This is a genomic window from uncultured Marivirga sp. (assembly GCF_963974845.1).
GTDB classification, from domain to species: Bacteria; Bacteroidota; Bacteroidia; order Cytophagales; family Cyclobacteriaceae; genus Marivirga; species Marivirga harenae.
Map to the genome: position 1 here is coordinate 173,015 of NZ_CAXBEQ010000008.1, position 57,671 is coordinate 230,685.

Below are 57,671 nucleotides of genomic sequence, written 5' to 3' on the forward strand. Positions count from 1 at the left end.
CAAAATCAGCTAGCTCTTTTACTTTTAATTTAGCCGTAATTCTGAAAAACAAATACATCGCTTTAACCAACAATTTTTGAAATGCATTTTTGGGACAAAAATCTGTGTGAATCCAAATGCCCCCTTGACTCAAATTACTTTTCAGTTTTGGAATTAGTAAGTTCAAACTGTCTTCATTAAAGCAATCTAAAATAAAGGGGGTAACAATAACATCAAATCTTTTATCAGATTCCCATTCTAAAACATCTGTATGAATAAATTCAATAGAAGCGTCTGTCGTGACTTTTTTTGCTTTGTTTATCATTGAACGAGAAAGTTCAAGATAGTTTATTTGGTGAGTTGACTTGAAGTGAGCTAAAAGTTGCCCTGTTCCACCACCAATAATAAGAACTTCGGAAGATGGAGGGATATTTTCTACAAAATGCCTGCTTGCAAGTTCAACTTGACCATAAAAAACAATTTTCTTTAAATGGTTGTAGCTAGCGGCAATACGATCAAAATCAGCCATCTATAATAATTTCAATAATTGGTAAAACGAATACAATATCACCAATTACCCGGTACCATTCCTCTTGTCTTAATACCACCTCCTTGCTCAATACCATTGCCAAAACAGAAGCCATTAGGATAAATATAGCTTGATAATCGAGTAAATCTTCTGTTTTAAAAAACATGAATGAGGAAGACCAAATAAGTACAAATGCTAAAAGCAAAACTAAAATTACCCGTCTAGAAAAATCAGCCCCTTTAACAGTCGCAAAAGAAGTAAAGCCTAGCTTTTTATCAATTTTATACTCAATCATATTAAACAATATTAAATTGATACTAGCCAATATAAAGAGTTGTAACCAGAAATATATTAAAATAGGAGGAACACTTTGAATATAAGTCGCGGTTGGCAAACAAATTCCTGTAGCATACACTAGAGCAATAAACCATTCCTTACCCCAATACACTTTTTTTCTTACAAAATGGACAAAAATAAGATAACAGAAAACTGCAAAGCCCAAAACCATCCCATATGCTAATAAATAAGGCTTTAAATTTTGCAAAATGAAAATCAAAACCATCGTTACAATAGCAATTAAACCAAATATGTAAGGGGCATTTTTGTCGTGAATAATATGCCTCAAGAAGGCATCTTTTGATTTGATTTTCCTTGCGTCCAACAAATGATCAATAGTATAAATCAACCAAACAGTAAGCCCTAAAGCGAGAATAGCATAGGTGGGAATCTCTGCATCAAAGTAATTACCAATCCAACGGGCACTAATCACAGCCCCTGCCACCACGTCTAAACTAAAAGCCCTTATATATTGGTAAAACTTAGTAAACATCAATGTAAAAATAGAATAAATCTAAGAAATTACTTACCTAATCGAGTTAAATCTAGTTTTTATCGAAAAAAAAAGGCGGTCATGTTTCCATAACCGCCTTTAGTGATATTGAATATCAGCTTATATTTTTTCTTTAATCCTTGCAGATTTACCCTTTCTACCTCTTAAGTAGAATAACTTAGCTCTTCTTACTGAACCTCTTCTTACAACTTCAATTTTATCAATTGCAGGAGAGATTAAAGGAAATATTCTTTCAACGCCAATTCCACTTGAAACTTTTCTTACAGTAAAAGTTACAGAGTTACCAGAACCCCTTTTTTGGATTACTGCACCTTGGTATTGCTGAATACGCTCTTTATTTCCTTCTTTAATCTTCACGTGAACATTAACAGTATCACCTGCCTTAAAATCAGGAAATTTACTTACTGCTTCGTGATATTCTTTTTCAATTTCTTTGATCAAATCGCTCATGGCTCTTTCTTTTTTCCGATAATGGTTTCGGTACTATGCCCGAAAAATGGAGTGCAAATATAAGGATAATTTTATTCTTTGCATCCCTAAATAATATTTTTTTATTCTTTTTTCAACAAATCCGGCCTTCGCTCCTCAGTTCTCTTAACTGCTTGCTCAAAACGCCATTTTTCTATATTGGCCGCATGACCCGACAATAACACATCAGGCACTTTTAATCCCTTGAATTCAGCAGGTCTAGTAAATACTGGTGGAGCTAATAATCCATCTTGATATGAGTCTGTCAAAGCGGAAGTTTCATCTGACAAAACACCAGGCAATAATCTCACAATAGCATCAGTAACCACTGCTGCTGCCAACTCACCCCCTGATATCACATAATCTCCTATACTGATTTCTCGGGTAATGTAATGCTGACGAATTCTTTCATCCACACCTTTATAATGACCACACAATATTAATAGATTTCCTTTCAAGGCTAATTGATTAGCTAAGGTTTGCGTAAATTCATCGCCATCAGGGCTCATGTAAATCACTTCATCATACAATCTCTTGGATTTCAAATCATCAATTGCAGCTGCTATTGGTTCAATTTGCAAAACCATTCCTGCCCCTCCCCCATAAGCATAATCATCTATACTTTTTTGCTTATTAGTGGAGTACAACCTCAAATCATGGACATGAATTTCAACCAGCTCCTTTTCTTGAGCACGTTTCATTATACTGTCAGAAAAAGGCCCTTCCAGCAATCTTGGTAAGCATGTAATAATATCAATCCTCATCTTCCTCCTCCAAGTATAATTCCAACAAACCAGCTGGCAAGCTTACTTTTAAAAGCTTTTCTCCTCTGTCCACATTCAAAATCACTTCATCATTAATAGGAATTAATACCTCTTTACCTTTGTATTCCATCCCAATCAAATCCTGATGCCCTGCCTCAAAAACTTCTTTTACAGTACCCAACATTCCTTTTTCAGAATCCTCAACTTTGAAACCATCAATTTCATGGAAATAAAACTGGTTTCCGGTTAAATTCGGTAGTTCTGTTAAGGGTAAATGCAAAGAATTTCCTCTTAAGGAGATTGCGGCCTCTTTATCATCCACATCCTCGAATTTGAGTAGCGCCTCCTTATTCTTAAGTTGAATGTGTTCAATAAAAAATGGAACCAGTTTTCCGTTTTGCAACATGAATACTGATTCCATTTCCTGATAATCCTCTGGATAGTCTGTATCCAAAGAAATGTATAATTCACCTTTTAATCCATGAGGCTTCAATACTACACCTAATTGAAAGCATTGGTCAAGCTTCATGGCTGAAGGCTATTAATCTTCTTTCTTTTCTTCTTCAGATTTCTCCTCAGAAGCTTCTTCTTTAGGAGCTTCTTCAGTAGATTCAGCTTTAGGAGCTTCTTCAGTACCAGCTTCGGCAGCTGGAGCTTCTTCAGTCACCTCTTCTTCAGCAGGTGCTTCAGCAGCTTTTGCTTCAGCTTCAGCTTCTTCCTGACGCTTTTTGATAGCTTCAGCTCTAGCTTCGTTCACTTTAGTTTCAGCTTCTAATCTAGCTTTCTTCTCAGCCGCTGCCTTATCAGCTAAAGATTTCTCTTTACCTTCAATGGTAGCTTCCTTGTCTTTCATCCAAGCTTCTAATTTCTTATCAGCATCTTCTTGAGTCATTGCTCCTTTGATCACACCAATTTGCAAATGCTTTTTGTAAAGCAATCCTCGGTAAGATAGCATAGCACGAACCGTATCGGTTGGCTGGGCACCATTCATTAACCACTGAAAAGCCTTGTCGTTGTCCAACTCAATCGCTGCAACAGGAGTATTCGGGTTATAAGTACCAATTTTTTCAATAAAGCGACCATCACGTGGTGCACGGGCATCAGCTACGACTACATCGTAAATTGCCATTTTTTTTCGACCTCTACGGGCCAATCTGATTTTTACTGCCATTTCTTATTTTGTTTTAGCAATCACGAGGGATCACGTCCCTCTTTTAATTAGTTCGCAAAGGTAATGAAAAAAATTTGTAAACATAAATAGCTTCAAATATAAATTGAGACAATAGTACGACTTGGATTATTAGTACCTCTAAACTTAATCCCGCTCTAGACAAGGAATTTCAATAATAAAGCGAGTTCCCTCATATTTCTCAGATTCCATTTTAATTTTACCCTGCAATTTTTCTACGGTTTCAAGAATAATGTAAAGCCCTAATCCAGATCCAGTGCTTCTTTCCGTTGCTCGGTAAAACATTTTAAAGACTTCTTTCTGTTCCTCTTTGGAAATCCCTATTCCATTATCTTCAATTTCAATCTCAGCCTTTTTTGAATTGCTCTTTACAAACACCTTCAAAAATGGTTCATCTTTTGAATCATCGCTATACTTCAGTGCATTGGAAATCAAATTTCTAAAAATAACAGCAATTCTTCGGTTATCGCTGACAAATTGCCCTGATTGATGGACTTCAATTTCCTTCTTTACTTCATTATCACTATCCAAAAAAGACAGTTCATCAACTATATTGTTTATAGTTGCTTTAAAGTCAACTTCATCACATACCACTTCCTTTCGTTCATTACTAGAAAAATCAATTATCTCAGCTATAAAATCATCAAGTCTTTTAATACTCTTTTCCATTTTATCCAAATAGATGTGAATGTGTTCTGAATCTTTACGAGATAAATTGATTAACCCCAACAAAGAGGCAAGGGGTGATCGCAAGTCATGTGAGGCACTGTAGACAAAACCGTCCAACTCACTATTGACTTTGACTAATTTTGCATTCATTTTTTGAACAGCCCTTACCCTCCATTTATATATAGAGTATATAAGAAAGAAGGTGAAAATTGAAAACAGCAGATAAAACCATATGGTTTCATGAAATGCAGGCTTAACAGTAAAAAAGTATTTAGCGGGCTCTTTGGTCCAATAACCATGATTATTGGTGGCAAATAAAAGGAAAGTGTATTCCCCAGGAGATAAATTTGTATACTCAACAGAACGTTGACCAGACTGCAGCAGAAAGTCAGTATCGAACCCTTCTAACTTATATTTAAATTGTGTTGCATCCGGAGCTAAATAGCTAAGTGCAGTGAAATCAAATTTATACCGAATAGTACTTGAACTTAATACAACATTAGAGTTTTTGCTGTAGGTACTGTCTTGGGTGGTTAAACTTTCAACGTAAACTTCAGGCAGATCCTGATTTTCACCCATCCGATCTGGTGAAATAACACTCACTCCGCCCAAAGTGGGAATGTACAGCTTACCTTTTGAGGACTTTAAAGATCTTACAGCACCGGTACATTCGTTATCATACATACCGTCAAAACTATTCAACATGCGGCTTTCCACCTCATAGGTGGGATCCTTTAAAAATTTATTTATTTCATTATTATAAATCTTGATTACTCCTTGATTTGTAGTAACCCAAACATCTCCATGTTCATCCTCCAACCAATCAAACAGACTTAATCCCTTATACTTTCTGTCAAATTCTAATTTCAGAACCTCTCCTTCTACAATCAGGAATATACCTGTACTCGTAACAACCCATAAGCGGCCTGAGCTTTCAATATGAGTATTAAAAACGATTACGCCTTGATCATTTTCTGTAAGCGAAATATTCTCAATACCCCCTCCTTTTTTAATGATGGAGACACCTCCACTATGGGTTCCTACATATAGATCACCATTAATATCTTCTTCAATTGACAAGATAAAATCTGAATTTAGTCCTGAATTATTATCTATAACTTCTACAATTTCATCATTACGTATTTTAATTAAACCACCAGAACGACTTGCCACCCACAGATTACCATTTTTATCCTCGAAGATTCTTCTTAAATCTAAAGACGGCAATCCATCATTTAAATCATAAAATTTTTCGTTATCACCCCTTTTTCTTAGAAGTCCTTTGTAGCTCGCAATCCAGACCGTTCCATCCTTTTGTTCATAAACATCACGGATTCCGGTTGGAGCCACTGAGTTCTCAATCTTATAAGGCTGTATCCCTTTAGAATCCAGTAAAAAGATTTTTCCATCATCGCAGCCGATAAAAAAGCTATTCTTAATCTCTCGTTCTGTTACAACATTTACATTATCATTTTCTAGCCCGTCAAATCGATTGTAGTTTATGATTCCTGTCTCTTTTAATTGCACAAGCCCATTCCTTCCGGTTGCTAACCAAATGCTGCCTTCTGCATCTATCATGACATCACTGACCCTGGTAACATCTATAAAACCTAAGGACGAAATAAATTCAGTTTTTCCACTCTGTAGATTCATCCTACCCAAGCCATTGTCTGAACCTATCCACAAATAATTATTGACATGCAACATGCTATTGATTGATTCTCCATTCATGAAATCAAAACTGTATAGCTCATTATTCAAGATATAATTTAAACCTGATTGAGTACCCACTAAAATAGTATCACCAATATTCGATGTTGTATTAACTATATCACTCAACATCCCGTTAGAGCTCCTGTACTGTTTGACCACCTCAAAATCTTCAATTGCAAAAAGGCCATCGCCTTCTGTTCCCAAATAAATTATACCATCTTGACTTTGAAATAGTGATAGTGCGTTGGTATTCTCTATAACGGGGTGCATGAACTTAAACAAGCTATCATTTTGCAAGATTGAAAGACCTTCATTTGTGGAGGCAATCCATAAATCACCATTACCGTCTTCAATTACATCCTCCAAAGAAAGCGGTATCTCTCCATTTTTCGCATCAACCTTTTCGAAGCCTTCTTTTTCATTATAACGGATTAGACCACTGCTCTGGGATGAAAAATAAATGGATTGGTCAAAAGGGCTGCGATAAATCTTGCGAAATCCATTACTCCTCAGAAACGGTAGTTGATTTACGTCATAATTAACAGTTTTATGACCATCGAATTTCTGAATTCCGTTATAAGTAGTCAACCAAATATAGCCGTCATCAGATTGCATGATGTTGGTCACATTATTAGCAACCAATCCAACCGATTTAGAAGACCATTCAGTTGCGATTAGTCGTTTCAATGGCGTTTCATTCCGTACCTTTTCTTGGGCAAAAATGAGCCCTGAAATACTTAGTATAAGCGTGACAGAAAGAATATATTTAAGTGCTCTAAAGAAATCCATAATTTAAGTCCTTCTGTAAGGTTAGGAACTTTACTATAAATAATGAAGTAATTCTTTAAATATTACAAAATAATAAGTGATATAACAAATTGTAAGGAGAATGAATTAAAGAAATTTATACTAACTTAAAGTCAACAAATTTAAAGAGTCCTCGTTTGCACAACCTAAACACTTGATTATCTTTATTATCTGCTTAATCGCTTAAGCAATTTTAATAGTATTTTATAAGTGTTTATATTTGCTTATCGATAAAAAACAATCCCATAATGGATAAATACACTTACATTGCCAATGCTCATGGTAATTACATAGAGGAACTTTACCAATCCTATAAAAACGATCCTCAATCAGTTGATGATTCTTGGCAAAAATTCTTTGAAGGGTTCGAATTTTCTCAGAAGGATTTTGGAGGGAATGGACAAACTACTGAGACAAGAGTATCATCAAAGGAGACTCAGGTTCGAAACTTAATTCAAGCATACAGAATGCGGGGTCATCTAAAATCCAAAACCAATCCTGTTAGAGATAGAAGGCCACACGATGCTCGAATAAGTTTAGAAGAGTTCGGTCTTCAGCAGGAGGATCTAAAGGAGGAATTCTCTATTGGCCAAGACATCGGACTGGGAAAAGCAAGCTTAAAAAGTATCATTGAGGCTTTGGACAGCATTTATATTGGGCCAATCGGGTTTGAATATATGCATATTCGAGATCCAAAAATTGTTGATTGGTTTATCGAAAAAGCCGAAAACTCAAAAGGAGATTACCAACCAAAACTGGATGAGAAAAAAAGGATTTTATCTAAATTGAATGAAGCGGTTGTCTTTGAAAACTTCTTACACACTAAATTTCTAGGGCAAAAAAGATTTTCACTTGAAGGAGGAGAAAATACTATTCCATTTTTGGATAAAGTGATTAATCGGTCTTCAGAATTAGGCACCAAGGAAGTGATTATCGGTATGGCTCATCGTGGGAGATTAAACGTTTTGGCCAACATCATGAATAAAACGTACGAGCAAATTTTCTCCGAGTTTGAAGGAAGTACCGACCCAGACCTAACTATGGGTGATGGAGATGTGAAATATCACATGGGATACTCAAGCTATCTTGAAACTTCTGAAGAAAAAAAATCTTACGTTAAACTAACACCTAACCCATCGCATTTAGAGGCGGTAAATTCAGTAGTTTTAGGTTATACCCGAGCACAAATAGATGATGAGTATGGCGAAGATGTCAATGCAGCTCTTCCGATTTTGATCCATGGTGATGCAGCGGTAGCAGGTCAAGGCATTGTATATGAAACTACCCAAATGTCACTGCTAGAGGGTTATTCTACAGGCGGAACGATTCATTTAGTCATTAACAACCAAGTTGGTTTCACTACAGATTATGATGATGCCCGTTCATCAATTTACTGTACGGACATTGCCAAAATGATTGATGCTCCAGTTCTACATGTAAATGGAGATGATGCCGAAGCAGTCAATTTTGCGGCAAACTTAGCAGTTGAGTATCGAAATAATTTTCATAAAGATATTTTCATAGATTTATTATGCTACAGAAGACATGGGCATAATGAAAGTGATGAACCAAAATTCACTCAACCGAAGTTATATAATAAAATTGCCAAACACCCAAACCCGAGAGAAGTCTATGTAAAAAAACTAACTGAAAGAGGTGATTTGGATAATGACTCTGTAAAAAAATTAGAGAAGGATTTCAAAAAACAACTTCAGGATAGGTTAAATGAGGTGAAACAGAAACCTTTACCCTATAAGCCACAAAAAATTGAAGAGGAATGGGAGCAATTACGAAGAGCAAAATCTGATGATTTTTTAGAGTCTCCCGATACTGCCATTTCTCAAGAATTGGTAGATAAAGTTGGTAAAGCCTTAACTTCGCTACCTAAGGGATTCAAGCCATTAAAGCAAATTGACAAGCTTTTAAAAGAAAGAAAGAAAAACTTTTTTGATGAAAAAATGCTTAACTGGGCAGATGCTGAATTGCTTGCATACGGATCATTATTGTCCGATGGAAATATCGTTCGAATGTCAGGACAAGATGTTAAAAGAGGGACATTCTCTCACAGGCATTCATACTTATTTGATGCAGAAACTAACGAGCCCTATTGCAATCTTGACCATATAGAAGAGAATCAGAAAGAGAAGTTCAATATATATAATTCCTTGCTTTCAGAATTTGGAGTATTAGGCTTTGAATATGGATACGCCATGGCCACTCCAAATGCTTTGGTGGTGTGGGAAGCTCAATTTGGTGATTTTGCTAATGGCGCTCAAGTAATGATTGACCAATTTATCACTTCGGCCGAAAGTAAGTGGCAAAGGATGAACGGCTTGGTGATGTTATTACCACACGGATATGAAGGACAAGGTCCAGAGCATTCAAATGCCAGACCTGAAAGATTCTTACAATTAGCGGCAGAAGAGAATTTAATTGTAACTAATATCACAACTCCTGCGAACTTGTTCCATATGTTCAGGAGACAAGTTAACTGGGAATTCAGGAAACCATTGGTTCAATTTGCTCCAAAATCACTATTGCGTCATCCAAAAGTCATCTCCCCTGTTAAAGAATTTACTGCAGGTAAGTTTAGAGAAATTTACGAGGATGATTACGTTACCAACAAAAATGTAAAAAGAGTATTGTTGTGTACTGGAAAAGTTTACTATGACTTATTAGAAAAACAGCAAGAGGACAAAAGGAAAGATGTTGCTATCATTAGAATAGAGCAATTACATCCCTTCCCTATGAATCAGATTGATAAGGCTTTGAAGAAATTCAATGAACCAGAAATATTCTGGGTACAAGAAGAGCCTTCAAATATGGGGTATTGGACTTATATGCTAAGAACAATCGCCAACAAAGCAGGCTTGCAATTGATTTCTAGAAAATCAAGCGCATCACCTGCAACTGGTTATGCAAAAGTACATAAAGCAGAACAAGAAGCATTAGTCGAAAAGGCTTTCGACACAAAGAAATAAAAATTTGTAAGATAGAATTCAGAGAAACATGAGTTTAGAAATAAAAGTACCGGAAGTAGGCGAATCAATCACTGAAGTAACCATTGCCTCGTGGTTAAAAAAAGATGGTGATTTTGTTGAACAAGATGAAATCATTGCAGAACTGGAATCAGATAAAGCAACCTTTGAATTGCCTGCTGAAGCTTCCGGTGTATTAAAAATTAAAGCTCAAGAGGACGAAACTATTGAAGTAGGTGCAGTCATCTGCGAGATTGATGAAGATGCCAAAGGCGGCAATTCTAAACCTGAGGAGAAAAAAGAGGGGAAATCTGAACCAAAACAGGAAAAGAAAGAATCTTCCTCTTCAAGTAGCGGACCAAAAAAGACCGGTGAAGTTCATGAAATGGTGGTACCTACTGTTGGTGAATCTATTACAGAAGTTACTATTAGTTCTTGGTTGAAATCGGATGGCGATTATGTAGAAATGGATGAAGTCATTGCAGAAGTTGAATCTGACAAAGCAACCTTTGAATTGCCTGCTGAGGCTAATGGCTTTTTACAAATTGTTGCACAGGAAGACGACACAATTGAGATTGGCGCTACAATCTGTAAGATTGAAGTTACAGAAGGCGATGCTCCTAGTGAATCTTCCTCAGTGAAAAGCTCTGCTTCAAGCGATTCAGGCTCTGAATCAAAAGATGAAGAGAGAGAAAGCTATGCAACTGGCCATGCTTCTCCAGCTGCTGCTAAAATTTTGAAAGAAAAAGGGATAGATGCATCGAATGTGAAAGGAAGCGGCAAAGATGGTCGAATCACAAAAGAAGATGCTGAAAATGCAGAGAAGCAGCAAGCTTCTAAATCGACTGAAAAAGAAAGTAAATCTGGTGATTCCGGAATAGAAACTAAATCTGTACCAGGGCCAAGTAGCGAACGGGATCAACGTAGAGAAAAAATGTCTAGCCTGCGTAAAACGGTGGCAAGAAGATTGGTCAGCGTTAAAAATGAAACGGCAATGTTAACTACTTTCAATGAAGTGGATATGAAGCCTATCATGGATTTACGCAAAAAATATAAAGAACAGTTTAAAGAAAAGTATGAGGTGGGACTAGGTTTTATGTCTTTCTTTACGAAAGCCTGCACAATGGCATTGAAGGAATTTCCCGCTGTAAACGCGCAGATAGATGGCAACGAAATGGTTTATAGTGATTATGTTGATATGTCTATTGCAGTTTCTTCACCAAAAGGTTTAGTTGTACCCGTAATTAGAAATGCGGAAAAGCTATCATTTAATGAAGTAGAATCCGAAGTAATCAGACTGGCTGTAAAAGCGAGAGATGGAAAGTTAAGTATTGACGAGATGAGCGGAGGAACCTTCACTATTACTAATGGTGGTATATTTGGTTCGATGTTATCAACTCCTATAATCAATGCACCACAATCAGCTATTTTAGGAATGCACAACATAGTGGAACGTCCTGTAGCCATTAATGGAGAAGTTCAAATCAGACCAATTATGTACGTAGCATTGAGCTATGATCATAGGATTATTGATGGGAAAGAATCTGTAAGCTTTTTGGTTCGAGTGAAAGAATTATTGGAAGATCCAACAAGATTACTTTTGGGGATTTAAGAATTACCTGTACAAAGTAAACAGAACAAAGTACAAAGAAATAGATTGAATTAGATTGCGATGCATAAATTTCAAGATCTGGATATTTGGAAGAGGGGAAGTGATTTAGCAGAGAGCGTGTACAATGTGAGCGCTCATTTCCCTTCTGAAGTAAAGTTCGGGCTGACTTCACAGCTTAGAAGATCTGCAGTCTCCATACCATCTAATATTTCAAAAGGTGCAGGAAGAAATAGCAATAAAGAATTCAACCACATTCTAGGAATGTCTTTGGGTTCTCTTGCGGAGGTTCAAACTCAGATTGTACTAGCTTCAAAATTCAAATTTATTACTAAAAAGAATAAAAATCAATTAGTGGAAGAAATTGAAGTACTCAGACGAATGATGTACTCCTTCCAGCAGAAAGTATTTGTATAATTTCATCTTTGTTCCTTGTACTTTGTACCTTATACAATTTACAAGGCACTCACTCAAAATAACTAAAAGAAATGTCAAAATATGATGTAACAGTAATTGGTTCCGGTCCTGGTGGTTATGTAGCAGCAATTCGTTGTGCACAACTGGGAATGAAAACAGCTATTATTGAAAAATATGATACACTTGGTGGAACTTGCCTGAATGTGGGTTGTATTCCTTCAAAAGCACTGCTAGATTCCTCGGAGCATTATCATAATGCAGAAACTACCTTTAAAGAGCATGGCATCAACCTGAGCAATTTAAAAGTGGATATCAAGCAGATGATCAATAGAAAAGCAGATGTGGTCAAACAGAATGTTGACGGTATTGCTTTTTTGATGAAGAAAAATAAAATTGATGTCCATACAGGTGTGGGTTCTTTTAAAGACAAAAACACTGTAGTTGTCACAAAATCAGATGGTAAAACTGAAGAACTTGATACCGATAAAGTAATCATCGCTACTGGTTCAAAACCTGTAGAGCTACCTTTTGCGAAATTTGATAAGAAAAGAATTATCAGCAGCACCGAAGCATTAGAACTTAAAGAAGTTCCAAAACACTTAATTTTGATCGGTGGTGGTGTAATAGGACTTGAATTGGGCTCTGTTTACAAAAGAATTGGCTCTAAAGTTACTACCATTGAATTCATGGATAGCTTAATTGCAACAATGGACGGCACGATGGGTAAGGAAATGAAAAAGAGTATGAAAAAGCTCGGGATGGACCTGAAATTGAAACACAAAGTAACCAAGGTTGAAAATAAAGGCAAGGAAGTAGAAGTTACTTATGAAACTGATAAAGGTGAAGAGGAAACTATTAAAGGCGATTATTGCTTAGTTGCTGTAGGAAGAAAACCCTATACGGATGGATTGAATCTTGAAGCTGCAGGACTAAAAACCGATGATAAGGGCAGAATCTCAGTAGATGAAAATTTGAAAACGGAAATTGACAATATTTATGCAATCGGAGATGTAGTGAGAGGAGCAATGCTAGCTCATAAAGCTGAGGAAGAAGGTACTTTTGTAGCAGAAACCATGGCCGGACAAAAGCCACATATTCACTATAAATTAATCCCTAACGTAGTTTATACCTGGCCAGAAGTTGCTGGAGTAGGCTACACTGAAGAAGAGCTGAAGGAAAAAGGCAGAGATATCAAAACGGGATCCTTCCCATATAAAGCACTAGGAAGAGCGAGAGCAAGTGGGGATTTAGAAGGTTTAGTTAAAGTAATTGCAGATAAGAAAACCGATGAGATTTTAGGCATTCATATTATCGGTGCAAGAGCGGCTGATATGATTGCAGCTGGGGTTACTGCAATGGAGTATAGAGCTTCTGCAGAAGATGTATCCCGAATGTCTCATGCGCATCCAACATATATGGAAGCAGTAAAAGAGGCATGTCTGGCAGCTACTGACAACAGACCAATTCATATGTGACCTCTAAAATCAAACTTTCTTGATCATAAAACAAAACCCGAAAGCAAACTCTTTCGGGTTTTTATTTCAATGATAAATCCTAGGCGGCTCCTTTTCCTGCAGGCAAGGCCCTATACGCATAGTACTGCATTACAGCCTCCAAAGCTGACAAAACAGCTTCATTTATAGGTAACATGTCTATTGCTAATCTGAAATCTATTTGCATGAGTTTTTGGTAATAGTCAGTAAAAATCGGAACTGGAGACTTGGACTTTAGCATTTCAACAGCCCTTTCGTAATTTTCAACTTGATTTTCTTTTATCAATTTGCAAGTAACCATACGCAATTCACCGTACTTGTCTCGACTTGCGCCATATCCAAATAATCTGCAGATCAAACCTCTAAAATCATATTCTCCACAATGGCCATGATTCTGATCATATATTGATAGGGGTTGATAGACCAAACAATTAAGTGATTGATTTGCTTCCAGTTTCTCAAACATTTCATCTGCTCGGCCTTGCGAAAACCAGTGAAAGGCTAGCGGTAAAAACTCCAGAGGTGATGCTTCTATATCTGCCTTGTTACAACATTTACCACATCCTGAAAAACAATAAATGTCTGATTCGCGTCTGAAATCAGAAATCTCTTTGTCGAGACCTTTGAATAACTTTTCAACTGCCAAGACCTTTTGTTTGATTGTCATATTTTGGATGCAAATGTAAATTGAAATTCAATACTTCAATTCAATTCATCCATATATATTTTGTGAAATAAATTGCTTAAGCCACCTTAACTACACAATACTTTTCGGAAAAATATTTCTTGCTGATTTCCATGACTCTCTCTGAACAAATATTACGTATTTTGTCCACATAATTATCAAAATAATCTATGTAATCAGCACCTTCTGACAGCTTTACTTTGTAATTCTCGGATTGATGAAATACGGTATCCAAACTACTAGCAATTTTCCCTAGCATATAATTTTTAATGGTCTCAATCTCTTCCTGCGGTACAGGTGTAACTTTGAGTTCTTCCATTTCTCTATAAACTTCTTTTACTGTGTCTTCGACATGGTCAATTTTTACATCTGCTCCTATGATATGGTAATCCAAATGTTTATAATTAATCAAAACGGAATAAATACCATAGGTATAACCTTTATCCTCTCTGATATTTTTCATTAATCTTGATCCAAAATAACCACCCAAAATCTCATTTGTAATATTTAAATCGAAATAGTCAGGATGGTTGCGTGGAATAGAAATTAGCCCCATTCTAACAGAAGCCTGTACCGAACCTTCTCTTTTAATTAACTTATCATCAATGATAGGGGATAATTTACCAGTATATTCAGCAATTTCATTTGAAAACTCTAACATTCCGAAATGCTCCTCCAGGAAAGTAAATATATTCTGATCAAAATCTCCTGCTACAATAATTTCAGGTTTTAAAATAAAATATCGATTAAAGTATTTTTTAATATCCTCAATATCAATATTATTCAGATATTCCTCCTCTAAAGTATCCGCATATGGTGTGCCATGCAATAGATTTTTGCGAAGATTCTTAGTAGCTATCAAGGCATTTTTTTGCTTGTTTACTCTTATCTTTTGCAGTTGTTGTAACTTAATTTTTTCAAAATCCTCAGGATCAAATAAAGGCTCAGTGATAGCACTTTTTAATAAAGGCAAAAGGGTATTGAAATGCTCTTTCAGGCATAATAATGTAACCGTGGTATAATCATAGTCTATTGAAACATCTAAATGGGCACCATAATGATCCAACAGTTCCTGCAGCTCACTCCCTGGATAACTTTTAGTACCTTCCACCATGGATTTAGCACAAATTAATGATTGACCTGGCTTGTCGTCATTTACCTTGCCTGCAGGAAAAAGAATGTCAGTCTTTATGACAGGATTTGTATCATCTGCTAAAATGTGGACAGATAACTCATTGGACAACTCCTTGATCTTCGGCTTAGTCAAGGACAACTCTTTTAACATATAAGATTCAGGAGCTATTTGTCTATTGAGCATATAACTTAATTGAAAATTTAAAAATTGGTATTAATATAAATTCCTATTCTGCTACAGAAGCTTTAGCTATTCCCAAACTTTCAAAGTTAAAAACAGCTGTGAACCTAAGCGTTTCAGCCAACGGATTGTTTTGTTGGGTAGGGATTAAATATGAAAAATCTAATCCAAGCACCTGATACCTGAAGCCTAATCCAGCCGTGAAGTATTTTCTACCACCCTTGGTAGTGTGTTCATAAAAATAACCAGTACGCACTGCGAACACATTATTATACCAATACTCAACACCTGTTGAAATCGTGATTTCCCTTAATTCTTCTTGAAAACCTCCTGGCGCATCAGCAAAGGAACCGAACATTCCTTCCAATAAAGTTGCAGGGATAGTATCACTTTCATTTGGGGTCGGCACCATCAATTTATTAAAATCAAGTGCGACCGTCAGTTTATTGTACGGGTCCAACTCTGTTGTAAAAGCCGAGCCAATTTTAAGATTAATCGGTAGAAACTGCTCATTATCGTCACCGCTGTATGATACTTTGTTGGCAATATTAGATATTTGTAAACCCGTAGAAAAGTCAGAGTCTTTTCCATTAACCAAAAGATCCTTGGTGTAAAGCAACCCTAAATCTACTCCTAGAGCCGTTGCTGGACTTGGGTTCGATTGATTGTTATTTGTGTAATTTCCGAATAAATTGGACCTTGCAAATTTACTCGTCAATGATGCGCTAAGATTATCACTTAGTTTTCTAGAGTAAGCAGCTGCTATAGAGAAATCTTTAGGAGAAAAATCTGTGCCAGTGCTACCATCATCGGTGAAAAATATATTTCCCAAATCAAAATATTTCATTGAGATCCCCACTACTTGTTCTTTATCAATTCTGTAATAACCGCTTAGGTAAGATATGGACATATCAGTTACCCCAATACTCATCAACCAGGGTGAATAAGAAATCGAAGCTCCGACTTCATTTTCTACAAATGCCAAACGTGCTGCATTCCATTGCATGGCATTGGCGTCAGCAGATAGTGCAACACCTACATCACCCATCCCAGCTGATCGGGAATCAGGTGAAATTAATAAAAAAGGCATTGCTGTGGTAATTACATTTCGTTCGGCATCCTGACCTGAAACCGTGGTGGGTGGACCTGTGATTTGCCCAACGGCAATTGTTGAAATGAATGTAATAATAGTGAAAAAAATTAATCTTGCTACTCGCATTTTATCTTGATTTACTTCAAATATACTTAATTGATTACAATTAGCTTTTTAAATTGGTTAGTTTTTGCATTATCTTCTATAGAACGTATAAAAACCCTGACAAAATATATTCCGGGTGAAAGATTTCTTCCATTTTCACCCCTCAAATCCCAAACGTCCTGTCTAAAATCTTCTTTCGTATTATAATTATATGAATAAACTTCTTGACCTTGGTTATTGAGAATCTGGTATTTAACCTCCATCTCTTTATTTCTTCTGTTTTGTCGGAGCTTAAAATTAACATTTTCTGATGCCGGATTCGGAAATATGGTGAAGTCCAAAATCGAGAGCTCATCATTGCCCACTACCTTAAACTCCACGGTTGACTTCGATTTATTATTAAATACATCCATAGCAGTTACCGTTATAAAATGTTCACCTTTTGCTAAATCTGATACATTATAACTCAAACTTCCCTCTTGGTATGAATCACGATTATAATAAAAAAAGTCATTCAGTTTGATCTCCTCTCCCCCATCTACATTAAATGTTATACCCGGGTTTACATTACTATTGGAAATGCTGATGCCGTGTTCATCGAATAAATCTACTATTAATTCTACATTGCTCCCAGTCTTACCACCGCTCACAAATTCCCGATCGTTCAAGTAAATATTGACATCAGGCCCAATATCATCTTGATTTGACATAGTAATACTTCCACCGATCAAATAATCGTCATTAAAACCATTAGCATCTTCAAGTCCCTCGTCAGGTTTTGCATATAGGCTAAATTTTCCCTTTTCAATTTGATAATCTATTTCTTTTGGGACATAAAAAGTAAAACTAAAATTACCATTCTCTATCGTAGATTTCCCTCTATAAATCACTTGATCTAATTCGAGAAAATTGAATTCATTTTCTGAGGGATCAATTGTACTGCTTTCTTGTGGTTTATCGTAAAGTTCAGCAGTTAATTCTCCCGTAAAGCTGCTGAGCACTTGCCCTGCAGGATTTTCTACAATCCCGCTAACTGAAATTTTTGACATACTGTTTAGAGTGTCTGCATTTCCCTTCTCATTTACTACCTCTTCAATTCTTAAATTATTTTTAGGCTCGGCCAATGTTAATGCAGGGTCTCCCAATAGGATAAAATTTCTATTTTTCACTCCTACAATTCCAGAATTCTTGGTGTTCTTAATGATGTCTCCTAATTTTTTGGGTTCTCCACCATCTTCTTTGAACACATTTTTGAAAAAGGAGCGATTAAGGGTAGCATTTGAGCTCGATTCTACCGGTCGAGAAGTGGTCAAGAGTGCGATTGCACCTCCATCTTGCTTTAGCAACATTTCCTGTGCACCGGAGACTATGTTTGGATTATCAAATCTACCGTATTCACAAGTGGCCGTAACAAATAAAGGTAATCGATCTAAATTAGTCCATTCGCTAACCATATTTTTAGAAAGTATTGACTCGTTGGTCCAGCTATTTTCAGATCCATGGCCAATGTAATTCACTATCAAAGCCCCTTTTTCCACCATATCATTAATGGCCTCACGCATTTTTGGTGAGCGCTGTGTACTTGCAAAAATCTCTTGTTCGAAAGCACCTAAATACAGCTTATTGATGTTATAAAAACCAAAATTATCAATCACATATTCACTCAATACTTCTGAATCTCGGTGGAAAATATTACCGTCCTCATCGTCTGCAATAAAGTACAAATCATTGCGCCACTTATTAAATGTGTGAGGATTAGTTTCATAATGAATTATCTTATTGACGGCACCAGTAGCCTCCTGAGCTGTCTTAGCTGGAATTCGACCAATACCTACATCGATAGCATCTGTATTATTAAACTCCTCTTCCCAAATACCTTCCTCTTCATTCATAAAGCCATAAAAATCATCGGATGCGTAGGTAAAAACCGGGTGCAGTGAGTTTCTTGATTCATAGACAGGAACGAGATTCGTGTTATTAGCTACTCTATCTTTATAATCATATGATGCTGCTCCTAACATCAACACATATTTCAATTTACCTGGGTTTCTTTTGTAATAATATCGTATATAATTTCGAATGGCAGAAACATCAGCCCTACCAGATCCAAATTCATTAAATATTTGACTAGTTTTTGCCACCTCTACATTATAACCGTTGTGACTTCTTCGGAAATCAGCCAACTTAAGAGCCTGTTGAAAAAAATCATCATAGGAGATAATAAGGTATTCAGGAGAGCTAGTGGTTTTAATATTTTGACCACTTAGTATATTTATGAAATAAGGGTCATGGGCTGTTGACTTTTCAAAAACCACGAACTTTCTTTCATTGGGCTGGGTCTGAGAAAACACAAATTTTTGTCCTTGATAAACCAATTCTTCATAATTTAATAGATCTGTAACATCCCATACCGAATGATTTGTATTTAGGCCTTGAATATTCAATTCATAATTACCAATCTGTTGGAAATCCCTGTTTCTAATCACCATCTGACCACCACCAATTTTTAATTGCTCTGGCACTGTCAGAAAAAGATAATCTAAATACCCATCAGATCTACCTGAACCTAACGGGTCATGTGAAATACCAACTGTAAGTTCATTGCTTGATAAAAGTGAACTAGTTAAAGTAGAATAATTGTTTATAATTTCTCCTTTTTGGCGATAGGGGAAAACAGTGAAATCAGAAACTTGGGGCATTTCAACGGAAGCCAAACCAAATTCATTTATTGATATATTTAAATTAGCTGAATTATAGGTCTGTGCCATGTACTGAGTAGTTAGTGCAATTTCTCGTCCTGGCGCTAAATCATTTAATAAGTTAAAAGTAAAAGTCTGAGATCTATTTACATTAAATGATTCTCCAAACCACATCCTTCCAGAACGTAAAATATTAGTTTGATCAATTTCATGAAAATATACAGCATCATACCAATCAATAACCCTATCGGGTTGTATATTGGTTGGGGATTTTGAGTCTATCGATTTAGTGCTCCCCGCATTTAAGTCGATAAAAAAGTATAATGAATCACTGTATAAATTATTACTATATTGATAAGTCTCTTCCTCGAAACTGAAATTAATGTTCTGAACGGCATCAGCGTAGAAATAAATTACCTCATCGCTGTCAAAAGCATTATTATCATTTGCCTCTACTTTCACTGGAATTTCTTGAGGAGCATACGGATAGTTCACTGAATTCGATTGTGGAATATGTCCTCCAGGCATCCCGTAAACCTGAATGTTTTTAGGGTTTATTTCATTGGCATTATATCCAATTGACTCAAGAAATACTTTATCAATTTTATGGACTCCTTCCTGCAGAGTAGCCACTTTAATAATACCTTCTTTCTCTAAAATAGACTGGCTACTTAAAAAATGGAAGGAAAACGTGGTCAATATAATACTGAGAAAGTACTTCATTTTTTTATTTAAACATTGAGCTAACAGTTATTACATAAAATTAATTTCATTTATTAAAGGCAAACTTAATCACTGATAATAGTATATAAAGCAGGATAACGAGTGGCACAGCTGAAAATTGAAAAAAACTTATTAAAACTATAGCCATCAGAATAGTGGTGTACCTAAAAATATTTTCACGAAAATTTAAGCTCTTAAATTTCAAAGCAATCATAGGGATTTCAGCTACCAGTAATAATGAAAAAACAACTGCAAAAATTAGTAACGAAGGCGTTTCAAATACAAATCCCAATGTTTCAAACTCCTTTAAAAAAACCAGAAATCCAATGAACAAAGCATTGGCAGGAGTAGGTAATCCAATAAATTCCTCTGATTGACGGCTATCAATATTGAATTTTGCCAATCTGAATGCTGAGAACACTGCAATCAAAAAGGCAGTGAAACTTAAAATTCCCGCGTCATTCATTTGTAAAAATTGGAAAAGCACATAAGAAGGTAAAAAACCAAATGTTACCATATCAGCCAAAGAGTCTAGCTGCTTCCCAATTTCAGAATGAACTTTCAACAATCTAGCCAACATACCGTCCAAAAAATCGAAAAATGCTGCTAACACAATGCAAAATGCCACCCATTCAAACTCAAATTGACTTGCAAAATACACACCCACTGCCCCTGTAAATAGGTTGGCCGCAGTGATTGTATTAGGAATATTCTTTTTTATCATAATATTCTATTTGATGGCACAGAAAGGATTACTTACTTTTTCTTTACCCAAAGTAGTTTCAGGGCCATGTCCACAATAAACTTTTACGTCATCATGATATTTAAATAGTTTGTTTTGAATGCTACTAATTAAAGTATCATGATCTCCTCCTGGGAGATCAGTTCTTCCTATGCTACCATCAAACAATACATCTCCTCCAATAAACACCTTTTCAGCTTCATTCATAAAACCTATGTGTCCTGGAGCATGTCCCGGCAAGAACAATACTTTGAATTCAATATCACCTATTTTGTGAGTATCGCCTTCCTTCAAAAAGTGATCTGGCTGGCTAGGTTGGTAATTTGCAAAACCATAGGCGGCAGAATAAGTGGGGACAGCTTCTAATGTTGGTAAATCCTTTTCATGCATATACAACTCCACTCCAAACTTATCTTTCACAAATGCATTACCCAGCACATGATCAATGTGACAATGGGTATTTATTAATTGTGTTACATTTAATCCTTCAGCTTTTATGAAATTAACCAGTTCGTCCTGCTCGTAGCCTTCGTAACAACCTGGATCTATAATTGCTGCATTTTTATTGTTATCATAAACCACATAGGTATTTTCCATAAATGGGCTAAAAACAAATTGCTTTATGTTTATCATTTCCTTAAAGTTTAGTGCAAATTTGTTGAAATTAAAACTGATTGCCTAAAATTAGGATTACTAAATAAAATCTTAAAAAACAGTGGTAATAAAAATAAGGTAATTTAAACTTTAATGTGGTTAATATTCTTATTATATCATTCCAAAAAATCCATTTAGAATATGCAAATTGATTACATCATTGTGGGGCATGGATTGGCCTCTGTAGCGGTCGTTGAACATCTCAAAAAATATAACAAGTCATTCTTAGTGTTCTCAGATGAAAATCCAAACTCTAGCTCGAAAGTGGCGGCAGGCCTGTACAATCCTGTGACAGGCAGGAAAATGAAGCAAACCTGGAAAGCGGCTGAGCTATTTCCATATTTAGAGCAGTTCTATACCAAGTTGGAAAATTCATTGCAAGCAAAATTCCTTCACAAAAGAACTATTTACAGGCCTTTTTTATCCTTGGAAGACCAGAATGATTGGATGTCAAGAACAGAAACAAATGATGTCTTCGTTACAGCAACTTACACTAAACCAAATTTCCAGGCATATATAAAAGACCAGTTCGGTGGAATTCTACTAAACAACAGCGGGTTTCTGGATGTGAAAGAAATGTTAGAGCACCACAAGAATAGGTTAGTTTTAGATCGGCAATTTATAAATGAACGAATAGATTTTAATTTAATAGAAGTACAGAAAGAAAAAATCAAATACAAGAAAATAGAAAGCAAAAACATAATCTTTTGCGATGGCCCATTAAGTCAAAATCCGTTTTTTAATTGGTTGCCAACCGCCCCAGTTAAGGGAGAAATCCTTCATATAAAAACCGAAAAGCCTCTTCCAGAAGAAATTATTTTCAATAGAGGAGTTTTTTTAGTTAAGAATCCGCAACAGGATTTCTACAGAGTTGGTGCTACTTATGAATGGAAGAAACTAGACTATGAACCAACTACAAAAGCAAGAAAGCAATTGACAGATAAACTGGATGATCTTTTAAAATTAGAATATGAAATTATAGAACAAGTAGCTGGAATTAGGCCCGCATCCAAAGACAGGCGACCCCTAATAGGAAACCATCCGGAATTGAAGAACGTATTTATATTCAATGGATTAGGAACTAAGGGCGTTTCTCTTGCACCATTTTTTGCCAATGAATTTGTTGAATCAATAATTAATTCAAAAAAATTGAACGATGAAGTAAACATAAATCGTTATTATCCATTATATTCAAGTTAGTATGATCAGAAGTTTCTTAAAATATGCTTTAGTTTTTTTAGGCTTTACTTTAATGTTAATGCCCAAGCTGTCATTCTCGCAAAATAGCGAAGAAACTTTTGGCAAGAGTAGAATCCAATATCGCTATTTTGAATGGAAGTATTATAGTACTCCACACTTTGATATTTATTATTACTACGGTGGTCAAAAATTAGCAAAGCAATTGGCAGAAAATATTGAAGAAGATTTTTTGCGTATTACTGACATAATGGGTTATGCTCCTTACAGCAAAACGAAAATTTTCCTGTTCAATAGCAACCTAGATTATAATCAAAGCAATGTTGGTCTTAATGAAGCACAATTTGACATAAGTGGACAAACCAACTTCTTAAAAACACATATAGAATTAGCTTTTTCTGGCTCCTACCAAGAATTTAAAGACGAACTCATCTACAAAGTTTCTAAGCTTTATGTCAAGGATATGTTGTTTGGAGGTGGTTTGGTTTCGGAGGTTTTTCAATCAAATGCATTATTTACTGTTCCCGATTGGTTTATTAGCGGAATTGCAGCCTATATCGCGTACGGCTGGAGTGCTGAAATGGACGATTTCGTAAGGAATTTCTTGGTTGACCATAGTGCGAAGCAAATTGATAAACTAGAAGGTAAAGAAGCGGAACTTGCAGGTCAATCTATATGGAATTTTATTTCAGAAAAATACGGACGAATTAATATTTCCAATACCTTAAATTTAACAAGGATTATCCGAAATGAGGAGAAAAGTATCACCAATACACTGGGTATTCCTTTCAAAGCATTTCTATCCGAATACAGATACTTCTATCTTAATAATTTTTCAGGTATGGAAACAGAAAAACCCTCAAAGAAAAACCAGATTTCCAAACCCTGGCAGGGAGATTTGAATTATAGCTCTAAAATAAGCCCTAATGGTGATTATTTAGCTTATTCCATCAATAACCGAGGACGATTTAAAATTAAGTTGAGGGAAATAAGTACTGGAAATGAAAAAACAATTTTTAAAGGAGGCCAAAGGAGACTTGAAGAATTTGAGGATACATTTGCACCTGCCATGGACTGGGGGGATAGCACGACCTTGGGTATTGTAAGTTATGAAAGAGGTGTGAATTATTTGTATTTATATGACCCATACTCCAAGAAATTTCAGAAAAGAGACTTACGAAGATTTGATCAAGTCAACCAAATCAATATTTACCCCAATGGAAAAACTGCTGTAGTCAGTGCTAATATTAATGCGCAGTCTGACTTGTACTTAATAAGCACCGGAAGACCTAATATAAGAAGGTTAACTAATGATGTTTTTGATGACTTAGATCCTGCTTTTATACCAGATACAAAACGTATTGTCTTCTCATCCAACAGAAGTTCTGATACCATCTCAACTGAAAATAACTATAAGGACTTGACTAAAAATTTCAATCTATTTGAATTAGACATCGATGAGCCAAATCAGTTAAACCAACTTACCAAAGATTTTGGGCAAAACTCAAAAATTGTCATCCCAGACAGCACCGCTATTTATTATGTTAGTGATAAGTCAGGGATTAATAATTTGTACAAATTTGACACCGAGAAAGGGACTTCTAGACAAATTACCGCTTACGGTACAGGGATTCTAAATTACGACATAAGACCTGAATTCAATTATTTTTCATTTGTATTAGACCAAAGCGGGGAACATAGATTTTTCTTTAGGAATGACTTCTCTGGAAATGAAGCAAAGTTTTTACCTTCTACACTTCGCAAGCAAGTTCAATTAAGTAGAAAGCTAAGCAGTGAAGCATCAAAACAAAGTAAAATCCCTGCTAGAAGCAATGAATTAGAAATCAATACCAAATCTGATTTCAAGAAAGATTCATCTCTGTCTAGCCTGCAAAAGAAATTAAACCAAACGGATGAATCTACTACTAAACTAGATGCTGATAATTTCGACTTCGAACAACAACAGTTTGAGCAAGAAAAGAAGCAAAGTTCCTTATTGAAGAATTTAAGTAAGCTTAGAAATACAGCTAGTATGATGGGCCCCTTTGATTATGAGCCAACATTTACAACTAATAATATAACTGCCTCTTGGAATATAGACCCTCTTATTGGACTTACCATGTACTCCAGGTATCAGATGAATGATTTACGTGAAAACAATAAATTCTATGGTGGATTTGATGTATCACTACAAGATTTCAAGAGTGGTTCTATATTTGGTGAATATCAATATCTTGAAAGATTGGTCGATTATAGTGTCAGGTTTGAAAGAGAAGTTTATGCTACAAAATTGGACGATAGATTCACTGACCAAACCTATTCACTTAACAACTTTAGTTTTGGAGGAGCCTACCCTTTTTCAAATAATAGTAGAATTAGTGTTAAGCCTCATATCGTATACCAACAATTTATTGAAAGCAGTTTTAATGTCTTAACTCAACAAAACAATTTGGAGAAAGATCCACTGCGCAATGACTTGCTCTTTGGAGGCAAAATCGAATATGTTTATGATAATTCGGAGCCATTGGGATTAAACATGAGGCAAGGTTTAAGGGGGAAAATTGCTTTTGAAAATTATACTGGTGGCTTTAATGCTGGTGAATCATTCAGTAAGCTATACATTGATGTCAGAAATTATCAGAAAGTATTTAGAGAAATAACCTTTGCCAGCAGACTTTACGCAGGTGGATTCTTTGGCCAAAATTCACCATACTATATGTTGGGTGGAGTTGAAAACTGGGTTTTTAGAAGAGTCAACCAACCGCCTACTGGAGCCGAAATTACACCTGAGGAAAATCCACTTGCCTTAACTTCCACAGAGAGCCCCATCTATAACTCTAATATTTTGTTTCATGAATTTGTTACTGGTTTAAGAGGTTTCCAACTGAATGAATTTAGCGGAAAAAATGTGATACTTCTGAGTAATGAATTGCGTTTTCCACTGTTTAGAGTTTTAAGTAATAATTCGATGTCATCAAATTTTGCTAGAAACTTTCAACTTATAGGATTTTATGACATTGGAACTGCATGGTTAGGTGGAAGTCCTTGGGATCAAGACAATAGCATTAACCGCCAAAATATTGAAACCAATAACTTTAAGGCGGTAATAAGAAATTACAAAAACCCTTGGTTGTCTTCCCTTGGTTTAGGATTGAGAACCACCTTATTAGGCTATTATTTAAGACTTGATTATGCTTACCCAATTGAAGACTATATAGTTCAAGATCCAAAACTGAGTCTAAGTATCGGTTATGATTTTTAATTAAATCCTTTTTGCTTACAATTAAGTTCTCGAATCCTATTAATTTTACCCCATGATTAAATCAATGACTGGCTTTGGTCATGCTGAAGCCCAAAACGAAAATATTTCAATTGAAGTAGAGATTAAAACTCTTAATTCTAAGTTTTTAGACTTGTCTTTGAAGCTTCCTAAAGTTTTTAACGCCAAGGAAATTGAAGTAAGAAACCTTATTACTCAAAAACTGATAAGGGGTAAAGCGTCTGTTTCCATCAATATTTCCAAGAAAAACAAGCAATTATCTTTACCTAACATAGACCAAGAGTTGTTTTCAGCATATTTGGATAAGTTATCGGAACTGGAAGAAGCCAACGGCCGAAAATTCCATGATAGCATGAAGATGGCTTTGGACGCCCCTGAAATTATTAAATATAATGACGACCAGCTTGCTGAAGAGGATGATCAATTGATTATTGGGACATTAAATATTGCTTTGGACAACTGCAATGACTTTAGAAATACAGAGGGTCAGACTGTGGGCGAAATTCTATCAGGCTATATTTATACCATTTCCGAAAAATTGGACAACGCCAAAAAGATAGAACCCAAAAGAATGGATAAAATCCGTACCCGCCTTCAAAATAATATTAAAGAACTAACGCAGTCTGTTGATTACGACCAGGAAAGGTTGGAACAAGAGTTGATTTACTATTCTGAAAAACTTGATGTAAATGAAGAAATGGAACGTTTGTCCATTCATTTACAATACTTTTTAGATACATTAAACAGCACAGCAGACTCACATGGCAAAAAGCTTGGTTTTATTAGCCAAGAAATCGGGAGGGAGATTAACACCTTAGGTTCTAAAGCCAATGACTCCGACTTGCAAGAGCAAGTCATTCAGATGAAAGAGGAATTGGAGAAAATTAAAGAGCAGAGTTTAAATGTGCTCTGATTTGAGCATCAATAAAAATCAAACTCCACCTGCTGAGTTCCATCACCCTCTGTTAATCGGAGGGTTTTAATTTCTCCTCCCAAATCTGTATGAACCAAATTGGACTGGGTATCAAACTCATCAAATAAAACTATATTAGTAATTCTGAAGATTTTGGGCTTGCGTACTTTATAAATTTCCTGATACACCCACAGCACGTTTTCCTCCAGTTCACTTCCGATGTAAACGATCTCTTGTTCTTTCCCATCGATTTCAACTGCAAATCTCTTCGAAAAATAATCATTTACCATCTCATCAATTTCTTTGGTGCTTTCCATTGAAAGAATATCTAGATTAACTTTATAATGCTTATTTAAAGTCTGTTCAAAATCATCCACAAATACTTTATGCATAATTTGAACTGACTTCGTATCTTCCTTATAAACCAAATCTGTGATTGACACATAAAAAGGATGTAGCATTCCGCTAAGCATCCAGAAAAAACCGATAATATAATTGCTATATAACATTTTTGAAAGTCTTATGACTGTTTTACAAAATTATGGTAATATTATGTTTTGTTAACAATAAATCTGAAAATTATATAAAAGGATATGTCAACATTTAAAGCCTACTTTTTAGAAGGACTAGATCACATACTAGATATCAACGGATACGATCATATTTTATTCGTTCTCGCCCTTGCGGCAATATATTTAATGCGTGATTGGAGAAAGGTACTAATTCTAATTACGGCCTTTACTATTGGCCACTCTATCACTTTGGCTTTATCTACCTTAAATTATGTAAAAATAAGCTCGGAATTAATTGAATTCCTAATACCGGTAACCATTTTCATTACTGCATTTGCAAATCTTTTCAAAAAGGAAAGAAATCTGAAAAGCACAGGAAGCATGCAATTGAATTATGTATTTGCTTTGCTTTTTGGTCTAATCCATGGATTAGGATTTAGTAATTACCTGAAAGCCATTTTAGGAAAAAACAGTTCGATAGTGATGGAGTTATTAGCATTTAATGTTGGCTTAGAAGTAGGACAAATCATTATAGTTTTATGCTTTTTAGTTTTATCTTTTATCTTTATAGACCTTTTCGGAATGAAAAGAAGAGATTGGGTGCTGATTGTTTCCAGCGCCATTGCGGGAATTGCCGTAACAATTATGATGGAAACAAAATTTTGGTAAGTAGAACAATAAAATAAAATCAATATGAAAAGAATATTTACCGCCTTAATGGCATTTTTTACATTTGCAGCTACGGCACAAGAGTATCAAAACCAAGGCAAATTTGAGCAATTGGATTACATGTTGAGGTCACCGAATGTTTACAGAACAGCTTCGGGAGCACCCGGTCATATGTATTGGCAACAGAAAGCTGACTACAAAATTGACGTTACACTTGATGAAGGCAAGAATCAAATCATTGGTTCTGAAACCATTACTTACACCAACAACTCACCAGATCAATTGACCTATTTATGGGTGCAGTTGGATCAGAACATGCGTGCCAAAAACAGTATGTCTTATGATGTAGGGGAGAATAGTGTTCCAAGCCGAGCTAGTGAAGGACAAATTGACCGGATGATGGGATACCCTGATTATGACGGTGGTCATAAAATCCAGAAGTTGGTAGATGCTGAAGGTAATGAAATGGAATACACGATCAATAATACGATGATGCGTATTGATTTGAAAAAACCATTGAAAGCAGGTGAAGAAATCTCTTTCTCCATTGACTGGTTCTACAATATTAACGATAGAGCACGAATGGGTGGACGTGGTGGATACGATTACTTTGAAGACGATGAAAACACTGTCTACACCATTACGCAGTGGTTTCCAAGAATGGCAGTTTATAACGACTTCGAAGGATGGCAAAATAAGCAATTCATCGGCAGTGGTGAGTTTGCATTACCATTCGGAGATTATGAAGTTAACATCACAGTTCCTGAAGATCATATTGTAGCTTCTACAGGTGAATTGCAAAATGCTGATGCCGTACTGACAGAGGATCAATTAGAGAGATGGGAAAAATCAAAAACCGCTGACGATCCTGTATTGATTGTGACAAAAAAAGAGGCTGAAAAAGCAGAAAAGAGTAAAGCAAAAGGGACCAAAACGTGGACTTATAAAGCTGAAGATGTTCGAGATTTCGCTTTTGGTTCTTCCCGTAAGTTTATCTGGGACGCTATGGGAGTTGATATAGATGGTAAAACAGTAATGGCAATGTCTTATTATCCCAAAGAAGCTTGGGGATTGTGGGACAAGTATTCCACCAGAGTAGTTGCACATACCCTAGAAGTTTATTCTAGAATGACAATACCTTATCCTTATCCTGTGGCAATATCTGTAGAAGCAGCCAACGGCATGGAATATCCAATGATTTGTTTCAACTATGGACGACCTGCTCCTGACGGTACTTATTCTGCCAGAACGAAATATGGAATGATAGGCGTAATCATTCATGAAGTAGGACATAATTTCTTCCCAATGATTGTCAATTCTGATGAGCGTCAATGGACTTGGATGGATGAAGGCCTAAATAGTTTCGTACAATTTGTTGCTGAGCAAGAATGGGAACCTAACTACCCAAGCAGAAGAGGCCCAGCAGGAAATATTGTTTCTTACATGAAAGGTGACAAACAAAATATCCGTCCTATTATGACCAATTCTGAAAATATAATTCAATTCGGTAATAACGCATACGGAAAACCAGCCACAGCCTTAAACATTTTAAGGGAAACAGTAATGGGAAGAGAGCTATTTGATAAATCATTCAAAACCTTTTCAGAAAGATGGGCCTTTAAACACCCTACTCCATCAGACTTTTTCCGCACCATGGAAGATGCTTCAGCAGTCGATTTGGATTGGTTTTGGAGAGGCTGGTTTTATAGCACTGACCATGTAGACATCGCAATCAAAGATGTAGAATGGTTCAAATTAGATTCGAAAAATCCTGATGTGGAAAACAAAATCAAAAAAGAAAGAGCCGAAGAAGAGAGTTATCATGTAACGCCAGACAAAAACAAAGACGAAGGAGTTAAGACTGTCGTAGAGAAGCATCCTGAGCTAAAAGATTTCTATAATAGCTTTGATCCATTTGAAGTGGATAGTGACGATAGAAAGGCTTACAAAACTTTTAGAGCTTCATTAACAGGTAAAGAGGAAGCACTTCTAGATGGTGGTTATAATTTTTATGAAGTTCAATATGAAAATAAAGGCGGATTAGTAATGCCGATCATCATTGAAGCCACTTATGCCGATGGAAGCAAAGAAACTTTCAAGTATCCTGCAGAAATCTGGAGAAAAAGAGAGAATACGGCCACAAAAGTAATCATTACACAAAAGGAAATCGTTCAATTTCAAGTAGATCCAAAAAGAGAAACAGCAGATGTGGACGAGGAAAATAATTACTGGCCACCAAGAAATATTCCTAATAAATTCGAACTGTATCAAATGAGGAATTCCACGCCAAGAGGCCAATCTCCAGCTGATAATGAAATGAGCAGAAATAAATAAAAACAATCAATGCTATTTAAAAAGGCAGAAGTAATCTTCTGCCTTTTTTTGTCTCTAAAATCGGGAACTCTTGTTAAAAACTACAGAATACTCAACTCAAAATAGTTTTGAACTGTGGTTTGCAGGCAAGAGGACAAAAAGACGGGCTAGTTAATAATGTGGGCTGAAGCATAATTACGTCTTGATTTTTTCTTTCTGCTACTATATAACAAGACTAAAAACTAGCTAAAGCTGGAGATTTAACCACAGAAGAATCAAAAGAAAACAAAAGAACAGCCAAAGGCTGTTTAACCCTGGCTCATATCCTGTAACACAGGACCATTTTGTTATCTTCTTTGAAGTTCAGTTCAATAGACTGCGGTTACTTGATCAAAAAGAAAGAAAAAACATAAAAGCACAAAATTTAATCTATAAAATAAATCTATCCATTATTCCCAAAACCTCAGATTTCATTAAAAACCATTAACTTTTATTTTGCCTATATTAACAAAGCTTTCCATCTTGGAATAGAATCCTGAAATCAGAGAACTCTAAATTACTTCTAAGTCATTATTCTGATTTCCCCTTCTTGAATAATGCAAATAAAACGATACTGAGACAAAAGAATGCCAAATTTCAAGTATTCAATTGCCACTATTCATATCCGTTTTGGATCAAATGAATTAAATTCTATAAGTGAGAACAACAATTACTCACAATAAAGTACTCAAAAAATCATTCAACAAAAAAGCCGAGCTTAGCTCGGCTTTTTATAAAAATTCAAATGTAATCTATTGAGCTTATCTTTCTACTTTAAAGTTAACTCTTCTATTTTTTGACCTATTCTCTTTTGTGTCATTAGGATATGCTGGTTCAGTTTCTCCTTTACCTACGTATTCCAATCGATCTTTCTTAACTCCATTATCGGTAAGATAATTGACAACTGACTGGGCTCTTTTCTCTGATAAGACTTGATTGTATTCTTCAGGTCCTGTGCTATCAGTATGTCCTATAATTACCACCTCAATATTACTATTATCTTTCATTACCTCTACCATCCTATTTAATTCAGAAATACTGCTTGGTAGCAACTTATAACTATCAAAAGCGAAGAAAACATTATTTAAAACAATCTCAGCTTTCTCCTTAACTGGAGCCATTATCATATCATTATTAAAGCTTTTAGATTCCTTTTGATTAGTTAGATCAACATTTTCACTTATAGGCAAATATCCTTTCACTTTAGCAATATACTGATACTCTTGTCCAGCTGGCAAGGCAATCTTATACTCTCCTGTAGTAGGATCAGTTTGAACTTTTCCTACCTCAGTACCATCTAATGTTTCATAAGATACAATTGCGTCAAGCGGTTCTTGGGTTTCAGCATCCACAACCCTACCTGAAATGGTGATTACCGGATTTAATTCGTTAAACAATGGCATTGCTAATCTGTAGATATCCATGTCACCAAGGGAATCTTCCTTAGTATAATAAGCAAAATTACCCTCTGCCGGCATACTAAAGAATAAATCATCTCCATTTGAATTTACTTGTGGCCCCATATTATAAGGCTCACTCCAGTTTTGCCAAGTATCGTCCAGTCTTTGCGTCATATAGATATCACTTTTACCAAATCCTATATATCCTGACGAAGAGAAGAAAAGTGTCTTATCATCAGCGGCAAGAAATGGAGAGGTTTCATCGGTTGCTGTATTCACATTTGCACCCAAGTTCATGGGTGCCGTCCATGATCCGTCTCTCTTTTCAAAACTGACATATAAATCTCTGTCACCATAAGAATCATCTCTTTTGACAGACATAATTAAGGTTTTTCGACTATTCGCTAAATAGAAATTAGCCTTCTCAGACATATTGTAGAAATCATCGATTGATAAACTTTCTGGTTTCGACCAACTTTCTCCTTCTTTTGAAGATACAGATACTCCTGAAAACATTTTACCTTTCTTTGCATCGTACTCATTTCCAATTAGCAATACCAAAGTGTTACCATCTGGTGTAATAGAACTTACCCAGTTAGGACCATCACTGTTCAGTGGTTCCCCTAAATTCTTGGCTTCTTTCCATTCATTCGTAGTGGTATCCAAATCGCTAACCCAGATGTCTTCATAATCTTCAATTCCGCCAATGTTGTCAGGATGAAATTTTCTACCAAAGAACAACTGCCTACCATCAGGACTTAAGATTGGTTTTAGTTCTTCATAAGGACTATTTACTTTTTCGTCTAGACGTTCTGAAACCAACTCTTCTTTCACATTCGGCACCAATTCTAATTGTAAATCAATTGGGGTCTCAGAATCAGTGATTCCTATTGCATCAATACTGTAATATCCGGGTACAGCTCCCCCATCAAATTCTAGTTTTACTGCCGCGACATTAAACTCTGTTAGTTCGGTAAACAATCTCAAGAACCTTCCTGGTTGATTTACAATAACAGGTTCTCTTTCGATCATAAGATACTCATTTCCAGCTTCATCATAAAAGAAAATCTTTGTTAAAGCACTGGGATTATATGACTCAGCAATTGCAATTTGTCTAATCGGTTTGGGATTATCGAAACCAACTTTCACAAATTCCTCTCGTCCTGGTCGACTTGGCGTCCAAGCGCTTGGACTACCTTCACCCCAAGGGTAGACGTTAGGTTTTCCAAGTAACTGCTGAACCGAATATTGGGTATCTTCCAATTCAGACGAAAATTCAATTACTCTATCTGCCCAATTGGCGTCTTGAGCTTTGGAACCAAAAAATGTTAAAAAAGATGCTAGTAGTACTAATAATGGTTTTTTCATTTTAATAAATTATTCTGTCTTCAATATTCGAGCCTCCACTCTTCTATTGTTTAATTTTGCCTCTTCTGTACTTTCTCTACTTAGAGGTTGGGTACCTCCAAATGCTTTTGTTTTAATTCTATCTGAACTTACGGACTTAGATGTCAAATAAGATTTCACAGCTTTCACTCTTTTCTCACTCAATCTCATATTGGCTGATGCACTTCCCCTAAAATCAGTATGACCTTCTAACTGAATTTCCATATTCGGATATTCGGTCAGCATATTTAACAATTTATCCAGTTCCGTATAAGAACCATCCATAATATCCGCTTTGCTTTGTTTAAAGTTAATGTCTAACCTTAAAAGTGAACCTGCTCCTGCCGGCATTAGGCTAAATATCAAGGGCTCATTTTTCGATTTAACTTCAATTTTTTCTTCAATGGCAATGTAACCTTTCGCCTCAACCTTTACTTTATACTCTTTGTTTTCCTTAACTTTAAAGGAAAAGTCACCTGTCTCTACATCCGAATGAAACATTCTTATATCAGCCCCATAAGGCAAGCTTTCTAAGGTTAAAGTAGCTTCAATCGGCCCTTCCAAAGCTTTATTTATCACTTTCCCTTCCAATTCCACCCATTTCGTACCTGGTTGTGCTGCAGCTAATTGAATGTAAGCCGTAAAGATAATATTTAATATAAAGAACAAACCTTTCATACAATAATTTCTTTTTATTTTCTAAAAAAATAATTGTGCAAAACTAAGTTTTAATATTGGAATACATATAAATATTCGATGAAAATAAAAGAATACTATTCGAGTGGCTTTTTATTATACATCAAATAACCAATATTAAATAGAAGCAGGAAAGGTGAGTTATCGTCATAGTAATGTGCAGATAAACTAATGGGACCTATTGGAGATTCATAAAACAATGCTCCCATACCGGATAAGTGGTAATCAGGAATAAGACCTGTCCTAGTAGTCTCTTCCCCAACCTCATTCCATTTAAACACCGGCTTAAAAGCATGACCTTCAACTCTTAATTTAAAGTCTTTATAAAGATTGATCTGATATTTCAATCCTCCTGCGAGGAAAGCTGGAGCACGAAAATTTTCTAAAAATAATCCTTGGCTTTCAAAAGTTGGCAAATAAGCAGGAGAATTTAAAATAGTTGCTCTATAATTACTGAAAGCTTTTATATTACTCCCTTTAGCTGTTATAGAAAATCCAATATCACCATATTTTAATGGATAATACTGTTCAAACTCTGCAGCAAATTGGATCCAATTATGCGATACTTGATTCAATCCCATTTCGGAAGTAGAGCCTGGTTCAAATGACTCGTCCCCATAAAAATGAGACACACTTAATCCAAATTTAACTCCCTCTGTTGGAAATACCTTTTTATTCAAATCTACATAATCTAACGCTATTTGGTGATCATAGCCATAGAACCTATTAAAATCCAAAGTGTCGGAAGATACATAACTGTCCCTGTTTGTGTATTCATTTACCTTCCTTAGCAAACTACTTTTTAATTCTATTTTCATCCTATCAAAAATAGGCGCGCCCACTCTGACCCCATAGTTGCGGTCAAATTGATTGATAGGTGATACTCTTCTATTATCCAAAAAATTGCCTGTTTTAAGAAAATCCCAGCCATTGTAATGAAAGAATGGGGTAACATAAAACTGATATCCAAAAGGAAATTGCATTTTTAAATCATAATGAAACGACTTATAAAATTGTCCTATGTTTACTGATGTGCTGTGATTAAACAACATGTAATTTAAATGATCATATCCCGCACCCATAAAGAAATTACTCAATCCGGATGAAGCAACATTTCCTCCAATCTGTAACCTTATATTTTGCTCGCCTTCTGAGGTCAATCTAAAAGCAAACGATTCTTTTTCATTTGAATATGTTATTTTAGGAAAAACCGTACTGAAATATGGATCCGCAATCAATTTATAGTAGTTATTTCTGACCTCCGAAATGTCTAATTCTAATTTATTTTCAGGGTTAAGAATTTTATTAATAAATCGGACTTCATCTGGTCTTAAGTTATTGTATTCAAAAACTGAAAATTTTAAGGGTTTAATATTCTTTTTGAAATCTTGTCTTAAGCTTTCAAAATCTTCCCGGCTTTTTCTTCGCTCCACCTTTTCAAGGATTTGAGGCATCTTTCTCATGGCTTCCGCATAACCACTGTCAATAATGGCACCGACTTTATTAAAATCAAAGCCAGTAATATCTACAGTATTGGGCTCTATAAATACACTGGAATTACCAAGGTCTTTAGGATTCACCTTATCCATGATCATGAAAAGCAAAGAATTCGATATCAATTTCTTGTCATCTTCAGGATAGTCTTCAAATATCTTAGTGGCAACATTAACACCAATCATAATATCAGGATCAAATTTCTCCTCTAATTTACTCGCTGGGAAATTATCATATATACCACCATCAAAAATAAATTCACCATCAATCTTTACCGGCTTATAAACATAAGGAACTGACATTGTAGCTCGTAAAGAATGACCCAAAACCCCCTTGTCCATATAAACAGATTTTTGGGTAAATATTTCGGCTCCAACAGCTGTAAACGGAATTAATAGATTAGCGTAATTTTCACCAGCTATTTGATTGGCTTGTGCAGTATATTCGACCAATGCAAAATTGAGGATTAAATCATTCGCTAATTTTGGACGTAAATTTGTGTCAAATGTAGAATCAACTCCTAAATTGATTTCTAACCATTGGGGACTAGGACTACTTTTGAAATAGTAAGTATTAAAATCATCTGGAAATCTTCCATCAATCCAATTTTGAAAGTTTTCAGACCGTGCAATAGAATCAATTTCCTCCGGACTGTAACCAGCAGCGTAAAAACCACCTACTACTCCGCCCATGGAGGTTCCCATTACATAGTCAATTGGAATTTCATTTTCTTCTAGTGCTTTTAAAACTCCAACATGAGCTAAACCCTTAGCTCCACCACCACTTAACACCAAACCTACTTTTTGCGAGTAAATATTTAGATGAAAAGCTATTAACACCAATAAAAGCAAAGGCTTTTTATAAAGGTACATTTTAGTGGGGTTTTTCTGTCAATTAACCTAAAGTCAAAAGATAAAGAACCAAAATTAATTTTATTGCATACCAGCCATTAAAACTTCATCTTCACTTTCAGGATAAGGAATCTGATCTAATTTAGATCTAATGTAGCTCTTATATCGATTAAAAGTAGATAGGTAATCTTCTTTAATAGGTTCGGATGGAGGTAAATCAACTTTCATGGCATCTACTTGCCTTCCATTTTTCCAAAAACGATAGCATAAATGTGGTCCGCTAGCCAAACCAGTACTACCTACATAACCAATGAGTTGGCCTTGTTTTACTTTTGACCCTGGACTAATTCCTTTTGCTATCCTGTTCATATGTAAATACTGGGTAGAATATGTAGCATTATGACGAATTTTTACATTCCTGCCATTATACTTCTCGTATAAGGCTTTAGTGATCACTCCATCCCCAGCTGCATATATTGGAGTTCCTGTTGGAGCTGCATAATCAGTTCCCAAATGGGCTTTATATCTTTTTTGGACAGGATGAAATCTTTTGGCAGTATATCTTGAGCTAATTCTGGTAAATTTCACCGGATATCTCAAAAATGCTTTTCTTAAGCTTTTACCCTCTTCATCAAAATAATCAACGCCATCTCCTTGATCAAAAGCAACTGACAAAAATGGATTATTGTAATGTATTAATTCAGCCCCTAATATTTCTTCAACACCAACTGACTTCCCATCTATATTTCTTTCCGTAAATAATACTTTGAATTGATCACCGGGATATATTTTAGTAAAATCAATTTGCCATCCGTACATATCGGCAACTAAATCGACCAATTCGGGCGTCCCTCCATTTTTCAGTATTTCTTCATAAAGTGAGGATTGAATAGTACCACTTATCGCTTTTTCTTTAATTTCCACAGGTCTCTTTTCCACATAAACATTAATGGAATCTTTCAAATTAAATACTACATATTCTTCAGGATTGGGCTCATAGACTAAAGCGGTGGCTGATGGTAAAGAATCAACGTCTTGATATATAACAGTGTATTTTTTATTAGGAGCTATTTTCCGTACATCAAAAACATTTTTGGCTACATTCGCCAATTGAAATATAGTTTGATGTGACACATTGTAGGCCAAAAGTATATCTGAAATACTTTGATTTCGCTTTACTGCATGCTCTTGAACTTGAAATGAATCTACCACCATGCCGTAAAGTATTGTTGGATCTGGCTGCAACAATTCTGCAGGAATTGAATCAGACTCTAGCTTCGCTTTTCCCTCAAGTTCCGAACTGGCGTAATACTCAAAAACAAAAAAATAGGTTAGTAAAACTAAAACCAATAAAATGAGTGCGCTAAAAATTTTTCTATTCATTTCTATTCAAACGATAATTTCTGTATTGCAATATTATTATATTTTTCTAAAAACCAATGAATTAGCTACTTTATTTTAAAGTAATTGTTTAATTTAGCATTGAATAAAATCCTTTCTTCTTGCTTAAACGATATTAATAAACATTGAGTATAAGCCGAAACTAATACAAAAAAGCCGATTTGCAATCAGTATGAGCCGAAAAATCTCCTAATAAACCACTCACTAAACAGAAGTAACAGTATCAATATATAAGGAAGGAAATTTTGTTTAATCGGAATAATTTCACTTTTCCCACTCAGTACTTTTGGATAATCTTTAGAAGCTAAATAAGCTCTCAGATCTTCAATTTGTCCTGACTTATAAAACTCTCCGTCATTTTTTTGGGCTAATCTTCTTAATAAATTGAAATCAGCCTGCAAATTTTGTTTCTCAATATCAAATTCATCTACAACAAACTGACCACTAGTTTCAAAGTTCTTACCTTGAATAATTGATTTAGCGACATATGCATAAACCCCTCCTTGCAAATTTCCAATTTCAAAATCAGGCTTCAATCTATCCGGAGTAAATTGAAAATCTAAAATGCTATCATTTTCATTTCTAATAATCAGGCTTACCGGCACACCGTATATTCTGTCATACACCTCATTATACATTTCAATTTGAAATTTCACGTTTTCATTATCTGCAAAGGATTCTTTTACAGGAAACGCTTTAAACCTATCCTTTTGATTATCAGCTGTTAAATAGCGAATGGTTTTCATAACCCAATCATCAAAAAGATCAAAGGCCTGTGTATTCAAAAACTCTACCATTCTCCAAATTCTGAAATTTTGAATCATCAAAGTAGCTTGTCTTACTTCATCATCATTATAAAATACAAAAACCGGTTGTTGAGTTTTTACATTACCCACTTGCTTCATCATTAAAGCTTTTGACAAGGGATGAAATTGATGATCCGCGAAAGGCATAAAAACTGGTGGCAGTTTCCCCTGAATTTCCGTTTTTTCTGAATTCAATTCAAAGAGATCGAATTTAGAACTGAAATAAGCGAACGCCTCATCTTTTTCATTCGAAGTTCTTAAATCAACCGATCTGTTGATTTCATTATGTAATCTATAATTCAAATTTGAGCCATTGATGAACCAAAGTGGAGTTCCTGCATTTTGAAGCTTATTAATTTCAGGAATAAATACATTGGAGTTATTAGGTAAATGAAACAATATCGCTAAGTCGAAATCTTCAATACTTTCAATTGGCTTATTATCTATTCCATGAATTGACATTTTGAAATCGTAATTATCATTTTGACCAATGGAAGCAGATAAAGCCTTTATGTCTGGGTGTGGATAAGGAGCCAAAAGTAAAACCCTCTTTTTACCTTCTACGACATTTATATAGACATTTTTTGAATTGTTATTTGGATTGAATTCATTCTCTAGGGATTCAATTTCCAGACTATAGTCTTGAAATCCCGTACTCTTCGCCTCTACTAAAAACTGAACAGTTTTCAACTCTTCGTCTCCCTCAAATCGGATAGATTTTTGAGCGATTTGATTACTTCCCCTTCTCAATATCAAAATCACACTTTCTCCTGAAAATCCGTTTTGGACAAGATCTACCTCAATCGGGAATTGATTACCTTCATAAGCCACCTTATTATATCGAACTTGTTGTATGGCTATATCTTGCTTTTGAGTTGTATCACCCAAACCAACGGTGGACAATTGAAATGGGAAGGCATAATAGTCCGGTGAGATCCCCTTATTATATATTCCATCTGAAAAAAGCACCACCTCAGAAATCAATCTATTGTCTATTTTATCTGACACATTTTTGATCGCGTCATTTAATGGGCTTTCTTTTCTATAATTCCTAATACTATCGACATTAGTAAGATCATTGCCTGAAAGGCCTATTATAGGGATGGAAACACCTTTTTGTTCTTCCAAATCTTGCTTCAAAACCTTTATGGCCTGAAAATAAGCTATTGAATTCTCGGGGCTTATCCCCAAAGATTCAGAGTCATCCCATAAAAAAACAATATTTGAGTTTTCGCTATTAGTTTTTTGCACATTTATAAATGGCTCTAACAATAAATACGCAATTATAGTAACCGCCACAGCACGAAGAACGAACAAGACCTTATTCCATACCGCTTGCCAAGGGGTTTTCTTTTTACTGTACAGCAAATAAGCATATCCCAAGCCAATTACTCCAAACAAAATTAGCCAATACGGAGAATAAGTAGTGTTTAACATATCAGAAAGCCAATTTTATCATTATTAGTCATTAATAAAAGGGATTTTTAAAAGCATTTCTAATTATTAGCTCTTTGTGATTAATGATTTTCCAGACAAATAGGGAATTACATTATAAATACTTTCTTGAACACAAAATTCTATATCTTTTACCACATTTAACTTAGCCAGTCTTTTTGCATGAGAAGAATCCTTCATATAAGTCATTATGTCCTTTTTAGCTGTAATATACATAGCTTCTGCAGCTAAAGGCGCGTCACATGCATATTCAAAATCATTTTTCAATAAATGGCATAACGCGCCAGCAAACAAAGAATCCTCTAAATTAAACTTCCCTTTCCAACCCGCACATAATACTATAATATCTTCATCTTTGTTTTTAAGATAGGCTGTTATTGCACCCAAATTTAAAAAGGCTCCAATCAATATCTCTTTTGCTTCTAGGCTTTTATTGATGGCCATGGTCCCGTTGGTGGTCGTAACTGCGATCTTCTCACCCCTTACTCTTTCCTCTAAATATTCAAATGGAGAATTCCCCATGTCAAAACCTTCGGCCCTGCTACCATTTCTTTCTGCCGCAGCCAAATAACCTTCATTTTGTAAGATTTTGCATTCTTCCAAAGTGGAAACCGGCACAATTTCTTTCACTCCATTTGCAAAGCCACTTACCATGCAAGAAGTTGCTCTCAAAACATCTACCACCACCACAATTTTATTATTCAAATCATATTGATGCAATAATTCTGGTGATAAACAAACGTCTATATTCTTCATACTTTTATCTTAACTATCTTGAAATACAAAAATTGCAAAATATTTTGGATTTTGAGCTTCATGATTGATAAGTCTACAGTTCAATAGGCAAACCAATCATTTTGATTAATTTTACTTTCCATGAAAGCAATTGTATTTATTTCTTTATTTTTCTTTGTTTTGGCTTGCAGTAGACCCAAAAATGAAGAGCAATCAGAAAAAGGCAAAGAACTTATTTCATACTCCCAAAATTTAAGCATTGAAGATTTTGGCGATTTCTATAAAGTTAAAGTTATCCAGCCTGCCGCGTCAGACAGTAGTTTTTTTACTTATATTTTGTTTAGAGAAAAAAAGAGTAAACCTAGTCTTAAAGCCGATGCACATATTTCAATTCCTGTTAAGGGGCTAATTTGCATGTCCACTTCTCATTTGCCAGCATTTACTGCCTTAGGAGAAAGTAAAGTAATAGTTGGCTTTCCGGGCACAGAACACATCTATGAACATAAACTTCAAACCTTAGTGAAGAGTGGTAATTTGCAAGATGTAGGACAAAAAAGCGGCATTAATGTCGAAAAAGTACTGAGCCTACAACCCGATGTGATGATGGCCTATACAATGGGTAGCAGTATGGAGCAATTGAACCCAATTAGAAAATCAGGGATTCCCGTAATCCTCAATTCAGATTACTTAGAAAATTCGCCTTTAGGTCGAGCAGAGTGGTTAAAATTAAGTGCAATATTACTAGATAAGTATACTGAAGGTGACAGTCTATTTAAAGCAATAGAACAGAATTATCTCTCGATCAAGGGCCAAGTTGCAAATAGTGAAACCAAGTCAAGTGTCATGACAGGTTTAATGTACGGGGATGTATGGTACGTTCCGGGAGGAAAAAGTTATGCAGCCCATTTTATTGAGGATGCGGGGGCTAGTTATCTTTGGTCTTCAACTCAAAAAACAGGAAGCCTAGAACTAAGCTTTGAATCTGTATTCAATCGAGCTAAAAAAGCAGATTTTTGGATTGGAGTTGCTTCTTTCACTTCTCTGCGAAATTTGAAAAATACAAATGTTAAATACAGCTTTTTTGATGCATATCAGAAACAAAATGTATTCTCTTACACAAAAAGGGTAAATGAAAATGGTGCTAATGATTATTTAGAAACTGGGTATATGAGACCAGATTTGGTATTAAAGGATTATATTAATCTTCTGCATCCCAATTTATTAACGGATTCAACACTAACCTATTACCAACGCTTAAATCCTTGATGAAACTTTCTAAATATCAAACTGTAGCTCTGTTGATTCCACTTTTGGGGATTCTATTTGTTTTTTCAATCAGTTTTGGCTCAGTCTATATCCCATTCGAAAATATTATAGGCGTATTAGTTGGAAATATGGCACAAGACCACCCAGAATATCACATTGTTTTATCTTATCGACTGCCGAAAGCCTTAACAATAGTTTTTGCAGGAGCTGCGCTGGGTTTTTCAGGTTTGCAAATGCAAACGCTTTTCCGAAATCCATTAGCAGGTCCTTTTGTTTTGGGAATTAGTTCAGGTGCAAGTCTAGGAGTGGCAGTATTAGTGCTCCTAGGTATTGGCGTAAATGGCGCATTAGCTTCATGGGGAATGGCACTTTCTTCGATCATAGGATCATCAATTATATTGCTACTCGTTGTTTTAGTCTCCATAAGATTAAAAGACAGCATGTCCTTGCTATTAGTGGGATTGATGTTTGGCGCTTTTACTTCTGCAATTGTGAGTATCATGCAATATTTCAGCACTGCAGATGACATTCAAAATTTTCTATTTTGGACCTTTGGTGCCACGGGTAACCTTAGCTGGGGAGAATTAATGATTTTCATTCCTGTCGTTACAACAGGCCTCGTTTTAGGTTATTTGCAGGCTAAACCCCTAAATGCTTTGTTAATGGGCGAAAACTATGCGCAAAGTATGGGCTTAAAAGTTCAATTTGTAAGATTACTCTTGGTAGTATCTACAAGTATTTTGGCTGGTATAGTGACTGCCTTTTGCGGCCCTATAGCTTTTTTGGGACTTGCTGTACCACACATCAGCAGGATACTATTCAAGACGTCCAACCATTTTATATTAATTCCTGCTACTTTGTTAATAGGAGCTTGTTTGCTTCTAATTTGTGATTTAATCGCACAAGTTCCCAATTATGATCTGATACTACCCATAAATGCTGTTACCTCACTTTTTGGAGCACCGGTTGTGATTTGGTTAATTTTAAAAAGAAAAAACATCAGTAAAAATTTTGGATAAACGAGCTCACATAATGACCACATCCGACTTATCTATAGGATACAGAAGCGGTAAATCTGAAAATAGATTGATGAACAACCTCAACCTATCCATTCCAAAAGGCAAATTGATCGCTTTGCTGGGTGCAAATGGTGTTGGCAAAAGTACGCTAATACGAACCTTGGCCAATCTTCAGGCTGCATTGCAAGGAAAAGTATTTTTGAATGACAAAGAAGTCAAAAACTACACTGCAAAAAATTTTGCTAAGCAAGTAAGCCTTGTGTTGACTGATCCAATTCAAAGCGGAAATTTGAATGTCAAGGATTTGGTAGAGATGGGACGCTATCCTTTCACTAATTGGACTGGAAGGCTACAGGCTATTGATCAGGAAAAAGTGGAAAATGCCATAAATTTGTGTGCCATAGCATATTTAAAAGATGCCAATATTGCTGAAATTAGTGACGGACAATTGCAAAAAGCCATGATTGCAAGAGCTTTGGCTCAAGATGGTGAATTAATGCTTTTGGATGAACCCACTGTTCATTTAGATGCCAATAATAGATACATAGTGTTAGAGCTTTTAAGGAAACTAGTTGATGAAACACAAAAGTCGATCCTCATAAGTACCCATCAAGTAGAAATTGCATTAAAAATGGCCGATCATATCTGGCTAGCTAATTGCGGTGAAGGGATTATTTCCGGATCACCTATTGAATTGATTAAAAGTGGCGATGTAGAAAAGTCATTTCCGTACTTGAAGAAATTGAATTTTTAATGATTGTAAAAATGACATTTACCCTACAAAGAATTCGAACCCTTTTTGAAACAAAACATGATGATTTCGACTTACTGGATTAGCAAACGGCTAATTAGTGGTTATAAAGCCAAAATTATGTTCGCTCAACCAGCGTTATCTATCATTTTCGATAGCTTCCATCTTAATAAAATCCAAAAAATATCATTAATTTCGTGTTTTAACACTATCAACTAACCAGTGAAACATTTTTTTAATAAGTCTATCAGAATCAGCGAAGAGAAACATTACTTAAAAGTTGTGAGCCAAGGCGAAAGAACTCAATTCAGTGTGGTATTACAAAACGCGGAGAAAATTCATAAGGCCATTCAATCCTCCAATAAAAAACTGGTACTTTTAGATTATAGACTTACAATTTTCAAACTACCTCATAACGAAGCCTTTAATTTATTGAAGGTTTTTGAGCTCAAACTTACAGAATTTAGAGAAGTGAAAATGGCTGTAATTATCAACCCAAGAACAGAAGAAGTAGGAAGTTTTTGGGCCTCAATTTGCAGAAAAAGAGGTTTTGACTATCGGAATTTCCAAGAAGAGCAGGAAGCAGAAGCTTGGCTATTAGCTGAGAATCAAGCTGGCTGACATTCCTTGCAAATCCCATTCATCGTGTAGCTTATGCTATTAAGCTGATAGCCGTTTCCTAATTCCACATCTGGGATTTTCACGTCCTCTAAGCAAAAGGTTTGGTTGCATTCTTCACAAATAAAATGGGCATGCTTATCTTGATGTACATGTTCTGGGCAGCTATCTGAACACATAGCATAGCGCATGTTGCCATTTGGATCAGGAGTTTGATGCAAAATACCATTTTCCTCGAAGGAATTTAAAGCTCTGTAGATCGTCACCCTATCATGACTTGCTTTTAGGTTTTTCTCCAGATCATTTACAGATAAAGCATGTTTTGTACCCATAAATATTTGGAGTATTTCTATACGTATGTGCGTTTTACGCAAACCGTTAGATTTCAATATATTTTCAGCTTTAACTGCTTTTTCCATTACTTTAATTTCTATTCCAAATATCGCGAAAATTGAGGAGAATTCAAATTAACGCAATAACATTGCTTTTTCTATATATTGCTATTCAACTGCTTCTCCCTGTAGCTGCTTCTGATACAATTCCTTGTAAGGTCCAGTTTGTGCCAAAAGCTCTTTTTCAGTGCCTTGCTCAACAATTACTCCATCATCAAGCACGATGATATAATTCGCTAATTTTGCTGAACTAACCCTGTGTGAAATAATAACACTTGTCCTATCTTCCATAATTTTCTTTAAAGCATTTAAGATAGCGTTTTCAGTTTTGGTATCCACGGCTGATAAGGCATCATCCAAAATCATGATTTTCGGATCTCTGGCTATTGCCCTAGCAATTGAGACTCTTTGTTTTTGACCACCGGAAAGCGTTATACCTCTTTCACCCAATTCAGTATCATATCCATGTGGAAAATCAATGATATTACTGTGCAGATCAGCATCTTTAGAAGCTTTCAACATTTGCTCCTCAGACAACCCCCTGCTACCAAATGTGATATTATTTCGAATAGAATCTGAGAATAAAAAGACATCTTGAGGCACATAGCCAATTTGACTTCTTAAATTTTCAACTTTATAATCCGCAATTGGAACATTATCAATGGTGATTTTTCCAGCCGTGGGATCATACATTCGGGTAATCAAATTGGCTATTGTACTCTTACCTGAACCTGTCGTACCTATAACCGCCAAGGTCTCTCCCTTTTTTACTGAAAAGCTTACCTCTTTTAATGCTTTAATGCCGCTATCAGGATAGGTGAAACTTACCTTATCAAAAACGATCTCCCCAGTAATTTCCTTTTCCAGGTTCATATCAGAAACAATTTCTGTTTTGGTTTCCAAAAATTCATTGATTCGTTTTTGGGAAGCTGCAGCCCTCTGAATAATACTTGTTACCCATCCCACAGAAGTTACAGGCCAAGTCAAAAGGTTGACATAAATTATAAATTCAGCAATATTTCCTGCACTCACCGCGCCATTCATAGCTTCTACACCTCCTATGTACACAACCAAAATCACACTTAGGCCCACCATACCCATTATTAAAGGGAAAAACAAGGCTTGAATGAATGTCAATTTCAAAGCTCTGAATTTATAATTATTGGTTTCCTTAGTGAAATTCTGTAGCGAATCTTCTTCTCGAACAAATGATTTCAATACTCTAATTCCCGAAAAAGCCTCCTGTACCAAGGTGGATAGCTGCGATTGGCTTTGCTGAATTTCCTCTGAACGTTTATTGATCAAATTATTGACAAAATATATACTTATTGAAAGGAAAGGAAGTGGAATAAGTGAATACCATGTCAAGGTCGGATTCACTGAAAACATGATTGGAATTACAATGCAAAAGAGGGTGATTAAATTAACAGAATACATGATAGCAGGCCCCAGATACATCCGGACTTTACTCACATCTTCGGAGATCCTGTTCATGATATCCCCTGTATTATTCCTTCTGTAAAAGCTTAATGGTAATTTCTGATAATGATTATAGATTTCATTTTTCAAATCATACTCAATGTGTCTGGACATCACTATAATGGTCTGCCTCACTAGGAATAGAAACAAGCCTCTTCCCAGTGCTAAAAGGATAATTATTCCCCCATAGATCAAAATGGCAGAGGCGAAAATTTCATAATAATTTTCCTGCAATTCAAAGTTTTCGAACATGCGATACATCTCTATATTTTCCTTCACTATATTGAAGGCATATCGAACCACCTGAGCAGGAAATACCGCAAAAAAGTTGGACACAATCATAAAGAGAATGCCTAAAAGCAGTAAATATTTATATTTTAGTAAGTACTTATTAAGGTGCTTTAATTCTATCACGAAATTAACAACGTTTGATGAAGTAGTTGGTTCAAAGTAATTATTTGAACCAAAAAACTGTAGAATTCGAAGTGCAAATATAGTATTAGCAAATAGATTGAATTCACTTTTAAGCCAATTTATGGAAATTTTTCAAATTATTATTTGTTTGTGCTAGTAGATTAAATATTGCCAAACAAGCAAATACAAAATTTTATTTCATAAATACGCATCTTTAAAAACTATCATTTTACTTTATAGAGAGAATGCTCCAGTACTATTGGATTTATACAATTTGAATCATAATTGATTTGCATCAATAAATAAGTTAATTTTGCGACAATATTTCCCGAAAGTTAGGGAAACAGGAAACGACTTTTAGATATCAAAATTAATTCCAAGATGGTTGAATTAAATGAAAAAGAAGCCCAAAAAACATTTTCAGCATTCAATACAATCGCTGAAATGGGCCATGAACAAGTAGTTTATTGTTATGATAAACCCACAGGCCTTAAAGCCATAATTGCCATTCACAATACCATTTTAGGTCCTGCCTTAGGCGGAACAAGAATGTGGACCTATCAAAATGACCAAGAAGCTCTTATTGATGTGCTCCGATTATCAAGAGGGATGACTTACAAAGCCGCTATTTCAGGTTTAAATTTAGGAGGCGGAAAAGCTGTCATTATTGGTGACCCAAAGAATTTAAAAAATGAAGCTTTCCTAAGAAGATTCGGAAGATTTGTGGACAGTTTGAGCGGTAGATACATCACCGCTGAAGATATGAACATGAACACTTCGGATATGGTGCATATTTCTTATGAAACCGACTATGTAATGGGATTGCCTGAATCAATGAACGGAAGTGGGGATCCTTCTCCTGTTACTGCCTATGGAGTCTTTATGGGCATGAAAGCCACGGCAAAAAAAGCTTATGGTAATGATAATCTGCATGGAAAGAAAATATCGGTTCAAGGTGTTGGTCAGGTCGGGCACTATTTGGTTGATCATTTAATTGAAGACGGAGCAGAAGTCACCATTACTGATATTAATGAGAGCAATATCAAAAGAGTAACAGACAAGCATAAAGTGAAAGTGGTAAAGCCTGAAGAGATTTATGATGTGGATGCCGATATTTATGCTCCATGTGCAATGGGCGCTACTATCAATGATGATTCAATTGCGAGATTGAAAGCCAATGTAATTGTAGGTGCTGCTAACAACCAATTAGCTGAAGAAGTAAGACACGGAGAAATGCTTAAAGATAAAGGCATATTTTATGCACCTGATTTCTTGGTAAATGCAGGTGGTATTATCAATATTTTTCCAGAACTAATGAGAAACTACAACAAACCCTTGGCTTTAGAGCAAACTGAAAAAATATACGGTAAATGTCTAGAGATATTAAACAAAGCAGAAGCTGAGGGGAAAACATCTCATCAAGCCGCAATAGAAATTGCTGACAAGCGAATGGCTGACATGGGCAAAGTGAAATTAGCTTACTAAGTTTTGAATTATTAATTTTGCAAGGAAGGCAGTAATCTGTCTTCCTTATTTATTTATTATCGTTCTTTTTATTATTGATTATGCTGAACAGAAGGTCCTTAAGAATTAAAGTTATGCAAGCGCTTTATGCGGTTCAAAAATGTGAAGATGCAAATTTTGAGTTAGCGCTAGACCACATTGATGATATCTTTACTCCAGATTTGAACTCTATGGAAGTGCAGGACAAAGCGCTATTAAAACAAAATGCTAAAATTGCTAAAAAAGTATTCAAATCGAATTTCCAATCCAGACAAATTAAAGAAGAACAGGATAGCAATCCAGAGATTCGTTCAGCTGTTAGTGATGCCCTAGATTTATTTCAAACAAATGTAAAAAAAGACATCTCCTTCATTAAAAAAGATATGTTGGAAGCTGTTAATACACTACTAGAAAACTACTATCTGTCCATTAAACTTCTCGAAGAATTTTCCGAATTGGCCTTGGAGGATGTTGAGAAAAGAAAAACCAGACTGAATGACAGTGGAAAACAAGTTTTTGAAAGTGAACTGAACCTTTTTAAAAACAAGGGCATCAAGATCATTAAGGAGAATGATGCATTACAAAATGAATTTACCCGATTTGGTACTAGTTGGGAAGATGATATGTTGGATGTTCAAGAGTGGTACAGGGACATTTTAAAAAAAGCAGACTTCTACAAGGAATATGTGCTCAAAAACGAACCTTCGTTTGAAGAAGATGTAGAAACTTTAGATAAAATTACTCGTCAGGTGATTTTGAAAAGTGAGGCCATTACCAATTTTATGGCAGAACGAGATTTGTACTGGGAAGAAAACAAATCTGCTTTGAAATCAATGTTAAAGAAAAGCATCAAATCCTTGGATGAAATGACTCAACATATTGAATTAATAGAACTTTCTGCCAATTGGGAAGAAGATAGCGAATTCTTCAAAAATCTATTTCAAGAAACGATTGTAAATAATGAAGAATATGAAAAAATAGTCTCCGATTTTGCAAAAAACTGGGCCACCGATCGAATAGCTGTTGTAGATATGATTATATTAAAAATGGCTGTGGCAGAAATGCTTAATTTCCCAAGCATACCTGTAAAAGTGACAATAAATGAGTATATTGAACTTTCCAAGAATTATAGTACGCAAAAAAGCAAGCAATTTGTTAATGGCTTATTAGATAAAATCTCAATAAGTTTAGAGAAGGAAGACAAAATCAAGAAAAGTGGTAGAGGTTTGATTGACAACAAATAACTTCACCACACTAATTGCGTAAAAACCAAAAAACTTTGATTGTACATTTGAATCATTTTATATGTGCAGTATATTTGACAGCTAAAGGAAAAAATTATGAGTAAAGGAAGTAACTTATTTGCATTTTTAGCAGGAGCAACTGCAGGAGCAATTGTTGGAATCTTGTACGCACCTGACACTGGTGTGAATACTAGAGATAAACTGACTTATCGTCTAGGTAAATATAAAGAAATGTTGGAAGATTTACTTAATGACATTTCAGAAGGAGAAGATTTAGGTTTGAGCACGGCCAGAAGTGATGGAGAAAAAGTGGTAAGTTCTGCGAAAAAAAAAGCAGAACAGTTATTGACTGATGTTGATGCACTGCTTGGGCAAATCAAAAGCAAAGACGAAAAAACTAAATAAATTTCAATTAATTAATATAACTCAATTATGAAAAGATTAATATATGCTATTTTCGCAATAGGATTATTGTCATTCACCGCATGCAATGGTGATCTAGAAAAAAGAGTGACCGATTTAGAAAGAAGGGTTGCTGCTTTAGAAGGAAATGGTGGCAGTACTGCTTCCAACAGTCCAGCTGTCCAGATGGCTAATCAAAGTACTTCTCAAGTCAAATCGACTTCCAATGAAAAGCCAGAAGGGCCATTGCCTAAAATGGAATTTTCTGAAAAAGTACATGACTTTGGTAGAATTACAGAAGGCGATGTAGTAACTAAAGTGTTTACGTTCAAAAATACAGGAGAGGCTCCGCTGATCATCTCAAATGCGACTTCTTCTTGTGGATGTACAGTACCTTCATATACTGAAGAGCCAATAGCTCCTGGTGAGGAAGGCGAGCTAGAAGTAAAATACAACTCAAGAGGTAAAAAGAATCAGGATAACAAAGTTGTCAGAGTTACAGCTAATACTTGGCCTGCAACAAATAACATTACAATTAAAGCATTTGTAGAACCTAAGGCTGACAATACAAGTGCTGGACCCATAAAACAATAATTATTAATGATACAATTTATTATAGCACAAGCCACTACAGGTGACGATAGCGCTTGGATGAGCCAATTACTTTTATTTGGCGGTATAATTTTAGTTTTCTATTTCTTTATGATCCGACCACAGCAAAAAAAGCAGAAAGATCAAAAGAAATTTATTGCTGAAATTAAAAAAGGAGACAGCGTGGTAACCATTGGTGGACTTCATGGAAAGGTTTTTCAAGTGGAAGAAGATAAAATCATTCTTGAGATAGACAAAGGAACAAAAATGATTTTTGAAAAATCTGCTGTATCGTTAGAGCAAAGCAAAAAACTTCAAGAGAAATAATTTATTGAAGCGAATTGAAAAAATAGGAGATTGGCTGAGCAATATATTTTTGCCTCATTCAAATGACACGATTAAAGTGGTAGTTCTGTGCATAGTCACAGCTACCACTTTTTGGTTTTTCAATGCGCTTAATGATAACTATTCAACCAGAATTAGCTATCCAATAAAATTTACTTACTCTGATTCTTCTCTAGTTGTAGTAGAAGAACTTCCCAAAAAAGTTAGCATCAACGTAAGTGGAGGCGGCTGGAATTTACTCAGAAAAACATTCTGGTTTACAATTACACCGGTTGAGGTTCCATTAGAAGACCCTGTAAATCAAAATTATATATTAGGGAATTCACTCTACACTTTAATCGCTGACCAGATGAATGAAATCCAGCTGAATTTTGTAGAGAATGACACACTAAGGATAGAGATTGATTCCATAAGAACTGCAAATTCAAAACTGTTACTAGACAGTACTAAATTTAGCTTAGCAGATGGCTACAGAATCATTTCCCCTATCAAAAAATCACATGATTCTGCTGCCTTTTCAGGGCCTGAAAGATTTATCAATAAAGTACCGAACGAGCTGTCTATAGAAATTAAAGAAGAAAATATCTCAAGTAATTACTCTGAAGATATTTACTTGCCTACTTTTGGTTCAAGCTTGGTAAACCGAAATCCTGTGGAAATAACTGTGAGTTTTGAAGTAGCTAAATTCATCCAGCAAGAGTTGATGTTGCCGTTTGAAAAAATTAATTTACCTGAAGATTCGAATTCTTATATGTTTAGCGATAGTTTGGCACGAATATCATTTAAGATTCAGGAAAACTTAGCTGGTAATTTCAACTTAGACAGTATTCAACTAGTAGTTGATTTTAAGCAAATTAGTGCCTCGGATAGTATAACGAAACCTATTTTAGCATCTGTTCCAAGTCAGTTAAAAGATTTGGATATTAAAATAGATTCCATTCAATATCAGTATATTAGGGAATGAAGAAAATTGGCATTACTGGAGGAATAGGAGCTGGCAAGAGTTTAATCTGTAAAATCTTTGAGATTTTAGATATTCCCAACTACCCTGCAGATTATAGGGCGAAGTGGCTTCAATCAAACGATTCGGAACTTAAGGCAAAAATCGCCTTCCATTTTGGAAAAGAAGCCTATTTTGAAAATGGCGAACTTAATAGAAATTATTTGAGTAAAGAAGTCTTTGGTGATGATGAAAAATTAAAACTACTCAATAATCTGGTACATCCAGCCGTTGCAGAAGATTTCAAAAATTGGTGTAAACAGTACTCAAATAAACCTTATGTTTTAAAAGAAGCCGCCCTTCTATTTGAAACGGGTTCTTACAAACAACTAGATGCTACTATTAACGTCCACGCAAACCAAGGACTACGGCTCCAAAGAACATTAGAAAGAGATCCGAATAGAACAAAAGAAAGTGTCTTGTCCATCATGAAAAAACAGTTCTCCGATGAGAAGCGAATAGAATTGGCAGATTTTGTTATTTATAATGACAAGAGTCAGTCTGTAATTAAGCAAGTTATGCGCTTGCATGAGTTGTTAGTCGAATGATTTTTAGTCAAATCAAAAAGACCACTTTTGGCTTTCATTTTCACAACTTTCCCGAAAAATAAGAGGTAAGACAATAAAATAGAGCAAGTCGTGGAAACTGGACTCACTCTATTATAATCACTAATTTCTATTTAAAATTTTCCTATAGTTTTCCTTTCCAAGGATTAAAATTCTTGCATTTTTGAACACCATGAATTACAACAGGTAAAGTTGCTGAGGTACTTGTATTACTGGCGCTGACAGTAATCGATGTGAAATAAGACCCATCGATTAGGTTAGAATTAAATTCATCACAACCGCCTGGTGGTAACCACACCAAATCAGAAGGTTCAACGGTTAGTACAGTTGAAGTGGTACTCATCGAGCCCCCCCCACTAATTGTCCAGACATAACTACTAGCACCGGCTACGCAATTAGTTCTAAAAGTAACGTGTGAACCTACATAATTTGCTTGAAGTACAGTACTATTTCCGTTACCACTAATAGTTGTTGTGGTTGATGGGCATGATTTTATTGGTCCTCTTTGAGCATTGGATACTGACCATGCGCTTAAAAAGATTAGGGTAATTAATAATTGTTTCATTTGATTTGTAAGGTTTAAGTGAAAATTCATTTATTTATGCATCAATAATAAGCATATATCATTTATGAAACTATGATCTTGGTTAATATTTATAAAATAATAGATCTGTTGTTTCTTTAGTAAGTAGAAGGGATACAAGGGTTTATATCGACATAAGGTTTTGATCAAGAATCTTAAAAACAAGCCAAAATTTCCTCTTTAACAATACAAGTTTTTATCATAACCCTGATTTCCTGCGCACAAAATGGCGAAGAGGAGGTGCGGACTGATTTTGAATTAAGATAACCTAAAAAATAGGTGCGAATTCATTGGATTGGAACTTATTAGAATTAGAACACCCTTTTCAATTAGATTAGGAACATAGATTTAAGATCCAGAAAGACAAAATTACATTTTCTATTGAAGAACGTCATCAGCACCAGTGCTGCGCATCCATCAAAAAAATACTTCGGATTTTATTTTACTTGAATTCTTACTAAATTAAAATCGAAATTATTTAGAAAAAAGCTAATTGACATAATATGAGTGATAGAATTCATACCCTTAGTGGATATATCCACGAATACCAACGTAGTGTGCATCAGCCAGAGCAGTTTTGGTCCAGAATTGCTGATTCCTTTTACTGGAAAAAAAGATGGGACAAAACAGTTGAGTGGAATTTTGAGGAGCCAAGAATTGAGTGGTTCAAAGGCGCGAAATTAAATATCACTGAAAATATCCTAGAAAAACATCTCTTCACATTGGGTGATAAACCCGCTATTATTTGGGAGCCAAACGAGCCGGGGGATGAGAATCAAATCATTAGCTTTAGACAACTTTACGAAAAGGTGAATCAGTTTTCCAATGCCATGAAAGAAAGTGGCATTAAGAAAGGTGACAGAGTTATTATTTATATGCCAATGGTGCCTGAAGCAGCCATTGCCATGTTGGCATGTGCAAGAATCGGAGCAGTGCATTCTGTGGTTTTTGCAGGATTTTCATCCAATGCTCTAGCTGATAGAATAAATGATTGTCAAGCAAAAATGGTTCTGACTTCAGACGGTAATTTCAGAGGAGCTAAATCGATCCCAGTAAAAGCAGTTGTGGATGAGGCTTTGGAAAAAACCAAGACCATTGAAAAAGTAATTGTTTATAAGAGAACTGGAGAAGATGTTGTAATGAACAAGGGCCGAGATATTTGGTGGAGTGAGGCGATAAAGGGTCAATCAACTGAGTGCCCAGCCGAAGAAATGGATGCAGAAGACATGCTATTCATTCTTTACACATCCGGTTCAACCGGTAAGCCAAAGGGGGTGGTGCATACTTGCGGAGGCTATATGGTTTATACAAAATATTCATTTGAAAATGTATTTCAATATGACCAAGGTGATGTATATTGGTGTACAGCAGATGTAGGTTGGATCACCGGCCATTCTTATATAGTATATGGGCCATTATTAGCTGGAGCCACTACCGTAATGTTCGAAGGAGTTCCTACATACCCAGATCCCGGTCGTTTTTGGGATGTAGTAGACAAGTACAAAGTCAATCAGTTTTATACAGCCCCTACCGCAATTCGTGCCCTTCAAGCCTATGGCACGGAACCTGTTGACAAAAGAAATCTAAGTTCTTTAAAAGTATTGGGCACCGTGGGAGAACCTATAAATGAAGAGGCGTGGCATTGGTACCACTCACACGTAGGCAAAGGCAAATGCCCAGTTGTTGACACGTGGTGGCAAACTGAAACTGGTGGCATTATGATTTCTCCATTGGCAGGGGTTACTCCTACCAAACCTTCTTATGCTACATTACCTTTACCGGGCATTCAACCCGTCATTGTAGATGCAGAAGGAAACGAACTAAAAGGAAACTCTGTGGAGGGTAACCTATGCATGAAATTTCCTTGGCCAGGCATGTTGAGAACAACTTATGGAGATCATGAGAGATGTAAAAATACCTATTTCGCTACCTACAAAAATATGTATTTTACTGGTGATGGCGTAAAAAGGGATGAAGATGGTTACTATAGAATTTTAGGGAGAGTAGATGATGTCATCAATGTTTCCGGGCACAGAATGGGGACAGCAGAGGTTGAAAATGCCATAAATGAGCATCCAAAAGTAATAGAATCGGCTGTGGTAGGCTATCCTCATGACGTAAAAGGTCAAGGTATTTATGCTTATGTAATTTGTGATTTAGAGCATAGAACTGAGGAAAATTTAATCAATGAGATCAGTGAAACAGTTCGAAATATCATAGGCGCTATTGCCAAGCCTGATAAAATACAAATAGTTTCTGGTTTGCCTAAAACGCGCTCGGGCAAAATCATGAGGAGAATTTTGAGAAAAATTGCTGAAGGAGATACATCTAAGCTCGGAGACACATCTACTTTATTGAATCCTGAGATTGTGGAAGAAATTAAAGCTGGTGCAAAATAGAATGCAAATTAATCTACAAGTGGGCATAACATTTGATGCCTGCTTGTAGATTTAAATACTAAATTATTATCACACCTTCATTATCTAATTTATACAAAGAAAAGTAATTATTGTTATATTGTGCTTTCTATGAAAGTTTTTCTCTGCATAACAATTTTTACTGTTTTTCTTCAACCACTATCTGCTCAAAACACTGATAGTTTAGAGAACTTGCTCACATCTGGAATAAGTGATTCACAGAAAAAAGATATACTAATAGAGCTATGCAAGGAATATCGAGATTCCAACCCAAATGCAATGCGATTGTATGCAGAGGAGCTAGTTACCCTTTCAAAGAAAGATACCACATCCAATAGTTTTGCTTGGGCCCATTATTATCTAGGAGATTACTATTATTTAGTAGATGATTTCGATAAAACTGAGAAATATTTCTTAAGTGCTTACGAAATTTTTAAGAATAGAGAAAATTCGATAGGCGCCCTAATGTCGGCTTCTTCTTTAGCCAATATATATTTCTTCAGAGATAGGTACAAAACTGCCTTAAATTTTGCTGAATCTGGATTGGATTTAGCTTATGTCATGGATGATAAGGCTCAGCAATCAAACCTATTAGCATTAATATGTGATATTTACACTTATATGGAGCGCTATAATCTAGCCATACAGCATTGTATTCAATCACTTAAGATCAAAGAGGAAATGGAAATACAAAAAGGGAAAGAAATCACCTTGAATACCATTGGCCTCATATATCAAGAGCTTGGAACTTACAAAAAAGCCAAAGAGTACTTATTTGAGGCACTAGCTTTGGCCCGAGAAAATGGAGAGCCTTACAATATTGCAACTACTCATAGCAATATTGGTAACTACTATTTAGCAACGGGAAGTATCGAGGATGCCCTTCAAAGTTTTCAAAGCGCAATGAAAATAGATTCTTCTAGTCAGGATAAGACGGGTTTAGCCTATTCCTTTTATGATATTGGCAAAGTATATCTATTGAAAGACGAGTTGACCAAAGCAATAGAAAACTTCAAAAAAGCTAAAGAATTAGCTGATGAGCAAAATATGCCTGAATTAGAGGCAAGAATTGGTCTGGAAATGGGTGGAGTCTTTATAACCAAATCAGAATTTCAAATAGCAATTCAAGAGCTCAAAAACAGTGTAACCATAGCTCAGAAAATTAATTCCTCAGGAATTTTAAAAGATACATATCAAAAGCTTTCTAAGCTTTATGATAAAATGGGTGATAAAACTAATGCATTAATTTACATGAAGCTCTTTATGTTAGAATCCGAAAGAAAGTTTAAAGAAGAAAATATTCGTTCGATTGCTGAGATCGAAGCACTTTACAACATTGATAAAAAGGAAAAAGAAATTGATTTATTAAAAAAGGACAATGCCATCAAAGAGCTGCAAGCCGAACAAAGAAGTTTTTTCATTACCGCATTGAGCATCGGACTTTTTTTATTGACTGTATTATTAATCATACTTTACAACAGAAACAAATTAAAAAATAGAGCCAATAAAGCTTTAAATGAACAAAATAAAGCTATACAAGAACAGAAAGAAGAAATTGAAAACCAAAAAGAGGAATTGGCTGCAACAAGTAATAAACTTGTGGATAAAAATCAAGAAGTGACGGACAGTATAGTTTACGCTAAACAAATTCAAGATTCCTTATTACCCCAGTTGCAAACCATAAAAGAGGTATTACCACAATCCTTTATATTTTTTAGACCTCGAGATATCGTCAGTGGTGATTTCTATTGGTTTACTCAAATCGAAAACAAAACAGCTATTGCTGTAGTAGATTGCACTGGACACGGGGTTCCAGGTGCTTTTATGACCGTTTTGGCTAATTCACTATTAAACCAAATCGTTTTAGAAACAGGAATTACATCTCCGGATTTAATTGTATCACTTTTAGACCAAAAAATTCAGCAAAACCTACACCAACAACAACTGGAAAATGCCAATACGGATGGCCTAGATATCGGTTTAGTTTTGCTTGATCCTCAAAACAAAACAATTGAATACTCAGGGGCAAAAATCCCTCTGTACCATTATCAGGATAATGAATTGCAGGTGATTAAGTCTGACAGAAATAGTGTAGGAAGTACGCAACAACTAAACAAATCTTTTACAAAAAAAGAAATAAAATATAAGCCGGGCGATATGATTTTTATGAGCTCTGATGGTTTTCAAGATCAATTTGGAGGTCCGAAAAATAAAAAATTTATGAAAAGTAATTTCCGTAAATTGCTTTCAAAGATTGCCGAAAAGCCCGGCCAGGAACAGCTAAATTGTGTTGAAGAGCAGTTTATCAAATGGAGAGGAAGTAATCCCCAAACTGATGATATCCTTGTTATAGGCTTTAAACTTAACTGATGGATTTCAAAAGTTATAAGAAATTAATTTATTACCTTCTAGCCTTCTTAGGGGTATTTCTATTCTTAGTATTTAATTTACTA

Annotated in this window: 46 protein-coding genes (2 of these 46 running past the window's edge); 23 read left to right on the forward strand and 23 right to left on the reverse strand. The window is 35.5% G+C overall.

The window, feature by feature from the left end; translation table 11 throughout:
* The 7 genes from AAC601_RS16705 to AAC601_RS16735 all read right to left on the reverse strand — a co-directional run.
* On the reverse strand, positions 1-508 hold the 5' portion of the coding sequence (locus AAC601_RS16705; protein WP_340153891.1) for a class I SAM-dependent methyltransferase. The gene continues 98 nt to the left of window position 1, outside the view; 508 of the gene's 606 nt are visible here — the first part of the coding sequence; its start codon is at positions 506-508; its stop codon lies off the left edge, out of view.
* Positions 501-1,337 (reverse strand): hypothetical protein, encoded by an 837-nt coding sequence (locus tag AAC601_RS16710; protein WP_340153892.1) that lies wholly within the window; start codon positions 1,335-1,337, stop codon positions 501-503. Before AAC601_RS16710 ends, AAC601_RS16705 begins: the two co-directional genes overlap by 8 nt.
* Before the next feature lie 120 nt (positions 1,338-1,457).
* A complete protein-coding gene (gene rplS / locus AAC601_RS16715) occupies positions 1,458-1,808 on the reverse strand; it encodes a 50S ribosomal protein L19 (protein ID WP_303270790.1) in 351 nt (116 codons plus the stop codon).
* Positions 1,809-1,909: 101 nt separating this feature from the next.
* Positions 1,910-2,590: a tRNA (guanosine(37)-N1)-methyltransferase TrmD gene (gene trmD / locus AAC601_RS16720; RefSeq protein ID WP_303270791.1), complete on the reverse strand. Its 681-nt coding sequence runs from the start codon at positions 2,588-2,590 to the stop codon at positions 1,910-1,912.
* On the reverse strand, positions 2,580-3,119 hold the full coding sequence (rimM, locus tag AAC601_RS16725; RefSeq protein ID WP_303270792.1) for a ribosome maturation factor RimM: 540 nt from the start codon (positions 3,117-3,119) through the stop codon (positions 2,580-2,582). The genes trmD and rimM overlap by 11 nt, the downstream gene beginning before the upstream one ends.
* Positions 3,120-3,131: 12 nt before the next feature.
* Complete coding sequence (locus AAC601_RS16730) at positions 3,132-3,761, reverse strand: 30S ribosomal protein S16 (RefSeq protein ID WP_303270793.1); 630 nt, start codon at positions 3,759-3,761, stop codon at positions 3,132-3,134.
* A 144-nt stretch (positions 3,762-3,905) separates the two neighbouring features.
* Positions 3,906-6,950: a two-component regulator propeller domain-containing protein gene (locus AAC601_RS16735; protein WP_340153893.1), complete on the reverse strand. Its 3,045-nt coding sequence runs from the start codon at positions 6,948-6,950 to the stop codon at positions 3,906-3,908.
* Between the two features lie 266 nt (positions 6,951-7,216).
* Between AAC601_RS16735 and AAC601_RS16740 the strand changes: the two genes are divergently transcribed.
* The 4 genes from AAC601_RS16740 (at position 7,217) to lpdA (ending at position 13,447) form a co-directional block, all read left to right on the forward strand.
* Entirely contained in the window at positions 7,217-9,949 is a 2,733-nt protein-coding gene (locus AAC601_RS16740; protein ID WP_303270795.1) for a 2-oxoglutarate dehydrogenase E1 component, read from the forward strand.
* Positions 9,950-9,977: 28 nt separating this feature from the next.
* The gene (odhB, locus tag AAC601_RS16745; protein ID WP_340153894.1) at positions 9,978-11,558 is read left to right on the forward strand and encodes a 2-oxoglutarate dehydrogenase complex dihydrolipoyllysine-residue succinyltransferase; all 1,581 of its coding nucleotides are present in this window, start codon (positions 9,978-9,980) and stop codon (positions 11,556-11,558) included.
* A gap of 60 nt (positions 11,559-11,618) precedes the next feature.
* Positions 11,619-11,972 carry a four helix bundle protein gene (locus AAC601_RS16750; RefSeq protein WP_340153895.1) on the forward strand — a complete coding sequence of 118 codons (354 nt, stop codon included), beginning with the start codon at positions 11,619-11,621 and terminating at the stop codon, positions 11,970-11,972.
* A 71-nt stretch (positions 11,973-12,043) separates the two neighbouring features.
* Positions 12,044-13,447, forward strand: a complete 1,404-nt coding sequence (gene lpdA, locus AAC601_RS16755; protein ID WP_340153896.1) for a dihydrolipoyl dehydrogenase — start codon at positions 12,044-12,046, stop codon at positions 13,445-13,447.
* A gap of 79 nt (positions 13,448-13,526) precedes the next feature.
* Here the strand turns inward: lpdA and AAC601_RS16760 are convergent, their stop codons facing one another.
* From AAC601_RS16760 to AAC601_RS16785, 6 genes are all read right to left on the reverse strand, one after another.
* Positions 13,527-14,132 carry a YkgJ family cysteine cluster protein gene (locus tag AAC601_RS16760; RefSeq protein ID WP_340153897.1) on the reverse strand — a complete coding sequence of 202 codons (606 nt, stop codon included), beginning with the start codon at positions 14,130-14,132 and terminating at the stop codon, positions 13,527-13,529.
* A 76-nt stretch (positions 14,133-14,208) separates the two neighbouring features.
* Positions 14,209-15,468 (reverse strand): pitrilysin family protein, encoded by a 1,260-nt coding sequence (locus AAC601_RS16765; RefSeq protein ID WP_340153898.1) that lies wholly within the window; start codon positions 15,466-15,468, stop codon positions 14,209-14,211.
* 43 nt (positions 15,469-15,511) lie between these two features.
* Complete coding sequence (porV, locus tag AAC601_RS16770) at positions 15,512-16,684, reverse strand: type IX secretion system outer membrane channel protein PorV (RefSeq protein WP_340153899.1); 1,173 nt, start codon at positions 16,682-16,684, stop codon at positions 15,512-15,514.
* 26 nt (positions 16,685-16,710) lie between these two features.
* A complete protein-coding gene (gene porU, locus AAC601_RS16775) occupies positions 16,711-20,085 on the reverse strand; it encodes a type IX secretion system sortase PorU (RefSeq protein WP_340153900.1) in 3,375 nt (1,124 codons plus the stop codon).
* A 46-nt stretch (positions 20,086-20,131) separates the two neighbouring features.
* Entirely contained in the window at positions 20,132-20,809 is a 678-nt protein-coding gene (gene pssA, locus AAC601_RS16780; RefSeq protein ID WP_303270803.1) for a CDP-diacylglycerol--serine O-phosphatidyltransferase, read from the reverse strand.
* A gap of 6 nt (positions 20,810-20,815) precedes the next feature.
* Complete coding sequence (locus tag AAC601_RS16785; RefSeq protein ID WP_303270804.1) at positions 20,816-21,460, reverse strand: MBL fold metallo-hydrolase; 645 nt, start codon at positions 21,458-21,460, stop codon at positions 20,816-20,818.
* A 162-nt stretch (positions 21,461-21,622) separates the two neighbouring features.
* On the opposite strand from AAC601_RS16785, the gene AAC601_RS16790 reads away from it, so the two are divergent.
* From AAC601_RS16790 to AAC601_RS16800, 3 genes are read left to right on the forward strand one after another with little or no spacing between them, the layout of a single operon-like run.
* The gene (locus AAC601_RS16790) at positions 21,623-22,681 is read left to right on the forward strand and encodes an FAD-dependent oxidoreductase (RefSeq protein WP_303270805.1); all 1,059 of its coding nucleotides are present in this window, start codon (positions 21,623-21,625) and stop codon (positions 22,679-22,681) included.
* A 58-nt stretch (positions 22,682-22,739) separates the two neighbouring features.
* On the forward strand, positions 22,740-25,940 hold the full coding sequence (locus AAC601_RS16795) for a hypothetical protein (protein ID WP_303270806.1): 3,201 nt from the start codon (positions 22,740-22,742) through the stop codon (positions 25,938-25,940).
* 52 nt (positions 25,941-25,992) lie between these two features.
* Positions 25,993-26,871: a YicC/YloC family endoribonuclease gene (locus AAC601_RS16800; RefSeq protein ID WP_340153901.1), complete on the forward strand. Its 879-nt coding sequence runs from the start codon at positions 25,993-25,995 to the stop codon at positions 26,869-26,871.
* 8 nt (positions 26,872-26,879) lie between these two features.
* Here AAC601_RS16800 and AAC601_RS16805 read toward each other — a convergent pair whose 3' ends face one another.
* Positions 26,880-27,380 carry a DUF6702 family protein gene (locus AAC601_RS16805; protein ID WP_303270808.1) on the reverse strand — a complete coding sequence of 167 codons (501 nt, stop codon included), beginning with the start codon at positions 27,378-27,380 and terminating at the stop codon, positions 26,880-26,882.
* An 84-nt stretch (positions 27,381-27,464) separates the two neighbouring features.
* Here AAC601_RS16805 and AAC601_RS16810 point away from each other — a divergent pair, with 84 nt between their 5' ends.
* The gene (locus tag AAC601_RS16810; protein ID WP_303270809.1) at positions 27,465-28,052 is read left to right on the forward strand and encodes a HupE/UreJ family protein; all 588 of its coding nucleotides are present in this window, start codon (positions 27,465-27,467) and stop codon (positions 28,050-28,052) included.
* A 24-nt stretch (positions 28,053-28,076) separates the two neighbouring features.
* Entirely contained in the window at positions 28,077-30,386 is a 2,310-nt protein-coding gene (locus AAC601_RS16815) for a M1 family metallopeptidase (RefSeq protein WP_340153902.1), read from the forward strand.
* Positions 30,387-31,165: 779 nt separating this feature from the next.
* Here AAC601_RS16815 and AAC601_RS16820 read toward each other — a convergent pair.
* The 6 genes from AAC601_RS16820 to AAC601_RS16845 all read right to left on the reverse strand — a co-directional run bounded on the left by AAC601_RS16820 (position 31,166) and on the right by AAC601_RS16845 (position 40,649).
* A complete protein-coding gene (locus AAC601_RS16820; RefSeq protein ID WP_340153903.1) occupies positions 31,166-33,172 on the reverse strand; it encodes an OmpA family protein in 2,007 nt (668 codons plus the stop codon).
* Positions 33,173-33,181: 9 nt separating this feature from the next.
* Positions 33,182-33,868 carry an OmpA family protein gene (locus AAC601_RS16825; protein WP_303270815.1) on the reverse strand — a complete coding sequence of 229 codons (687 nt, stop codon included), beginning with the start codon at positions 33,866-33,868 and terminating at the stop codon, positions 33,182-33,184.
* 95 nt (positions 33,869-33,963) lie between these two features.
* Positions 33,964-36,252, reverse strand: coding sequence for a patatin-like phospholipase family protein (locus AAC601_RS16830; protein WP_303270816.1), 2,289 nt, complete (start codon positions 36,250-36,252; stop codon positions 33,964-33,966).
* Positions 36,253-36,312: 60 nt separating this feature from the next.
* Positions 36,313-37,614 (reverse strand): peptidoglycan DD-metalloendopeptidase family protein, encoded by a 1,302-nt coding sequence (locus tag AAC601_RS16835; RefSeq protein ID WP_303270817.1) that lies wholly within the window; start codon positions 37,612-37,614, stop codon positions 36,313-36,315.
* Between the two features lie 185 nt (positions 37,615-37,799).
* Positions 37,800-39,875: a hypothetical protein gene (locus tag AAC601_RS16840; RefSeq protein WP_303270818.1), complete on the reverse strand. Its 2,076-nt coding sequence runs from the start codon at positions 39,873-39,875 to the stop codon at positions 37,800-37,802.
* A gap of 66 nt (positions 39,876-39,941) precedes the next feature.
* Positions 39,942-40,649, reverse strand: coding sequence for a 2-phosphosulfolactate phosphatase (locus AAC601_RS16845; protein ID WP_303270819.1), 708 nt, complete (start codon positions 40,647-40,649; stop codon positions 39,942-39,944).
* 120 nt (positions 40,650-40,769) lie between these two features.
* Between AAC601_RS16845 and AAC601_RS16850 the strand changes: the two genes are divergently transcribed.
* The 4 genes from AAC601_RS16850 (at position 40,770) to AAC601_RS16865 (ending at position 44,285) form a co-directional block, all read left to right on the forward strand.
* Positions 40,770-41,894: an ABC transporter substrate-binding protein gene (locus AAC601_RS16850; protein ID WP_303270820.1), complete on the forward strand. Its 1,125-nt coding sequence runs from the start codon at positions 40,770-40,772 to the stop codon at positions 41,892-41,894.
* Complete coding sequence (locus AAC601_RS16855; RefSeq protein ID WP_303270821.1) at positions 41,894-42,913, forward strand: iron ABC transporter permease; 1,020 nt, start codon at positions 41,894-41,896, stop codon at positions 42,911-42,913. Before AAC601_RS16850 ends, AAC601_RS16855 begins: the two co-directional genes overlap by 1 nt.
* Positions 42,914-42,926: 13 nt before the next feature.
* Complete coding sequence (locus AAC601_RS16860; RefSeq protein ID WP_303270822.1) at positions 42,927-43,667, forward strand: ABC transporter ATP-binding protein; 741 nt, start codon at positions 42,927-42,929, stop codon at positions 43,665-43,667.
* 219 nt (positions 43,668-43,886) lie between these two features.
* The gene (locus AAC601_RS16865; protein WP_303270823.1) at positions 43,887-44,285 is read left to right on the forward strand and encodes a hypothetical protein; all 399 of its coding nucleotides are present in this window, start codon (positions 43,887-43,889) and stop codon (positions 44,283-44,285) included.
* On the opposite strand, the gene AAC601_RS16870 is transcribed toward AAC601_RS16865, so the two are convergent.
* Complete coding sequence (locus AAC601_RS16870) at positions 44,273-44,701, reverse strand: Fur family transcriptional regulator (RefSeq protein ID WP_303270824.1); 429 nt, start codon at positions 44,699-44,701, stop codon at positions 44,273-44,275. The genes AAC601_RS16865 and AAC601_RS16870 overlap by 13 nt on opposite strands.
* Positions 44,702-44,782: 81 nt before the next feature.
* Positions 44,783-46,567, reverse strand: coding sequence for an ABC transporter ATP-binding protein (locus tag AAC601_RS16875; RefSeq protein WP_303270825.1), 1,785 nt, complete (start codon positions 46,565-46,567; stop codon positions 44,783-44,785).
* Positions 46,568-46,948: 381 nt separating this feature from the next.
* On the opposite strand from AAC601_RS16875, the gene AAC601_RS16880 reads away from it, so the two are divergent.
* The 7 genes from AAC601_RS16880 to coaE all read left to right on the forward strand — a co-directional run bounded on the left by AAC601_RS16880 (position 46,949) and on the right by coaE (position 52,200).
* On the forward strand, positions 46,949-48,052 hold the full coding sequence (locus AAC601_RS16880) for a Glu/Leu/Phe/Val dehydrogenase (protein ID WP_303270826.1): 1,104 nt from the start codon (positions 46,949-46,951) through the stop codon (positions 48,050-48,052).
* A gap of 113 nt (positions 48,053-48,165) precedes the next feature.
* Positions 48,166-49,314 (forward strand): transcription antitermination factor NusB, encoded by a 1,149-nt coding sequence (gene nusB, locus AAC601_RS16885; RefSeq protein ID WP_303270827.1) that lies wholly within the window; start codon positions 48,166-48,168, stop codon positions 49,312-49,314.
* Positions 49,315-49,410: 96 nt separating this feature from the next.
* Positions 49,411-49,719 (forward strand): YtxH domain-containing protein, encoded by a 309-nt coding sequence (locus tag AAC601_RS16890; protein ID WP_303270828.1) that lies wholly within the window; start codon positions 49,411-49,413, stop codon positions 49,717-49,719.
* A 27-nt stretch (positions 49,720-49,746) separates the two neighbouring features.
* A complete protein-coding gene (locus AAC601_RS16895) occupies positions 49,747-50,310 on the forward strand; it encodes a DUF1573 domain-containing protein (protein ID WP_303270829.1) in 564 nt (187 codons plus the stop codon).
* 6 nt (positions 50,311-50,316) lie between these two features.
* Complete coding sequence (gene yajC / locus AAC601_RS16900) at positions 50,317-50,634, forward strand: preprotein translocase subunit YajC (RefSeq protein WP_303270830.1); 318 nt, start codon at positions 50,317-50,319, stop codon at positions 50,632-50,634.
* A gap of 4 nt (positions 50,635-50,638) precedes the next feature.
* Positions 50,639-51,616, forward strand: a complete 978-nt coding sequence (locus AAC601_RS16905; protein ID WP_303270831.1) for a hypothetical protein — start codon at positions 50,639-50,641, stop codon at positions 51,614-51,616.
* On the forward strand, positions 51,613-52,200 hold the full coding sequence (gene coaE, locus AAC601_RS16910; RefSeq protein ID WP_340153904.1) for a dephospho-CoA kinase: 588 nt from the start codon (positions 51,613-51,615) through the stop codon (positions 52,198-52,200). Before AAC601_RS16905 ends, coaE begins: the two co-directional genes overlap by 4 nt.
* A gap of 142 nt (positions 52,201-52,342) precedes the next feature.
* Here coaE and AAC601_RS16915 read toward each other — a convergent pair whose 3' ends face one another.
* A complete protein-coding gene (locus AAC601_RS16915; protein WP_340153905.1) occupies positions 52,343-52,783 on the reverse strand; it encodes a hypothetical protein in 441 nt (146 codons plus the stop codon).
* A gap of 521 nt (positions 52,784-53,304) precedes the next feature.
* Between AAC601_RS16915 and acs the strand changes: the two genes are divergently transcribed.
* The 3 genes from acs to AAC601_RS16930 all read left to right on the forward strand — a co-directional run.
* The gene (gene acs / locus AAC601_RS16920; protein WP_303270835.1) at positions 53,305-55,200 is read left to right on the forward strand and encodes an acetate--CoA ligase; all 1,896 of its coding nucleotides are present in this window, start codon (positions 53,305-53,307) and stop codon (positions 55,198-55,200) included.
* A gap of 129 nt (positions 55,201-55,329) precedes the next feature.
* Entirely contained in the window at positions 55,330-57,588 is a 2,259-nt protein-coding gene (locus tag AAC601_RS16925; RefSeq protein ID WP_303270836.1) for a tetratricopeptide repeat protein, read from the forward strand.
* On the forward strand, positions 57,588-57,671 hold the 5' portion of the coding sequence (locus AAC601_RS16930; protein ID WP_303270837.1) for a potassium channel family protein. It continues 972 nt past the right edge of the window; only the first 84 of its 1,056 coding nucleotides appear in the window; the start codon lies at positions 57,588-57,590; the stop codon falls past the right edge of the window. Before AAC601_RS16925 ends, AAC601_RS16930 begins: the two co-directional genes overlap by 1 nt.

What these genes read in the sequence shown, in the direction of transcription:
- AAC601_RS16710 (WP_340153892.1), bottom strand. Translation starts at nt 1,337, where the DNA reads ATGTTTACTAAGTTTTACCAATATATAAGGGCTTTTAGTTTAGACGTG.
- rplS (WP_303270790.1), bottom strand. Translation starts at nt 1,808, where the DNA reads ATGAGCGATTTGATCAAAGAAATTGAAAAAGAATATCACGAAGCAGTA.
- trmD (WP_303270791.1), bottom strand. Translation starts at nt 2,590, where the DNA reads ATGAGGATTGATATTATTACATGCTTACCAAGATTGCTGGAAGGGCCT.
- rimM (WP_303270792.1), bottom strand. Translation starts at nt 3,119, where the DNA reads ATGAAGCTTGACCAATGCTTTCAATTAGGTGTAGTATTGAAGCCTCAT.
- AAC601_RS16730 (WP_303270793.1), bottom strand. Translation starts at nt 3,761, where the DNA reads ATGGCAGTAAAAATCAGATTGGCCCGTAGAGGTCGAAAAAAAATGGCA.
- AAC601_RS16735 (WP_340153893.1), bottom strand. Translation starts at nt 6,950, where the DNA reads ATGGATTTCTTTAGAGCACTTAAATATATTCTTTCTGTCACGCTTATA.
- AAC601_RS16740 (WP_303270795.1), top strand. Translation starts at nt 7,217, where the DNA reads ATGGATAAATACACTTACATTGCCAATGCTCATGGTAATTACATAGAG.
- odhB (WP_340153894.1), top strand. Translation starts at nt 9,978, where the DNA reads ATGAGTTTAGAAATAAAAGTACCGGAAGTAGGCGAATCAATCACTGAA.
- AAC601_RS16750 (WP_340153895.1), top strand. Translation starts at nt 11,619, where the DNA reads ATGCATAAATTTCAAGATCTGGATATTTGGAAGAGGGGAAGTGATTTA.
- lpdA (WP_340153896.1), top strand. Translation starts at nt 12,044, where the DNA reads ATGTCAAAATATGATGTAACAGTAATTGGTTCCGGTCCTGGTGGTTAT.
- AAC601_RS16760 (WP_340153897.1), bottom strand. Translation starts at nt 14,132, where the DNA reads ATGACAATCAAACAAAAGGTCTTGGCAGTTGAAAAGTTATTCAAAGGT.
- AAC601_RS16765 (WP_340153898.1), bottom strand. Translation starts at nt 15,468, where the DNA reads ATGCTCAATAGACAAATAGCTCCTGAATCTTATATGTTAAAAGAGTTG.
- porV (WP_340153899.1), bottom strand. Translation starts at nt 16,684, where the DNA reads ATGCGAGTAGCAAGATTAATTTTTTTCACTATTATTACATTCATTTCA.
- porU (WP_340153900.1), bottom strand. Translation starts at nt 20,085, where the DNA reads ATGAAGTACTTTCTCAGTATTATATTGACCACGTTTTCCTTCCATTTT.
- pssA (WP_303270803.1), bottom strand. Translation starts at nt 20,809, where the DNA reads ATGATAAAAAAGAATATTCCTAATACAATCACTGCGGCCAACCTATTT.
- AAC601_RS16785 (WP_303270804.1), bottom strand. Translation starts at nt 21,460, where the DNA reads ATGATAAACATAAAGCAATTTGTTTTTAGCCCATTTATGGAAAATACC.
- AAC601_RS16790 (WP_303270805.1), top strand. Translation starts at nt 21,623, where the DNA reads ATGCAAATTGATTACATCATTGTGGGGCATGGATTGGCCTCTGTAGCG.
- AAC601_RS16795 (WP_303270806.1), top strand. Translation starts at nt 22,740, where the DNA reads ATGCCCAAGCTGTCATTCTCGCAAAATAGCGAAGAAACTTTTGGCAAG.
- AAC601_RS16800 (WP_340153901.1), top strand. Translation starts at nt 25,993, where the DNA reads ATGATTAAATCAATGACTGGCTTTGGTCATGCTGAAGCCCAAAACGAA.
- AAC601_RS16805 (WP_303270808.1), bottom strand. Translation starts at nt 27,380, where the DNA reads ATGTTATATAGCAATTATATTATCGGTTTTTTCTGGATGCTTAGCGGA.
- AAC601_RS16810 (WP_303270809.1), top strand. Translation starts at nt 27,465, where the DNA reads ATGTCAACATTTAAAGCCTACTTTTTAGAAGGACTAGATCACATACTA.
- AAC601_RS16815 (WP_340153902.1), top strand. Translation starts at nt 28,077, where the DNA reads ATGAAAAGAATATTTACCGCCTTAATGGCATTTTTTACATTTGCAGCT.
- AAC601_RS16820 (WP_340153903.1), bottom strand. Translation starts at nt 33,172, where the DNA reads ATGAAAAAACCATTATTAGTACTACTAGCATCTTTTTTAACATTTTTT.
- AAC601_RS16825 (WP_303270815.1), bottom strand. Translation starts at nt 33,868, where the DNA reads ATGAAAGGTTTGTTCTTTATATTAAATATTATCTTTACGGCTTACATT.
- AAC601_RS16830 (WP_303270816.1), bottom strand. Translation starts at nt 36,252, where the DNA reads ATGTACCTTTATAAAAAGCCTTTGCTTTTATTGGTGTTAATAGCTTTT.
- AAC601_RS16835 (WP_303270817.1), bottom strand. Translation starts at nt 37,614, where the DNA reads ATGAATAGAAAAATTTTTAGCGCACTCATTTTATTGGTTTTAGTTTTA.
- AAC601_RS16840 (WP_303270818.1), bottom strand. Translation starts at nt 39,875, where the DNA reads ATGTTAAACACTACTTATTCTCCGTATTGGCTAATTTTGTTTGGAGTA.
- AAC601_RS16845 (WP_303270819.1), bottom strand. Translation starts at nt 40,649, where the DNA reads ATGAAGAATATAGACGTTTGTTTATCACCAGAATTATTGCATCAATAT.
- AAC601_RS16850 (WP_303270820.1), top strand. Translation starts at nt 40,770, where the DNA reads ATGAAAGCAATTGTATTTATTTCTTTATTTTTCTTTGTTTTGGCTTGC.
- AAC601_RS16855 (WP_303270821.1), top strand. Translation starts at nt 41,894, where the DNA reads ATGAAACTTTCTAAATATCAAACTGTAGCTCTGTTGATTCCACTTTTG.
- AAC601_RS16860 (WP_303270822.1), top strand. Translation starts at nt 42,927, where the DNA reads ATGACCACATCCGACTTATCTATAGGATACAGAAGCGGTAAATCTGAA.
- AAC601_RS16870 (WP_303270824.1), bottom strand. Translation starts at nt 44,701, where the DNA reads ATGGAAAAAGCAGTTAAAGCTGAAAATATATTGAAATCTAACGGTTTG.
- AAC601_RS16880 (WP_303270826.1), top strand. Translation starts at nt 46,949, where the DNA reads ATGGTTGAATTAAATGAAAAAGAAGCCCAAAAAACATTTTCAGCATTC.
- nusB (WP_303270827.1), top strand. Translation starts at nt 48,166, where the DNA reads ATGCAAGCGCTTTATGCGGTTCAAAAATGTGAAGATGCAAATTTTGAG.
- AAC601_RS16890 (WP_303270828.1), top strand. Translation starts at nt 49,411, where the DNA reads ATGAGTAAAGGAAGTAACTTATTTGCATTTTTAGCAGGAGCAACTGCA.
- AAC601_RS16895 (WP_303270829.1), top strand. Translation starts at nt 49,747, where the DNA reads ATGAAAAGATTAATATATGCTATTTTCGCAATAGGATTATTGTCATTC.
- yajC (WP_303270830.1), top strand. Translation starts at nt 50,317, where the DNA reads ATGATACAATTTATTATAGCACAAGCCACTACAGGTGACGATAGCGCT.
- coaE (WP_340153904.1), top strand. Translation starts at nt 51,613, where the DNA reads ATGAAGAAAATTGGCATTACTGGAGGAATAGGAGCTGGCAAGAGTTTA.
- AAC601_RS16915 (WP_340153905.1), bottom strand. Translation starts at nt 52,783, where the DNA reads ATGAAACAATTATTAATTACCCTAATCTTTTTAAGCGCATGGTCAGTA.
- acs (WP_303270835.1), top strand. Translation starts at nt 53,305, where the DNA reads ATGAGTGATAGAATTCATACCCTTAGTGGATATATCCACGAATACCAA.
- AAC601_RS16925 (WP_303270836.1), top strand. Translation starts at nt 55,330, where the DNA reads ATGAAAGTTTTTCTCTGCATAACAATTTTTACTGTTTTTCTTCAACCA.